Consider the following 56534-nt stretch of genomic DNA (forward strand, 5'->3'; position numbering starts at 1 on the left):
CCGCCTGCACTCTCCCCTCGCACAGAAAGACGCGGGGCCCCCCCCCGGGCCCGGGGCGGGGGGCCGCGGGCGTGGGGCCGGGGGTGGGTGGGTCCGGCGAGGGGGGCCCCCCCGGGGGTGGCCCCATGGGCTTCCCCCCACCCCCGCCGCCCCCCGGGCGGCGGCCCCCCCCCCCCTGGCGGGGGGGGGGCCCCGCGTCTTTCTGTGCGAGGGGAGAGTGCAGGCGGGCTTCCCGGCCTTCCACCCCCTCACCTCTTCCCCCTGTGGCTCTTGAGTCGAATAGTCTGGTATGGAAAACTATGCACCCCCGCTCGCCCGTGACGGCGCGCGGGCACCATCCGACGTCGACCGAGAGGAACGGGGTATGGCCTTCGACTGGGGAGAGGACCCGCTGGGGGAGCGGGACATCGTGTCGGTGCACAAGGCCGTCCCGCTGTTCAACGAGGCGGCCGCGGCACCCGGAGGCAACGGGATGACGCGCGTGCTGACGCAGATGCGCCTGCTCTCCGAATCCCACAGCCTCGGTTTCGCCTACGTCTCACCCACGGAGGCCGGCACCCGGTACCACCGCCGTGAGGTCGTCGAGGGGCTGGCCCGTCAGCCCGTCCACACGAAGGACGCCCTGGTGCGGCGCCTCCGGGGGGCGGTGCCGTCGTCGTCGGCGGTGCTGGTGCTCCGCCAGCGTGAGCGCACGCCCATCCGCGAGGGCCACCGGCAGGTGTTCGGGCCCCGCGGCGAGGTGCTCTACGAGCGCAACTGGTACGGGTATGACCGCCGGATGGACCGCTCCGCCGACCCCGACGAACGCCGCCAGCAGGACGACGCCTCCCGCGAGGTGTGGTCGGTGTCCGCCGCCAACGCGCGCCTGGTGGACGATGCCGAGGCCCAGGGCGGCTTCCTCCCGCTCGTGATCTCCGTGGGCGGACTGATCGTCAGCTGCCGCGAGATCCTCGGCTTCGACCGGGACCGCGAGGAGGCCGGGCGTCTGCTCCCGCAGCGGTCCTTCCGGGTGCGCCCCGCCGGGGACTGGGCCGAGCCGATCCTGGACACCTGGCTGGACTCGGGGGCCGGCAAGGCCGCCCTGTGGTGGTCCCTGCGCTGACGCGGTCGGGTCCGCCGGCGCCGTCGGGCCCACTGATGCCCGCCTCGCTGCTCGCGGGGCGGGCTTCTTCATGCCCGCTGGACTCTTATCGCTCACTTGGCAAGTGATACGTAAGGAAACCATGGTGTACGTTTAGTGGGCGGTCGCGTTGGGTTCGAGAAATCGCGTCGAACAGGCCGCCGCGGCAACTGAACAGGGCCGGGGGTTCGCCCCCGAAGGCAGGAGGAATCCATCAGCACGTCGACGACGTTCGAGCGGACCATGGCGGATCTCGGTTGGTGGGCGGTGCGGCAGCCCACCTGGAGCATGTGCAGGGTCAAGATTTGGTCCCTCGTGGGGCGGGAGAAGTGCGACGGGGCGCGTGAGTCCGTGTGGGCGGTGCGCTCATGGCCGGCGAAGGCCGAGCATGTCCATCGGCTGGCGGAGGCCCAGGCGTTCGCCTCGCGCATGCGACGGCAGATGTGGGTGGTGTTCGCGGCCCGCGCCTCGGACATCCCCGAGGTGATCCCGATGGACGAGGCGGCCCGCCGGCTCCTCACCCTCAACGAGAAGCGGACGGCCGCGGCACCGAAGGGCACCGCCGGTGACGCGATCCGGAAGGACAGGGCCTGGCTTGCCCAGGAGATCCGGGACCTCGTCTCGGACCTCTGACACCACACCACCCACGACGACGGCACTCACCCCGGGCGGCGACCCCGCCGCCCGGGGTGGACACAGGCACGACACCCCGGCTGTGGCCGGAACGAAGGAAGGACAACCACATGAGCTCCTACTACATCTACGCCCTCGTCGACCGGACGCAGCTGCCTCCGCGTGAGGCAGGCGCTGTGCGTCCCGTCGAGGACTATCTGGGTGCGGCGATCTACGTCGGCAAGGGCCTCGGCGAACGCCTTGAGCAGCATGTGGCCGAGGCGCGCCGGATCCTGGCCCGAGGCGAGGCGGACAGCCTTCCCCAGGGCAGCAAGCTGGCGGTGCTCTGCGCGATGATCAGTGCGGACAACGAGCCCCTGGCCGTGAAGCTCGCGGCGCCGTTCTCGGACGAGAAGGAGGCGTACGCCGTCGAGTCCTTCGCGATCGACGCGGTCGATGCCGTCCGCCGTTCACTCGGCCGTGAGCCGCTGCGGAATGCCGTCAAGGGCCACGGTGTGACCCTGGAGGCGGAGAGTGTCTACCTGGATCGTCTGGATGTGGAGACTCTGCCGGTGGCCGAGGTGGGCGACGCGCCGGAGATCATCCTCGTCAAGGGGACTGCGGACCAGCTCGGCGACTCCCAATTCGCTGTGGTCGACGGCTCCCGCTGGCGCCGGGAACTCGGCTTCGCAGAGGACGCGCCGGTCGACGTCCTGGAGGAGATCGGTGAAGCCCCCGTGCGCCTGGGCTGGAACGCGCACATGCCCTGGAAGGAGCCTGAGGCCCGTGCCCGCGCCTACCGGTACTGGCCGATCGCACTGGAGAGGGTGCGGCAGTGGGTGGAGCACCCGGAGACGATGCCGCAGTTCCTGATGATGGGCATTCCGGAGGGCGGCCGGACCGTGGTGCGGTACATCTGGGAGGTGGATCCGCAGGGTCGCTGGGAGCTGCACCCCTGCGGGGACGGGAGCCGGGAGGTCCGGTGGGGCATCCCGGTGAAGGAGGGGCTCGTCCAGGCGCACCCCTTCCTGAACAAGGTGCTCGTGGACGCCAAGACCAAGCATCAGGTTCTGCTGCACCGGAGCAGCGGCATCCGCATCGCCAGCTTCGTCGCGGCCTGACACTCCGCAGGACCGACGGTTTCTCGGCGCACCGACGCGGGCCGCTGCGGTGCGCCGAGAAACCGTCGGTCCGGTTCGGAACCCGCAGTCCGCCGTAGCCCGCCGCCGACCCAGGCACCCGGAGGCATCCGCCGCATCGACCGTTCTTCGCCAGATCGACCGTTCTCCGTGCGACTGCGCGAAGAACGGTCGATCCGGCGCCACATCCGCCGGCACCTGCACTGACACCCGCAATCCGCCGCCACTACGCTCGCCCCATGAAGATCGGACTCCGCACCCCCTCGCTGAAGAAGTCCCTGAAGGCCCGCACCACGGCTCGTGCCAAGCGGGCGGTCAAGCGCAAGCTCATCCCCGGCTACGGCCGCCCCGGCATGGGCTGGCTGCGGGACCCGAAGCGCGCCGCCCGCAACGCCGTCTATCAGCGCACCACGTTCAGCGTGTGGGACCTGTTCCGCTGACCGCTGCCTCGGCGCGCTGATCGTCCGCCCGGTTCGCCGACGCTCTCGGGATCGACCGTTCTCCGCCGTATCGCACGTTTTCCGGACGATGTGACGAAGAATGGTCGATCCGCGGTGTCGCCACCTACCCCAACCTCCCCACACACCCCACTCCACCACCCCACACCCACCCCTCCGACCTGCACATTCTCACTACGTGAACATGTCCCGTTCGGTTCCACCGCCACCGCCGCCGTCCTCCTAGGCTTCGGACATGAGCCAGGACACACCCGACACCCCTCTCGTTCCCACCTCCACCCCCACCGCCCCCTCCGGTGACGCCCCCGCCGACGCCCCCGCCGCCGTCGTCGCCCCGGAAGAGGTGCTCGCCCGCCTCCAGGAGGCCCTGCCCGGCCGCGTGGACACCTCCCCGGAGGCCCTCGCCCTCGCCGGCGCAGACCGCTCCGGCTACAAGGCCGCCACCGACGCCCTCTGCCTGGTCCGGGCCGAGTCCGTCGAAGACGTCCAGGCCGTCTGCCGCATCGCCTCCGAGACCCGCACCCCCGTGGTCCCGCGCGGCGCAGCCAGCGGCATCTCCGGCGGCTCCGTGGCCGGCGACGGCGCCATCAGCCTGGACCTGAACTCCATGAACCGGATCCTGGAGATCTCCGTGGCGGACCGTGTGGCCGTCGTCGAGCCCGGCATCCTCAACGGCGACCTCAACCGCGCCCTGGCCGAGCACGGCCTGTGGTGGGCGCCGGACCCGGCCTCCAAGGACATCTCCACCGTGGGCGGCAACATCGCCCTCAACGCCGGCGGCCTGCTGTGCGCCAAATACGGCGTCACCCGGGAGGCTGTGCTCGGGCTGAGCGTGGTCCTCGCGGACGGCACGCTCCTGGAGCTGGGCCACCGCTCCGTCAAGGGGGTCACCGGCTACGACCTCACCGCCCTCATGATCGGCTCCGAAGGCACCCTCGGTGTGATCGTCGGCGCCACCCTCGCCCTGCGCCCCGTGGTGACCTCCGGCCAGGTCACGGTGGGCGGGTTCTTCCCGGACGTCGTGGCCGCGGCCTCCGCGTCGGCGGCCATCACCGCGGCGGGCCTGGTCCCGGCCATCATGGAGCTGCTGGACGAAGCCAACGTGGACGCCATCCGCCGCTACACCCTGGCCCGCGGGGAGGACGCCAGCGCCCTGCCCGAGCACGGCGCCTACCTGCTCGTCCAGACCGACGGCCCCGGCGCGGAGGCCGAGGGCGCCCGCGTGGCCGAACTGATGGAGGCCAACCGCGGCCAGGTGCGCCTCACCTCGGACCCGGAAGTCGCCGACGAGCTCACCGGTCTGCGCCGCCTCGTGTTCCCCTCGCTGGAGGCCCTGGGCACGGTGCTTGTGGAGGACGTGGCCGTGCCGCGCTCGAAGATGCCGGAGATGTTCGCCCGCATCCGCGAGATCGAAGCCGCCACCGGCGTGCAGATCCCGACGGCGGCCCACGCCGGCGACGGCAACCTGCACCCCATCGCCATCTACGAGCCGGTCGAGGACGCCTCCGCCACCGGGGTGGCCGCAGGTATCCCGGCAGACGTGTGGGACGCTGTCGGCCAGGTGTTCCGGGCCGCACTGGACCTCGGCGGCACGCTCACCGGCGAGCACGGTGTGGGTGTGCTCAAGCGCGAGTTCCTGCGCGACGAGCTCGGCGACGCCCAGTACGCGCTGCAGGAGCGCGTGAAGGCCGCCTTCGACCCGCTCGGCATCCTCAACCCGGGCAAGGTCTTCGACCTCTGAGCCCCCCACAGGCCTGCACAGCAAGGGGCGGGGCGACCAACCGGTCGCCCCGCCCCTTCTTATGCTGTGCCCGGCTCAGAGGCGAGCGGCTGTGGCGGGGCGCCCGTCCGACGTCGTCGTGTGCGCGGCCGCCGGGCGGGTGCGGTGGTCGGCCCGGGTGAACAGGAGGGCCAGCAGCGGGCCGGCCACGTTGTGCCACACCGCCGCGACCGCGCCGGGGATCGCCGCGAGCGGGCCGAAGTGGGCGCCGCCGAGGGTGGCCGCCAGGGCCGAGTTCTGCATGCCCACCTCGATGGAGATGGCGCGACGCTCACGCGGGCTGATCCGCGCCGCCCACGCCACCAGGTAGCCCAGGCCGAAGCCCACCGCGTTGTGCACCACCACCGCGAGGTACACGGCGGCGCCGGCCGTGAAGATCACCTCGACCGAGTTCGCCAGCACGCCGGCGAGCACGAGGGATACACCCAGGATGGACAGCCAGGGCACCACGCCCACCACCTGCTGCACGAGGCCGCGGGCGAACAGCTGCACCAGCACGCCGGCCAGCACCGGCAGGAGCACGATCATCAGGATCTGCTGGAACATGGCGGCGCCGTCCACGGGGAGGTAGCTGCCGGCGAGCCACATGATGGTCAGCGGGGTCATCACCGGGGCGATCAGGGTGGAGGCCGCGGTCATGGCCACGGAGAGCGCCACATTGCCGCCGGCCAGATAGGTGACGATGTTCGAGGCGGTGCCACCGGGCACGCACCCGAGCAGCACCATGCCCACCACAAGCACGGGGTCCAGATTGAACAGGAGTGCCACGCCGAGGCCAGTCAGCGGCATGATCGTGTACTGCAGCACGACGCCGAGCAGCACCACCCACGGCCGCGAACGCAGTACGCGCAGATCCGGCAGGGTGAGGGTCAGGCCCATCGTGAACATGATGAAGCCGAGCAGCCAGGCGACGTATGGGGTGACCGCGCCGGCGACGTGGGGGACGAGCGCGCCGAACGCGGCGGCGGCGATCATGGCGAGGGGGAAGATGATGACGGCCGCAGAGGCCCGGTGCTTGTCCGGGGCTCGATGGTGCTCTGTGGGGGTGCTCTGCTGTGACATGGTGTTCCTCGCGTTGTGGGAGCGGTTCCACCTGCCGGGAGTGGAGTCCCGAGAGATGAATGCGCCCGAGGTTAACCTGACGTCTCAGCGGCTAGAACACGATGTCCATGATGTGGACGAGGCCCGCTCTATCCCCGTGTTCCATCTCCGCACTCCACCCCCGTTCCATCCCCGCACTCCACCCCCGTGCCATCCCCGCACTCCATTCATCCGTTCCATCCCCGCGAACCAGAGAGTACGGCTCTGTTTGAGCCCGAAAAGGAGCCGTACTCTCTGGTTCGCGAGGGGGGGCGAGGGGTGGGCGGGGCGGGTGCGGGTGTGGGTGCATGTGTGTATGGGTGGGGCGTGGGCGCGCGTGTGAGCAGGGGCGCGGGCCCGCCGTCGTGACGCGCCGGCGAGTCAGTACCGACGACGACGGCCCAGCAGCGAGCCCAGGCCCGCCCCCAGTAGGCCCCCGGCCAGGCCGCCGCCGCGACGCCGGCCATAGGCGGCACCTCGGCCGTACCGGCCACCGCCACGGCGGGCCAGCTGGTTCAGGAGGACGCCGCCGACCATGCCGACCAGCGGGGAGACTCCTCCACGTCCCCGGGTGGGCCGGCCATAGCCGCGCTGCCCGTAGCCGCCCCGTCCGTAGCCGGTGGTGCGTCCACGCTGGGGGGTGCCGCTGAGAGCGCGGGTGAGTCCGGACAGGATGCCCATGGTTCCTCCTTGGGTTTGGGTGTCCGGCGGTCGCCGGACGTGGTGCGCACCACAGTAGAGCTGCACCCCTCCCCGGTGTCGAGCCCCCACGCGCGTCACCTGCCGCCCCGCCCCCAAGCACGTCACCTGCGGCCCCGCCCCGCCCCGCCCCCCCGCGCGTCGCCTGCGAACCCGGCCTGCGGGGGAGGGGCGGAAGGAGCCGCAGATCGCGGCGACTAGCAGGCCCCGCGAACCCGCCCCGCGGGGGAGCCGGTCTCGCCAACCCGCCCGCAGCGCGCTGGGTGTCAGGTGCCGGTGTCGGCCGGCTGCTCTTCGGCCTCGGGGTGGATGGTCCAGAGGCGGACGAGGTCGTCGAGGCGTTCGTGCAGTTCGGCGGCGGACACCCCGGCCACGGTGTTGCGGGCGGCGGAGCGGGCGAGCTCGTCGGAGATCTCGTTGCCGCGGGTGCCAGCGTGCCCCTTCACCCAGGTGGTGGACACGTGCACGCCGGCCACGGTGGCCACATCGACGGCGGCCAGCAGTCGGCGCAGGGCGCGGCGGATGCGTTCGCCGCGGGCGCCGCCGAGGGTGAGGCGTTCACGGTGGGCGTCGCGGAGCAGGGCGAGGGCGGCCCGGGAGTCGGAGTGGATGGTCACGTGGTCCTGCGGGGCGGCGGACCAGGCGGCCATGAGGTGGCCCAGGGTGAGGGCTTCCAGTTCCACTTCGAGGGGCAGGGTGGCACCGGGGATCGCGTGGGCGGCCCAGCGGCCGGGCTGGGTGTAGGCGGCGGCTCCGCCGGTGCGGGTGCCGCGCAGCACGGATCCGTCCACGTAGATGTCGCGGCTGTGAGCGGTGTCCCCGTAGGAGAGGTTGTGGCTGACGGTGGGCAGGCTGCGCCGCAGGAAGCGGTCCACGCGGCGGCGGGTGAGGTGCACTTGGCCGGCGCGGCGGGCGTCGGCCTCTTCCTCTGCGGTGGCGTGCAGGGATTCGACGGGCACTCGTACGGCTCCGCTGGCGGCCACCCGGTGCACGTCCACGTCCGGCAGCAGGTAGCTGGAGCGCTGGGTGCCCACGGGGGATTCGTCGAGGCGGTAGGAGACCACGCGCAGCCCGGGTGGGGCGATGGCGCGCAGGAGGCTGAGCAGTTCGGCGTCCTCGTCGGTGCGTAGGCGGACGATCACGGGCCGGCCGGGAGGCAGGCCTTCGGTGACGGTCACCCAGAACCGGGAGAGTTCGGCGGCGGGCACGACGCCGGTCACCACGGTGCCCTTGACGTCGTCGCCGAGTTCGCGCAGTTCGAGGCGCCGGCCCACGAACACGATGCCCTCGCTGACGCGGTGCAGGTCCATGCGCAGGGCGGGGCCGTGGTCTACGCCGGGCAGCATGGCGGGTGGGCGGGCCACGACGCGCACGCCGTCGGCGCGGTGGCGCAGCCGGGGCGGGGCGGGTCGGGGGATCAGGGGGAGGGGGGCGGTGAGGTCCACGGGGGCCAGCCCCTCGACGGGCACCGTCCTCACCGCGGGTGGGGGTGTGGGGGTGCGGCGCCGGACGAACACGCCGTCCGGGGCGGGGGAGCCCTGCTGGAGCGAGCCGGGGCCCAGGTACGCCCAGGCGACGTCGAGCAGCGCCTCGGGGGCCGAGGCGTCGACGTCGAAGTGCAGGGACCGCTTCTGCCCCTGCGTGGGGTGATTGCTCTGTGCTCCCATGGGTGCGTCCGGCGGGGTCGGTGGGCGCCTCTCCGGGGGGATGTGCCGGACCCGGTGGAGGCGGTGACGGTCCGGTCGGAGGCGCGGCCGCCTCAGGGCGGGCGTCCTCCTGGCCTGTGAGAGACACCATATGCAGAGATGGTGTGTTCATGGCAGGGCTGAGCGACGCTCAGCGGGGTGGCACGGGGCGGCTGTGGAGGGGCTGACTGGGGGCGGGGCCGGCCTCATTCGGGCGCTGACCGGTGCCTCTGCACGTCCGGGCCGAGGGCCAGGCCGAGGGCGGCGGCCTGCGTCCGCTGTTGGCGAAGCAGGGCGGAGCCGAGGAGCACGGCCAGGGCCTGCTCGCCCTCGGCGGGGGTCGCGGCGGCGTCCAGGAGCAGCTCGTGCAGGGCGAGCCCGCCGAGCCCGAGGGCCAGGGCGGAGGTCACCACCTCGGCGCCGTCCCGGTGGCGCAGCAGGGCGTGCTCGGCGGCGGCCATCCGGCCGGGCAGGTCTGTGGTGCCCCGGGCCTGGACGGCGGCCACGGCGTCCGCGGCGATCCGGTCCGCCACACGTGCCAGGAGGGTCTGCTTGTCCGGGACGTGCCAGTAGAGCGCGGAGGCCTGCACGCCGAGCACACCGGCCACCCGGCGCATGGACAGGTCTCCCATGCCGAAGTCCTGCAGGATCCCGACGGCGGCGTCCACCACGTCCTCCGCGCTGAGGCGGGGGCGTGCGGCGCCGGAGCGGGAGGGGGTGGGGCTCATGCCCCCGAATCTACGCGCTCGGCGGCCCCGCCCGCGCCCCCGGGACGCACTCCGCCCGCGTCGCTCAGGGTGCCGCCGGGGCCGAGCCGGACGGTGCGGTCGGCCATCACCTCGGCCTCGGCGAGGTCGTGGGTCACCACGACGGCGGTCATCCGCTCGACCTGCAGCACCTCGCGGATCTCTCGGGCCAGGCGGGCGCGCAGCTCGGCGTCGAGGGCGGAGAGCGGCTCGTCCAGCAGCAGCACGCGCGGGGACGGCGCCAGGGAGCGGGCCAGTGCCACGCGCTGGGCCTGGCCGCCGGAGAGCCGCTGGACGGGCCGGTCCGCGAGCTCGGTGAGCCCCACGAGCTCGAGCATGCGGGCCACCCGCTCCCGGCGTCGTGCCCGGTCCCAGCCGGCGGCCTCAAGCCCGTAGGCCACGTTCCGGGCCACGGTGCGGTGCGGGAACAGCTGCCCGTCCTGGAACACCAGGCCCACCCCGCGCCGGTGCGGGGGCACGGCCCGGGTATGCGGGCCGTCCACGGCGGTGCCGTCGATCTCCACGACGCCGGCCACCACCTCCTCGAGCCCGGCCACCCCGCGCAGCACGGTGGACTTGCCCGAGCCTGAGGCCCCCACGAGGGCCACGATCTCCCCGGGGGCGAGCTCCAGGTCCACACCCTGCACGGGCACGGAGCCGTCCGGGTAGCGCACCGCCACGCCCTGCAGGCGCAGGCCGGCGCCGCCGTGGTCCGTCGTCGTCTGTTGCATCACAGGCCTCCTGCCCCTGAGGTCGCGCCCCGGGGGCGCAGCCGTTCGCACACCAGCATGATCCCGGCACTCAGCACGGCCAGCACCGTGGCCGCCGCGAGCGCCATCCCGTAGTTGTCCGCTCCGGGCCTGCCCAGCAGCCGGGCGATGAGCACCGGCAGGGTGGGCCGGTCGGGGGCGGCGAGGAAGGTGGTCGCCCCGAACTCGCCGAGGGACACCGCGAACGCGAACCCGGCGGCCACCCCCACACCTCGGGCGAGGAAGGGCCCGTCCACGGTGAGGAGCACACGCAGCGGCCCGGCCCCGAGCGTGGCGGCGGCCTCCCGCAGGCGGTGGTCCACGGCGTCGAGCACGGGCACGAGGGCGCGCACGGCCAGGGGCAGTGCCACCACGGCCTGCGCCAGGGGCACGAGCGCCCCGGAGGCGGCCAGTGCCGGCCACACCCGCCACAGGGAGACGACGAACCCGAAGCCCACCGTCACCGCGGACACCCCCAACGGCAGCAACAGGGCGCCGTCGAGTGCGCGCTGGGCGGTGCGGGCGGCCCGGCTGCGGAAGGGGCGGGTGAGCAGCAGGGAGAGCGGCACGGCCACCAGCAGTGTCACGGCGGTGGCGTCCAGGGCGGTGCGCAGGGACTGCAGGAGCGCATCCGTGGGGGTCACCCCGCCGGTGAACCCGGTGCCGGCGCTCGTGGCGAGCATCCGGTAGTTGTGCAGCCCCCAGCCCTGGGTGGAGTGGAGTGAGCGCACCGTGAGTGTGAGGATCGGGGCGGCCACGAGCACCCCCACGGCCAGGGTGAGGGCGGTGGCGGGTGTGTCGGTGCGGCGCAGGCGCAGCGGGGGGGAGTCCTGCAGGTGCAGGGCGCGGCGCAGGCGGGCACCGGTCAGTGCGGACAGGCCGACGGCGGTGAGCACCACGGCCAGCTGCAGGGCGGAGAACACGGCGGCGGTGCGCAGGTCCAGGTACACGGAGGTCTGCACCCAGATCTCCGATTCGAGGGTGCCGTAGCCGGGCCGTCCGAGGGTCTGCACGATTCCGAACGCGGAGGCGCAGAACAGGAACACGAGGGCGGCGGCGCTGGCCAGGGCGGGGGCGAGCTGGGGCAGGGTGACGGTGCAGAATGTGCGCCACGGCCCGGCCCCGAGGGTGCGGGCGGCCTCGGCCTGCCGGGGGTCCAGAGCAGACCACAGGGCGCCCACCTGGCGCACCACCACGGACACGTTGAAGAACACCATGGCCATCACGACGGCGGCCGTCGTCTGGTCCAGGCCCGTCCACCCGAGGGGGCCTCCGGGGGCCAGCAGCGCCCGGAAGGCGACGCCCACCACCACGGTGGGCAGCACGAAGGGCACGAGCACGAGGGCGCGCAGGGCGGCCCGGCCGGGGAAGCGGCGGCGGTGCAGCACGAACGCGGCCGGCAGCCCGAGCGCGAGGGAGAGGGCGGTGCCTGCGGCGGCCATGCCGAGGGTCTGGCCGAGGATCCGCCAGGTGCGCTCGCGGGCGAGGGTGTGGGCGAACGCGGACAGGTCCAGTCCGGCGCCGAGGCCGCCGCCCGGGGTCTCCGCCCCGATGCCCCGCCAGAGCAGGGCGGCCACGGGCCAGACGAACAGCACAGCCAGGAACACCACCGGCGGCACGGCGGCGACCAGCCACCCCACGGACGCCCCCGGCCCGCGACGACGACGGCGGCCGGCCTGCCCGTGCCGGCCGGGGCGGGCGCGCGCCAGCGGCCCCGGGCCCCCGCCCGGGTGAGGGGCGGGCGGGGGTGCGGGGGCCGGCGTCGTGGGGGTGCTCAGCCCTGCACCTCCTCGGACAGGGCGGTCCACTCCTTCAGGAGGTTCTCGCGCTGCTCGTCCACGCGGGCCGGATCCGGGGTGATCGGGTCCGCCACGAGCGGGGCGTGCTCGGCCCATTCCTGAGGCAGGGGGATGGTCTCGTCCACCGGGTACATGTACATGGCCTCGGGCAGTGCGGCCTGCACCTCCTCGGTGAGGAGGAAGTCGACGAACGCACGGGCGCCCTCGGGGTTCTGTGCGCCCTCGAGCACGCCGGCGTACTCCACCTGCGGGGTGCAGGAGTCCTCGATCACCGTGGTCTGGGGGGCGAAGGCGGGGGAGGAGACGTAGGAGAGCACGATCGGGAATGCGCCCCTGCCCTGCCCGCCGGAGAAGTCCACCTCGTAGGCGTCCGACCAGCCGGCCCCGACCTTGCCGCCGTTCTCCAGCAGCCCACGCCACCAGCCCTGCCAGCCGTCCTGGCCGTACTTCTGTGTGGTGGCCGCCAGCAGGGACATGCCCGGGGAGGAGGTCAGCGGGGAGGTGACCACGGTGAGCTCGGCGTAGGGGGGCTCGTCGAGCTGGTCGATGGAGGTGGGGGCGGGCACACCGTGGGCCTGGAACCAGGCCGGGTCCGTGGTGAAGCACACCTGCCCCTGGTCCACGGGGGTCATGCGGCCGTCCACCATGAGCTCCGCTGCGGAGGCCGGCAGGTTCTCCGGGGTGTGCTCGGCCACGGCGCCCTCACGCACGAGGCGGTGCGCGGAGTGGTCCTCCACGCCGTACACGCCGTCCACGGTGGGGGCGTCCTTGGCGAGCAGGATCTGGTTGACCACGGTGCCGGAGTCGCCGGGGGCGGTGGTGACGAGCCGGTACCCGGACTCGCGCTCGAACCTCTCGAGCAGCTCCGGGGGGAGGGTGAAGGAGTCGTGGGTCATGATCCGCACGGTGGAGGCCTCGCCGGCGGGTGCGCCGGAGGCTCCTGGGGCGGAGGGGGAATCGGTGCCGCCGGGGGCGGTGACCGAGCAGCCGGTCAGGGCGAGGGCGGCCGCGGACAACGCGACGAACGCGGCACGACGGCTGCGGCGGATGCGGGGGTGTGACATGGTGCTCCTCCAGCGTGGGCGGGAGGGGCCGGGACGCCTGCCGCGCCCGTCCGGGGCGGCACGCACCCCGGGGAGGTCTCGACTTCCTTCGCCGGTGTCAGCCGGAGCAGGTTCGAGGGTCTGCGGCGGGCCGCACTCTCAGCGCCGGTGGTGGCGCTCCCCTGTCGATGTGTGTGCTTCGGAGCATACCCCCTGCGCCGGGCCGGGGGGAGCGGTGGCCGCCGTAGACTTCCCCCGTGACCGCCGCCGTCCCTTCTCCGCCGCCGTCGGGTATGCCCGCCGAGCGCCCGGCCGCATCGCCCGCCGAGCGCCCGGCCGCTTCGCCCGCCGGGGGAAGCTCCACGCCCGCCCCCGCCTGGGATGCGAGCCGGCCGTACCGGAGTTGGCCGCGGATGCTGGTGATCGTGCTGACGTTCGCCGGGATCGTGGTGGTCGTCCAGTTCCTCCAGGGCATCGCGGCGATCATCGCCCCGGTGTTCCTCGGGCTGAACCTGGTGATCGTGGCCTACCCGCTGCAGGCCTGGCTTGTGCGCCGAGGTATCCACCCGGTGGTGGGTGCGGCCGTCACGGTGCTCGTGGTCAGTGGGGTGCTGGCCGTGTTCCTGGGGTTGATCCTGTGGTCCGGGCTGGAGCTGATCGGTGTGCTGCCGCACTACACGGGCCGGTTCCAGGAGATCGTGTGGCAGATGAGCGCCTGGCTGGAGACGGTCGGCGTCACCCCGGACATGGTCACCCAGCAGATCGCGGCCATCAACCCGCAGACCGTCACCGCGGCGGTGGTCTCGGCGATCACCACGATCCTCTCGAACCTGTATGCCGTGGTCGGCCTGCTGATCACGGTGGTGATGGGCATGTTCTTCCTGGCCATGGACTCCATGGCGATCGACCGGCGTGTGCGGCTGCTCAACACGGCCCGCCATGAGCTCGGCCAGGCCCTGCTGGACTTCGCCGGGGGTGTGCGCCGGTACTGGGTGGTGACCACCGTGTTCGGGCTGATCGTGGCGGTGCTGGACGTCGTCGCGCTGCTGGTGATCGGGGTGCCGCTGGCGTTCGTGTGGGGTGTGCTGTCCCTGCTGACCAACTACATCCCGAACATCGGGTTCATCATCGGCCTGATCCCGCCGGCCCTGCTGGGGCTTATGGAGGGAGGCTGGGGCTCGTTCTTCGCGGTGGTGGTGAGCTATTCGGTGCTGAACTTCGTGCTGCAGTCCATCATCCAGCCGAAGGTCGCCGGGGACGCGATCGGTGTGATCCCCACGGTCAGCTTCCTCTCCCTGCTGTTCTGGGCGTGGGCGCTCGGCCCGCTGGGGGCGATCCTGGCGTTGCCGTGCACGCTGCTGGTGAAGGCGGTGCTGATTGATGCGGACCCGGCCTCCCGGTGGGTCAACTCGCTGATCGCCTCGGACCTGAAGGGCATGGAGCGGCGGCAGTCCTCCCTGCTCGAGCGCCTGCGCGCGGTGCGCGGTCTCGGCGGGGAGGGGCACGACGACGGCGCCGCCCCGGCCTCCGGTGCCCCCGGAACGGACGCCCTGGGGGCCGGTGGCTCGAGCACCGATGTGTCGGACGGTGGTGCATCAGGTGCCGTTGGCTCGGGTGCCGATGGGAGCACTGGGGTGAGAGCTGAGCCCGGGCCCGGTCCCGAGCCTGCCCGCTGACCTGGTCGGCCCCGGGACGCGCCCTGCAGGTGTCGTCTCAGTCACAGATGCGGCACCATGGGGGAGTGAACAACAGACTGCTGATCATCGCGACACTCTCGTTGGCCGCCTTCGTCGTCGTGCTCGTCGCCGCGATCGGCGGCGGGGCCTGGTGGGTGCTGGCCGCCGTCGTGCTGGCCCTGCTGGTGGTGGCCGTGTGGGACATGACGCAGAAGCGCCATGCGATCCTGCGGAACTACCCGCTGCTCGGGCACATGCGCTACCTGCTGGAGTCCGTCCGGCCGGAGATCCAGCAGTACTTCATCGAGCGCAACTTCGACGGCAAGCCCTTCGACAGGGACACCCGGTCCATCGTGTACGCACGGGCCAAGGGCCAGGACTCGCACAAGGCGTTCGGCACCGAACGGGACACGGACCAGATCGGCTACGAGTACCTGCTGCACTCCTCGGCCCCGGTGAACCCCCCGGCAGACCCGCCCACGGTGCACATCGGCGGCCCGGACTGCACCCAGCCGGTGGACATCTCCCTGATGAACATCTCCTCGATGTCCTTCGGCTCGCTCTCCGCCAACGCGGTGCTCGCCATGAACAAGGGCGCCGGCATGGGCGGGTTCATCCACGAGACCGGCGAGGGCGGGCTCACCAAGTACCACCGCGGCAATGGTGCGGAGCTGTTCTGGGAGATCGGCTCCGGGTACTTCGGCTGCCGGGACGAGCAGGGCCGGTTCAGTGAGGAGCGCTTCGCGGAGAAGGCCGTGCTGCCGGAGGTGCGGGGCATCACCGTGAAGCTCTCCCAGGGCGCCAAGCCCGGCCTGGGCGGCATGCTCCCGAAGGAGAAGATCTCGAAGGAGATCGCCGAGGCCCGTGAGATCCCCATGGACCAGGACTGCCTCTCCCCGGCCTCGCACTCGGCGTTCCGCACCCCGCGGGAGATGGTGCGGTTCGTGGGCCGGCTGCGGGAGCTCTCCGGCGGCAAGCCGATCGGCATCAAGTTCTGTGTGGGTTCCCGCGTGGACGTGCTGGCCATGTGCAAAGCCATGTGGGAGGAGCGGACCGCCCCGGACTACATCATCGTGGACGGTTCGGAGGGTGGCACCGGTGCAGCCCCGCTGGAGTATTCGGACCATGTGGGCACCCCGCTGACCGAGGGACTGATGATCGTGCACAATGCGCTGGTCGGCAGCGGCCTGCGCCACATGATCAAGCTTGGGGCGGCCGGGAAGGTGGCCACGGGCTCGGACATCGTCAAGCGCCTGGTCCAGGGGGCGGACTTCACCATGTCCGCGCGCGCCATGATGATGGCCACCGGCTGCATCCAGGCGCAGAAGTGCCACACCAACGAGTGCCCGGTGGGTGTGGCCACCCAGGACCCGCGCCTGCAGCGTGCCCTGGACGTGCCGGACAAGGCGAACCGCGTGTTCAACTACCACCGCCTGACGGTGCGTGAGGCCGTGCAGATCATGGCGTCCATGGGCGTCACGGACCCGGCCCAGCTGAACACCCGGATGTTGCGGCGCCGGGTGGATCACCTGAGCACCCGCTCCTACGCGTCCATCTATCACTGGCTGCGCCAGGATGAGTTGCTCAATGATCCGCCGCCCGGCTGGGATGCGGACTGGCAGGAGGCGGACGCCGACCACTTCGGTGAGCATGCCCGCATCGACTACCTGCACGACCGCGACCCGGACTGGCAGTCGGAGCTGAGGGTCCCGGAGCGCACCGCCGCGGCACCGGCGCACACTTCGCCGCTGCCGCAGGTGGGCGGGGCCGGGTCCACCCGTGCCTCGGCGCGGCCTGTCGCCACGGACACCTCCCCGATCCCGGTGGTCGACGGTGCCGTGCGCCCCGCCCGGCAGGACGGCGAGGAGCGAGCCTCGGGCGGCACCACGGATCCGGTCACGGACGAGCCGCGCGGGGAGGGCAGGGTGCTCTGAGCCCGGCCCGGGGTCCGTTGCGGGCGCCTGCCGCCAGCGCCTGCCCCTAGGGCCCGTTGCCAGGGACGACGACGGCCCCCGCGCTCCGAGCGGAGCGGCGGGGGCCGTCGTGATGGTCCAGGGTCAGGCCCCGGAGGGGATCAGCGGGTGCTGATCAGAGCTTGGTGACGTCAGCGGCCTGCAGGCCCTTGGGGCCCTGCTGGGTCTCGAACTCGACGCGGTCGTTCTCCTGGAGCTCCTTGTAGCCGGAGCCCTGGATGGCGGAGAAGTGGACGAACACGTCCGCAGAGCCATCCTCGGGGGCGATGAAGCCGAAGCCCTTCTCAGAGTTGAACCACTTAACGGTACCGACAGCCATGATGGTGTCCTTTCGATGTGCCCCGAACGGGGCGGTTGGGCCGGAAGCGGATCTGCCTCCGGATGAAGCGGCGAGACTGAACCGCTTGCCCAACGCTCATCGGGCCCGAGCTGGGCCTGACCTGCGATGAAGAGTGCGATGTACAGCTGAAACAACTTCAGGTTCCATCATCGCACACTTCTCGGCCGCTGCCTACCATCGACGAGCGGGCCGGGGTCCCGGGGGTGGGCGCGGCCTCGTTGGAGGCTCTCGCGGCGGCCCCCTGTGTGCACGCTCTGCCCGGGCGCTCCCCTGTCACATGGAAGTCACACTGTGCGGGTCGGGGCCCGGGGTGCGATGATCCCGTCAAATCAACGGGGGGGGGGGTAGAGGCCGCCTGCAGGCTTCGGCATCACCTCCTCCTTCGCCCCTCAAGGACTCCGTCCCACAAGGAGAAGCCATGGCCGTCGAGCGCCGTCCCCTCCGTCAGACCGCCCTGGGCGGCGCCGCCCTCGCCCTCGCTCTGGGCCTGACCGCCTGCGGTGCCGACGTCGGCGCACCCGCCGCCGCGCCGACGTCGTCCCCCTCCTCCGCCTCCACCACGACGCCGGCCCCGTCGCCGTCCGAGGGGGAGGGCACCGAGTCCCCCGTCACCGGCGGCGCGCCGACGCCCCCGGAGTCCGTGGTGGCCGAGGGCGGGACCACCTTCGCGGACTTCGTGGCCGAGCACCCGCACTCGCCGCTCTTCGACCGGGACGAGGGGGACATCCTCCAGGAGAAGCTGGGCACGGGGGAGGTCTCCCTGACGGTGGACGCGCAGAAGGGGGCCCGCTACGCAGTCCTCCTCCTGTGCCCGTCGGACGCCTCCGGCAAGACGGACGTCTACCTCTCGGACGGGCCCGGCGAGGCGAAGGTGTGGATGGCCGGGTCCGAGGCCCTGTGCGGTGACTGGTCCGCGGAGCTCCCCCCGGCCGCCGCAACCGGCCCCCAGACCATCACCGTCACCGTGGACAACGACCGCCCCTTCCGTGCGGTCCTGATCTCCAAGGTCCAGTGATCGCGGCCTCCCTGCCGGGCCGCCGCTCCCGCCGCTGGCCCGCCCCGGCCGCCGTCCGGGTGCTGCGCCTCGTGGCCGGTGCCCTCGCCCTCGCCCTCGTGCTCGGGATGCTCATGCAGGCCCAGGCGGCGCAGCGGCTCAAGGACCTTGTGGACCGCACCTGGCGCGGCTCTTACGACCTGATCGTGTCCGCGCCGGGGGCCGCCCCGAGCGCCGAGGACCTGCGCGCGCCCCTGGACACGGCGGCGTGGACCAGCGCCGCCGACCGCCTCACGTCGGAGGACCTCGAGACCGTCCGCGGTGTGGAGGGCGTGGAGATCGCCGCCCCGCTGGGGGACCTGGCCATGACGTCCGTGTCCAACAAGGACGCCCTCTACATCGCCTACCCCGCGGACGGCAGCGTCCAGGGCCCGCACGCCTACGACGTGGATGTGCGGGTCACCACGGACGACGGTCTCGGTGAGCGGCCCGTGCTCGGCATGGAGGCCAGCGTGGTCGGCGACTTCTCGGACGAGCAGAGCATCCCGGACGTCCGGCCGTTCGTGGAGGACACGTCCGTCTGCGTCCCCGCGCCCCCGGAACCGGGCCCGTGCACCGACGTGGAGATGCCGACCCTGGCCGTGGGCCCCCGGGGTGAGAGCCCCGTCGGCACATGGAACGAGCTGCCGGCCGGCAAGTACTGGGCCGCACCGCTGGCCCCGCCGGATCCACAGGGCAACCGGATCGTGGTGGTGGACGCCGCCGCGGAGGCGCAGCTGCTGGCCCTGAGCGGCCGGGAGCAGACCGCCGCCGCGTACCGCGCTCTGGCTCAGTCGGCGCCGTCCGGCACCCTTCAGGAGGTCATCGGCCGCCTGGACGGCCTGACCACCCCCGAGGCCCAGGCGCTGCAGGAGGCCGAGGACCGGCTGTCGGCGTCCCTCGAGGACCTCGTCCTGCAGACCGGGAGGACGCCGGAGAGCATCACCGTGGTGCCGCTGCTGGCCACCGCCGTCGGCTCCGCCCCGCTGCGTCTGGACCTCACCACACACGAGTACCGAGAGCCGGTGACCCGGATTCTTCCGATCGACGCCGTCGATCCCTCGCTTCCGTCACAGGTGGAGCAGCAGTCGTGGATGCCCAAGCCGCGCTGGCAGCTCCCTGCCGGCGGCACGCAGGAGCAGGGCGTCACGGCGTCCATGGACGTCTCCGCGCAGCTCGGCGGACTCGGGCTGACGACCACCGTGGTCCCCCTGCCGGGCCCGGCCGTGGACACGGACCCCCTGCAGGACCTCACCGGCCCGCGCATGCATCTGGCGCAGGAGGTGGCCACCCTCAGCCGCGGCGACGCCGTGACCGCAGGAGGCACGCTCACCGAGGCCGCCACCGTGGAGACCGCCTCCGGCACCCTGCCCGGCGGCACCTCGACTCCGCCCGAGCGGGTGATCCCCGGCTCCACCGCCCAGGAGTCCGCGTATTACGCTGTGACCGAGGACCGGCGGCGTTTCGGCTCGGGGGACGCGCCCCTGCTGGTCAGCGTGGGCACCCTCACCCCGGAGCCGGACGCCGCCCTCGCGGGGATCGCGCCGCTGCTCACGGATGTCGAGCTGCCCACCACCCTGGTGGCGGCCCCCGACGGCACCCCGCAGGACGTGCGGCTGCGCCCCGCCTCCACCGGCTTCGGCCTCGCCAATCAGATGCCCGCCGCCTATGTGGACGCCGCCTCGGCGGAGGCCCTCGGCCTCGATGCCCCCTTCAGCACCGTGCGGGTGCGGGTGGCCGGCGTGGGGGAGGACCTCACCCCGGAGAACCTCGCGACCATCGACGCCGTGGCCGAACGGCTGCGCCGGGAGGGCTTCGCCGTCACCCCCGTGGTCGCCTCCAGCCTGTCCCCGCGGCAGATGCAGGTGGTCTCCTACCGCTTCCCCGACGGCGGCGACCCCGCCCCGCTCGGCACCGTCGAGCAGCTCGGCCCCGAGCTGGGCGCCGCGCAGAGGGTCTCCGCCGCCGTCGGCGGCTCGGGCCTGGCCACCACCATGACGGTCGTGGCCACCCTCGGCACCCTGGCCGGCTTCTGCCTGGCCGCCGCCGTCGCCCCCCGCCGCCGGCGGGCCGCCCTGCTCTCTCTGCAGGGCTGGAGCTCGTCGACGACGGCGGGGCGCCACCTCCGCGAGGACGCCCCCACTCTGGCCCTGCTGCTGGGTGCCGCCGCGGGGATCGGCGTGGTGGCGCTGCAGCCCGGCCAGGCCGGCGTCCACCCGGGCCTGCTGGGGCTCGGCGCGGCGGTGACCCTCGCGCTCGCCGCCGCCACCGTGGCGGCGGACCTCGTCTCCGCCCGCCCGGCCCGCGGCCGGACCCGCCCGGTGCGGGAGCCGCGGACGGTGCGCGCCGCCGTCGGGCTGCTGCCGTTGACCGCCCGGTGGACCGCCCGCAGCCTGCCGAGGCTCGTGATGGACGCCGCCTGCCGCGGCGCCGCCGCCCTGGGTGTGGCCCTGCTGGTGGGTGTGGTGCTCAACGCCCGCCGGCAGGCCGGGGCGTCCCTGCTCGCGGAGGAGGCCGTCGCGCAGGACACCGCGTTCCAGCTCGGGATCGGTGCCCTGGCCGTGGCCGCGGGGATCACCCTGCTGATCCAGCTGCACCGGGTGGAGGGGCCCGCCGTGCAGGCCGAGGCGGCGCTGCTCGTGCAGCAGGGCTTCACCCGGGGCCGCGTCCTCCTCCGGCACCTCGTGCCGGTGCTGGCGTCCGCCGCCGCCGGAGCCGCGGTGGTCGCCGTCGTCCTCGTCCTCGGGGTGGCGGCCGCCGACGTGCCGCCGGCCCTGGCGGCCGCGGCCGCCATGCTGTGCCTCACGGTCCTGACGACCGTGGCCATCCGGCGGTCCCAGATCGCCCGAGTCTGGAGAGAGGGGCCGCTGACATGAGCGCCACCGCCGAAGAGACCACCCCTGCACAGGCCCCCGTGCTCGCCCTCCGCGGCGTGCAGGTGGGCTACCGGGACGCCGACGGCGGCACCCGGGTCCTCGTGCCCGGCCTCGACCTCGAGCTCCACGCGGGCGAGGTGGTCGGGCTGTGGGGCCGCTCCGGCACCGGCAAGTCCTCCCTGATCCGGCACATCGCGGGCCTGACCGCGCCGATGGGCGGGAGCATCGTGTTCCACGGCGCCGACGGCACCCTGGACGGGGAGGTCAGCGGCTTCGCCGAGGCCGACCTGGCCCGCTACCGGCGGGAGCACCTGGGCTACGTGGACCAGTCCTGCGAGCTGATCGGTGAGCTCAGCGTCCTGGACAACGCGACCGTCGCCCTGCACGGCGGCCCCCGGAGGCCGGGCCGTCCGGCCGCGGACCGGCGCGCCGAGCAGGCCGCCCTCGAGGCCCGCACCGTGGAGCTGCTCGACAGGCTCGGCCTGGGGCACCGGCTCGGCGCCCCCGCCTCCCGGCTCTCCGGAGGCGAGGCCCAGCGGGTGGCCCTCGCCCGCGCCCTGGCCAAGCGGCCGCGGCTGATCGTGGCGGACGAGCCCACCGGCCACCTCGACGGCACGACCGCCCGCGAGGTCATCGCCGTGCTGCGCGAGCACGCCGACGCCGGGGCCGCCGTCCTCGTGGCCAGCCACGACCCCCTCGTCCATGCCGCCGTGGACCGCGCCGTCCGCGTCGGCGAGGACTGAACGGGGCTCCGCGGGGCGTCGTCGGGGCGTCAGCGTCGGTCGAGCCCTCGCAGGGCGTCGAGGGCCCGGCGGTCCTTCTTGGTGGGGCGGCCGGCGCCGCGCTCGCGCACCGGCACCGCGAGCAGCTCGCGGGGCACCGGCGGCGGGGAGTGGTCCAGGTAGTTCTTCGCCGCCTCGGGCGCGCCCACCCGCTTGCTGATCAGGCCGGTGACCTCGAGGATGCGCTCGCGGTGGTCCTTGCGCAGGCGGATGCGGTCCCCGACCGCCAGCGTGTGGGCGGCCTTGACCGGCTCGTCGTTCACGCGCACATGCCCGCCGCGCACGGCCGCCGTCGCCGCCGACCGTGTCTTGTACATCCGGATCGCCCAGAGCCAGGCGTCCACCCGCACCGCACTCACGCCCGTCCCTCGTCCCCCGGCCCGTCCCCCAGCGCCGCGGCGACATTCCAGCCGGTCAGCACTGCTGGAATGTCGCCGCGGCGCTGGGAAACGAGGGGAGTGCCCGGACCGCCCGGAGTGCTCGGAACACTCGGCACACCCGGGAGGTCCGCTGCAGCCCCGTCGCCGCCGCCCACGCGCATCGCGCCCACGCCGCCGTCCCCGGCTCAGTCCGCCCGGAGACGGATGGACACCGCGTGCGCGGGCAGCCGCTCGTCCGTGGCCAGCGCCTGGATGCCCTCGGACACCCCGGCCAGGCCGGCGGCCTCATACCGGATCACCTGCTGCAGCTTCAGGAACGTCACCGTGCTCAGGCCCGAGGAGAACCGGGCCGTCCCGGAGGTCGGCAGCACGTGATTGGACCCGGCCGAGTAGTCGCCCAGCGGCACCGGCGAGTGGGAGCCCACGAACACCGCCCCGGCGTGCCGCACCCGCGCGGCCAGCGCCTGCGCGTCACGGGTCTGGATCTCCAGGTGCTCGGTGGCGTAGAGGTCGGACACCTCCACGGCCTGGTCCATGTCCCGCACCAGCAGCACACCGGACTGCGGGCCGGTCAGCGCCACCCGGATCTGCTCCTCGTGCAGCTGCCCGGGCACCTGCCGCTCCACCTCGGCCTGCACGTCCCGCACCAGGTCCTCGGAGTCCGTGATCAGCACCGATGCCGCCAGCGGGTCGTGCTCGGACTGGCTGATCAGGTCCGAGGCCACCCAGTCCGCACGGGCGGTGCCGTCGGCGATCACGGCGATCTCGCTCGGCCCGGCCTCGGCGTCCACCCCGACCACACCCTGCAGGGCACGCTTGGCGGCGGCCACGTACACGTTGCCCGGCCCCGTGATCATCTGCACCGGCGCGCACAGCCAGCCCTCGCCGTCGTCCTCGCGCACGCCCAGGGCGAGCATCGCGATGGCCTGGGCGCCGCCGGCGGCGTACACCTCGTCCACGCCGAGCAGGGCGCACGCGGCGAGCACGGTGGGGTGCGGCAGGCCGCCGTGGTCCTTCTGCGGGGGCGTGGCGACGACGAGCGAGTCCACCCCCGCCGCCTGGGCCGGCACCACGTTCATCACCACGGAGGAGGGGTACACGGCGCGCCCACCGGGCACGTACAGGCCCACCCGGTCCACGGGCACCCAGCGGTTCTCGACGACGGCCCCCTCGCCCAGCTCCACCGTGGAGCCGGAGGGGATCTGCGCGGCATGCACCGTCCGGGCCCGGCGGATGGACTCCTCGAGGGCGGCCCGCACGGCAGGGTCCAGGGCATCCAGGGCCTGCTGCAGGGCCTCGGCCGGCACGCGCAGGCTCGGGGGGCGGACGCCGTCGAAGCGCTCGCTGAGCTCCAGCAGGGCCTGCTGGCCGCCGTCGCGGACCTGCTCGATGATCGGGGCGACGGTCGGCACCATGGAGGCGACATCCACCTCCGCCCGCGGGATGATGCGGGACAGGTCGGCGGCCGCGGTGTCCACGGAGCGCAGGTCGGTCACGGTGAGCATCGGGGGTCCTCCCGGGGTCGGCGGGTGCGGCGCCGGAGGGACGCCGCAGTCAGGCTCCATTGTGCTCCGTCCTGGGCGACGTCCGGGCGCCGGTGTCAGACTGAGGTCATGCCACTGTTCGTCCCCGCCGTCCCCGCTCCTCCGCAGATCGTGCTCACCGGTGAGGTGGTGCCCCCGTCCGTCGGGGAGGACGTGCAGCAGGGCGCCGACGCCACCGCGGCCGCGCTCGGTGTGGAGTGGGGCACGGTGACGGCGGTGCTCGGGGCCTTCCTGGCTGGTGGGGCCATCACGTTCGTGCTGTTCCTGGCCGTGCGGGCCGCCCTGTTCCGGAAGCCGGGGCTCCGGGCCGCTGCGGCGAAGGTCTCCACCCCGGTGGTGGTGTTCGTCGGCCTGCTGTTCTCCCGGGTGGCGCTCACTGTGATGGCGCAGGGCCAGTCCTGGTACGGCTGGGCTTCGTTCCTGGTGCTCGTGGCGGTGGCGGCGTCCGCGGCCTGGGCGGCGCTGCGGATCGTGGGGACGGTCGAGGACGGCATCCTCGGCCGCTACCACCAGCCGGGGGTGAATGACCGCCGTGCACGCAAGATCCGCACCCAGACCATCCTGCTGCGGCGGGTGCTCAACGCGGTGATCGTCGCGGTGGCCCTGTCTGCGGTGCTGCTGACCATCCCGGAGGTGCGTTCACTCGGTGCCGGTCTGCTGGCCTCGGCCGGTCTGATCTCGGTGGTGGCCGGCCTGGCGGTGCAGTCCACCCTGACCAACGTGTTCGCCGGCTTCCAGCTGGCCTTCACGGACTCGATCCGGGTGGGGGACGTGGTGGACATGCAGGGTGTGTTCGGCACGGTGGAGGAGATCACCCTCTCCAACGTGGTGGTGAAGGTGTGGGACGGTCGGCGCATGGTGTACCCGTCCTCGTTCTTCACCAGTCAGCCCTTCGAGAACTGGACGCGCACGGGGGCGGCGGTGTCCGGCGTCGTGATGATGGATGTGGACTGGCGGGTGCCGATGGACGCCCTGCGGGACCGGCTGACTGAGCTGCTGGAGTCCACGGAGCTCTGGGACGGCAAGGAGAACGCCATGCAGGTGATCGACGCGGTCGGCGGCATGGTGCGGATCCGTGCCGTGGTCTCCGCGCGGAACTCCGGGGATCTGTGGGATCTGCGCTGCCTGGTGCGGGAGGACCTTGTGGGCTTCCTGCGTGCCGAGTACCCGGAGGGCATCTATACGCAGCGGTTCGTGGAGCCTCCTATGGGCCATGCGGCCGTGCCCGACGCCGGCCCCGCACCGTCGGCGCCCTCCGCGCCGGGGGGTGGGGATCCGGCGGCGTCCGGGGCCGGTGTGGTGCCGGGGGGATCGGCCCGGGGCGGGAAGGAGCCGCCGCCGCGCACCTGGCCGCTGCCCATCATCCCCGTGGACCCGGGGGCGGAGGCGGGCGCGGGGACCCGGCCCCGCACAGGGTCGGTGCCGCTGGCACGGGCGGGGGGCAACGCCTCCCTGTACACCGGGTCCATCACCGCCGTGCAGCGGAACCAGGAGATGGCCGGGCCCGGTGAGGAGGCCTACGCCGAGCGCCGTGCCCGGCAGGCTGAGCGGGAGCGTCAGGAGACCGGGGAGCAGGAGCGCATCGACGCGGTGGCCTCCGGGCAGGGCTCCCATGACATCCGGCGTCGCCCGGACGGCGAGTACGCCGAGCTCAGCCCCTCGGAGGAGGGCGACGGGCCCGGCGACGGCGGTGGGGACGGGGATTCCGGTGGCCGCTGAGCCGGCGCCGCACGGAACCGGGGGCTGAGAGGCGGGGGAAGTCCGCTTCCTGAGACCGGTGACGACGCCCCGGCCGCGAGTTCGTCTCACCCTGTGACATGGGCGAACAAAGGCTGGACACGGCCCGGGAGGGTGTGCGTACTGTGGAGTCACTTGCCGTCGACGGGTCAGCCCCTGCTGGGATGAGCCCCCCGCCTGACGCCGTCCTCTGTGCAGTGAAGGAACCTCCCCATGAACCTCTCCCGCCCGTCTTCGACCAACGCCCCGGCCGCCGTCAGCCGCCGCACCGTCACCCAGGGCCTGGCATGGTCCGTGCCTGTGGTCGCTGGGGTGGCCGCCGCTCCCGCATTCGCGGTGAGCCTCACCCCCGCGGGTGTGGGTGCCGAGTACGGCCTGTTCGTCACCACCGGCATGAACGGCGGCACGTTGGGCTACAACGGCACGGACAATACCGGCACCATCCACCCCACCTCGCCCTCCGCGTACTTTGCGGCCGTGAAGGCCGGGAACAACCCCGAGGCCGACATCAACTGGAACGATGCGTCCCAGTGCCACACGCACGGGGATCTCTTCCGGAACGGTGAGGGCTCCTTCACTCCGGTGACCAACTCGGCCTCGGGCTCCAACGGCGCCTACGCCAGCTCGTCGGGCTTCTGGTGGTCTGTGCCCACCACTAGTCAGTACACGGGCACCGGCTATGTGGCCGGTTCCACCGCCACGCTGCAGAGCGGGGCGACGTTCACCACGGACGTCGAGATCATCCTGCCGGCCAGTGCCTCCTGGACGGCCAACAACATCCGTATCGCCGGTCAGGGCTGGACCAAGGCCCTCTCCGGCACCCGCACCACGGTCCAACGCTCCACGACCCATCTGGCCAACCAGGTGGTGGCGGGCTCGTGGTCCATCACGGCGCCGACCATCACCACCCAGGCGGACGGCTCCCTCAAAGTGACCGGCACGATCACCTACCGGACCACCGTCGCCTACAAGGTGACCCAGAGCGGCACGATCTACTACGGCCAGACCGAGATCATGCCAGCCGCCATCCAGGTGGTCCCGAACTACGGCTGGACCTCCTTCACGCTGACCTCGTACGTCCAGTCCGCGACGATCGCCTACACCCGTCAGCCGGCGGGCATGGCCTCCTCCACCACGCTGACCAACCAGCTCATCACCAGCTCCACGATCTACAACCGGGCCTGCTGAGCAGCCCGTCCGCCTGGGTCTGAGCCCCCGACGCCCCCGCTCCGCTCACGGCCCGCTCCGCTGCTGGCCGGCTCAGCGCCGCAAGTGTGCCAGGTGTGCGGCGAGGACCTGCTCGGCCACCTGGGCCATGCGTCCGTCCAGTCCGGGGTAGATCCGTGGTGCCAGCTCGGCGGCGGTGATCCGGTCCGCCTCGTCCTCGTCGAGGTCGTCCAGGGCTCGCTCGATCTGCGCCAGCCTGCCCTCCCGGTGGTCCGTGTATTCCCGGGCCACCACGTCCAGCCGGGGGAGTACGGGCCCGTGGGCGGGCAGCACGGTCAGCGGGCCGGCCTCCTCCAGGCGCTCCAGGGTGGCCAGGTAGTCGGTGAGGGTGCCGTCCGGGAAGTCGAGCATCGTGGTGCCGCTGCCCAGGATGGTGTCCCCGGTGAGTGCGGCACCGTGGGGGCCGGTGCCGGGCAGGGCGAAGCAGAACGAGTCCGAGGTGTGCCCGGGGGTGTGCCAGGCCTCGATCCGCACCCCGCCGGCGTCGATCAGCTCCCCGTCCTCCAGGGCGGGGGCGTGGCGGCAGAGGGCGGGCAGTCCGGCGCGCACGGGTGCACCCGTGGCGGCGGCGAAGGCCTCCACCGCTCCGGTGTGGTCGGCGTGCCGGTGGGTCAGCAGGATCAGCCCCACGGGCCGGCCCCCTGCGGCGGCGAGCACCCGGGCCAGGTGGGCCTCGGCGTCCTCTGCGGGTCCGGGGTCCACCACCACGACGCCGGCCGCGTCCTCAGCGGCCAGCACGTAGGTGTTCGTGCCGGCGAGGGTCATGGGGGAGGGGTTGTGCGCGGTCACGCAGCGCACGGACGGGGCGGGGGTGGGCCCTGGGGTCTGCACGGCGGCGGTCATACGCTTCAGTGTATGGAGAACACCACGAGCACCCAGGCCGACCCGTCCGCCGACTCTGGGACGCAGGCCCCCTCCGGCGGGTCCTACATCGAGGCCGGCGGCTACGAGCGGGACACCAACTACATCACGGACCGGATCGTCGCGGACCCGGAGGCGGTGCGTGCGCTGCCCGCCGAGGAGTACTCGCGCGTCGGCCGCGTGGGCGGCGGACTCACCGAGGGAGCAGAGGTGTGGCCGGTGGAGGCCGGCCGCTACCGGCTCGTGGCCGCGCGGGCTTGTCCGTGGGCGAACCGGACGATCATCGTGCGGCGCCTGCTGGGCCTGGAGGACGTGATCTCGGTGGGCATGCCCGGCCCCGTCCACGACGAGCGCTCCTGGACCTTCGACCTCGACGAGGGCGGCCGGGACCCGGTGCTCGGCACCGAGCGGCTGCAGGAGAACTACTTCGCCCGGTTCCCGGACTATCCGCGCGGGATCACGGTGCCGGCGATCGTGGATGTGCCCAGCGGCGGCGTCGTGACCAACGACTACCCGCAGATCACCCTGGACTTCTCCACCGAGTGGACTGCCCACCACCGCGAGGGTGCCCCGCAGCTGATCCCCGACGCCGGGCCGGAGCGCGACGAGATGTTCGAGGTGATCGATCGTGTGTTCACTGAGGTGAACAACGGCGTGTACCGGTGCGGATTCGCGGGCGAGCAGGAGTCCTATGACGAGGCCTACGGGCGGCTCTGGGCCGCGATGGACTGGCTCGAGGAGCGCCTGACCACGCGCCGGTTCCTCATGGGCGACCGCATTACCGAGGCGGATGTGCGTCTGTTCACCACGCTCGCCCGGTTCGACGCCGTCTACCACGGGCACTTCAAGTGCAACCGGAACAAGCTGACCGAGATGCCGGCCCTGTGGGGCTACGCCCGGGACCTGTTCCAGACGCCGGGCTTCGGGGACACGATCGACTTCGTGCAGATCAAGCACCACTACTACGAGGTGCACCGGGACGTGAACCCCACCGGGATCGTCCCGCAGGGCCCGGACCTGTCCGGCTGGCTCACGGCGCACCACCGGGACCAGCTCGGGGATGGGTGCCCCTTCGGTGAGGGCACCGCTCCCGGCCCGGTGCGTGAGGGGGAGCGCGTGGATCCGGAGCACACGCCGCTGCGCTGAACCGCTGCCGCCGGGCTCAGTCCCAGAGGCCGTGCCCTTGGGACCAGTGCTGCAGGGTGACGGTGTGGATGGTGCGCAGGTGGTCCTGCATGGCCGCATGGGTGGCCTCGGGGTTCCCGGCGGCGACGGCGTCCAGGATCTGGGCGTGCTCGCGCAGCTCCACTTCGGTCTCCATGTGGGCGTTGAGCTCGCCGAGCACGTGGTGGGCGCGGGCGGTCTCGTCGAAGCAGTGTTCGAGGGAGGCTGCCAGGCGCGTGTTGCGCCCCAGCTGGGTGAGGGCGCGGTGCAGGCCGGCGGCGTGCTGCATGCGCTCGATGGGGTCGGGGGTGCGGCGCTGGGCCTCGAGGAGTTCGTGCAGGCGGGCCAGGTCGGTGGCGGAGGCGTGCCGGGCGGCCTCGGCGGCGGCGTGGGGTTCGAGCAGCATCCGCAGGTCCAGCACCTCGGCCAGGTCCTGGGGGGTCATGGTGGCCACGAGGTAGCCCTTCTTGGGCAGGACGGTCACGAGGCGCTCGGCGGCGAGCACGTGCAGGGCCTCCCGCACGGGTGTCTTGGAGGTGGCGAAGCGTTCGGCCAGCTGCGGCTCCACGAGCACCTCGCCGGGAGCGATCCGCCCGGTGAGGATGAGCTCGCGCAGCTCTGTGAGCACACGGCGTCCGCGCGGTGTCCGTTTCTGCTGCCCCTCGGCCATGTTGTGGACTCTACACCGCGATGATAGAAAGATATTTCATGGACACCACTCGCCCCCTCCGTGCCGACTCCCCGGCAGGGAACACCCCCGCACCGGGCCCCGACGCCGCCGCGGGGGAGACCCACATGACCCCCGGGGCACGCCGCGCCCTCACCGCCGCCGTCACCGGCACCCTCATCGAGTGGTACGACTACGCCCTCTACGGGGCCGCCGCCGGGCTCGTGATCGGCCCGCTCTTCTTCGCCGACGCCGACGCCGGCACCTCCCTGGCCGCGTTCGCCACCTTCGCCGTCGGTTTCGTGGCGCGCCCCCTCGGCGGGGCGCTCATCGGGCACCTGGGCGACCGCCACGGCCGCCGCCCCGCGATGCTCCTGACCATCCTGCTGATGGGCGTGGCCACCGTGGGCATCGGCCTGCTGCCCACCACCGCCGCCATCGGTGTGCTCGCACCGGTGCTGCTGGTCCTGCTGCGTCTGCTGCAGGGGATGGGCGCCGGCGCCGAGCTCGCCGGCGCCATGACGCTCGTGGCCGAGTTCGCCCCGCCCTCCCGCCGCGGCCTCTACACCTCCCTCGTGCTCTCCACCCCGCCGGCCGGCATCGCGCTGGCCACCGCAGCCTTCCTCGGGGTGGCCTCCCTGGGGGACGAGGCCCTGCTGGCCGGGGCCTGGCGGTGGCCGTTCCTGGCCTCCGCGGTGCTGTTCGTGCTGGCCTGGTTCATCCGCCGCCGCCTGGATGAGACCCCCGAGTACCGGGCCGCCCAGGAGCGTGCTGCCGCCCGTGGTGAGCGCGAGCGCACCCCGGCGATGCAGCTGCTGCGCACCCGCCGCTCCGCGCTCGCGGTGGCCTTCCTCTCGATCACCGGCCACAACGCCCTGAACTACACGATGGCCGTCTTCGCCCTGTCCTTCCTCACCTCCGAGGCCGTGGGGCTGAGCCGACCGGAGGCCCTGGCCGCCGTCACGCTCGGTTCCCTGGCCGGCGTCGTGGCCACCCCGCTGGGCGGGTGGGCGGCGGACCGCTTCGACCCCGGCACCGTCGTCGCCCTGGGCTCCCTGCTGGGTGCCGGCTACGTGTTCGCCCTGTTCACCGGCCTGTCCTCGGGCTCTGCGCTGACCGCGGGCCTGGTGATCGCCGGCGGCTACGCATGCGTGATCTCCCTGACCTCCGGGGCGCAGGGTGCGTTCCTGGCTGGCCTGTTCCCACCTCGGCAGCGTTTCTCCGGCATCGGGATCGCCCGCGAGGCCAATGGTGCGCTCGTCGCCGGGTTCACCCCGATGGCGGCCGCCTGGCTGGTCTCCCAGGCCGGGGGAGCGTGGTGGCCGGCCGCCGCCTTCGTCTCGGTGTGCTGCCTCAGCTCGGCCCTGGCCGTCTTCCTCTGGCGGCGCACCCATCCCCGTGCGGAGCACTGACCGCCCCGCCCCGCGCAGCGCACTGACTGCCCCGCCTGCCACTGTCCACCCGACTCTCCGAAGGAGCCCCTCCCCATGCTCTCCCTGCCCCGCTCCGCCCGGCTGACCCGCCTGCGCCGCCAGCTGCCCGACGTCGCCGAGCTCGCCCCGCTGCTGAAGCTCTCCGCCCCCGCCGTGGGCCGGCGTGCCCGCCTCGCCAGGGCGGCCGACGTCGCCGATCTGCGTGCGATCGCCCGCCGCCGCACACCCACCCCCGCGTTCGACTACGTGGACGGCGCCGCCAAGCGGGAGATCACCGCCCGCCGGGCGCGTGAGGTGTTCGACTCCGTCGAGCTGCTGCCGCGCATCCTGCACGGGGTGGCCGAGCCGGACCTGTCCGTGGAGATCGCCGGGGCGCACTCGGCGCTGCCGTTCGGGATCGCCCCCACCGGGTTCACCCGGTTCATGCACTCTGAGGGTGAGGACGCCGGCGCGGCGGCCGCGGCGGCTGCGGGCATCCCCTTCACGCTCTCCACCATGGGCACCCGCTCCATCGAGGAGACCGCGGCGGCCTCCGGCGAGGGTGACCGTTGGTTCCAGCTCTACCTGTGGCGGGATCGCGACCGGGCCCGGGACCTGATCGACCGTGCCGCTGCCGCCGGGTACGGGGCCCTGGTGGTCACGGTGGACACGCCCGTGGCCGGTCAGCGGCTGCGCGATGTCCGCAACGGCATGACCATCCCGCCCCGCCTGACCCTGCGGACCCTCGCGGACGCCTCCTACCGGCCCGAGTGGTGGTGGAACTTCCTGACCACGGACCCGCTCACCTTCGCCTCCCTCTCGGACTCCTCGGGGGACCTGCCCACCATCGTCAACGGGATGTTCGACCCCACCCTGAGCATCCGGGACCTCGAGTGGATCCGCTCCGTGTGGCCGGGCCAGCTGCTCGTCAAGGGCATCTTGACCCGCGAGGACACCCGCCGGGCGCTGGATGCCGGGGCGGACGGGCTCGTGGTGTCCAACCACGGCGGCCGCCAGCTGGACCGGGCCCCGGTCTCCCTGCAGGCCCTTCCGGAGGTTCGTGCGGAGGCCGGGCCGGAGGTGCCGATCATCCTGGACTCGGGGATCACCACCGGTGAGGACATCGTGGCGGCGCTCGCGCTGGGGGCGGACTTCACGCTGATCGGTCGCGCCTACCTGTATGGGCTCATGGCTGGCGGGCAGGAGGGGGTGCGCCGGGTCATCGAGCTGCTCGCCCAGGAGGTGCGGGTGGCGATGTCCCTCATGGGGGCGGCGACGACGGCGGACCTCACCCCGGAGAGCGTGCGCGCACCCTGGCTGCGGGGCTGAGCGCCTGAGTGGCCTGCGCCACTCAGGTGCGCCTCACCTGCGTGGCGGGATGTGCGGGGGAGGGTCACGATGGGTGCTATGTCGCACACCTCTGCACCTGTTGATCCTTCCGGGCCTCACCCCGGCGGTCCCGATGAGCCCCACGATCAGGGCGGCCTCCACGCCCGCCTCAACTGGCTGCGCGCCGGCGTCCTCGGCGCCAACGACGGCATCGTCTCCGTGGCCGCCACCGTGGTCGGCGTGGCCGGGGCCACCACCGCCGTCACCCCCGTGCTGCTGGCCGGCGCCGCCGCCGTCGTGGGCGGTGCCGTGTCCATGGCTCTGGGTGAATACGTCTCCGTGTCCTCCTCCTCCGACTCCCAGCGCGCCTTGATCGCCAAGGAGCGCCGTGAGCTCCAGGAGGACCCCGAGGGTGAGCTCGAGGAGCTCGTGCAGCTCTACGAGGCCGACGGCCTCTCCCGGGGGACCGCGGAGACGGTCGCCCGCGAGCTGACCTCCCGCGACGCCCTCGCCGCCCATCTGCGCATGGAGCTCGGCATGGCCGAGGAGGACGTCGTCAGCCCGTGGGCGGCGGCTGGGGCGTCCTTCCTGGCGTTCTTGGTGGGCGCGCTGCTGCCGTTCCTGACCATCGTGCTGGTGCCGGTGGACGTGCGGGTGCCGGCCACGTTCGCCGTCACCCTCCTCGCCCTGGCCTGCACCGGGTATGTGGGAGCCCGGCTGGGAGACGCCCCGCCTGCCCGTGCGACGGTGCGCGTGGTGGTCGGCGGCGGCCTCGCCCTGGCCCTCACCTTCGCGGTGGGCGCCCTGCTCGGCACCTCCGTGGCCTGAGCGAAACCCCTGCCCGGACCCTCGGCGGGCTGAGCGCGCACCGACGAGGGCATGCCCGGTGTCACATCGCCGTCATATGGCGAGGGTGGCGCGCCGCTGCGCTCGTGAATCCCCGGCTGACCTGCCACGATGTCCTGCATGAATCATCGCGGACAAGGAACAGGGGGCCGGGGCGAGACCGCAGGTGGCGCCGAGGGTCCGCATCTCATCCGCCCGTGCCCGGAGGCGCCCCTCCCGGAGGAGCAGCGTCTGGCGTGGGCGGCGATGGTGCAGACCGCGCTGGCCGTGACGGCGCATCTCGAGACCGATCTGCACCGCAGCGCCGGCCTCACCCCCTTCGAGTTCCACCTCCTCGCGGTCCTGGGGTGTCAGGGGCCGGACCTGCCGATGAGCGCGGCCGCCCACTACGTGGACTCCTCGCTCTCGCGTCTGTCCCACGTGGTGCGGCGGCTCGAGGAGCGGGGGTGGGTCACGCGCCGCACCTCCCCGGAGGACGCGCGGGTGTCCCTGGTGACGGTCACCCCGGTGGGGATGGAGCGCCTGGAGAACGCGCGCGGCCCGTACCGGCGGATCACCCGGGAGGTGTTCCTGGACGCCTTCACTGCTGAGGAGCTGGAGCAGTACACCCGGCTCACCCTGCGCCTGCTGGCCGGGCTGCGTGAGGGGCACTGGCTTCTCAACGAGGAGCGCTGGCCCCAGGAGGCGCGCGAGGAGGTGGCTGTGGACGGCTCCGTGGGGGACTCGTCCGGCGGCCCCGGGGGTGCGTCCGAGTCCGACGACTGACGGCCGCCCCGGGTCGGCGGGTTTGATCGGCGGGGCGCACTCGCGTACCATGGAACGGCGCACGCGTGCTGTTCCCAGGTGCCGTCGGCGATTCGTCGAGGGCCCGGGTCGGAAAGGCAGCGCGCTCCCGCAGACCGGATCCCGACGTCCTGACAGGGCGTCGGGGCTCACCGTCCACACCAGCGATCTGAAGGCACTTCGGTTGGCTCTCACCCAGCCTGGTTCACCTTTTCGAGAAGTCGCAGTAAGAGTGCGGTGTCCACACCCGGGGCGGGGCTCACAGGCCGTCGGAGGTCACGTTCTCGTGTCCGTCGGGGGCCGCATTGCGGGTTCCGCCCGTCCTTTTACTACTACTTGCCACGAGGAGTGATCATGGCAGCACATTGCCAGGTGACCGGGGCTGGGCCGGGGTTCGGCCACAGCATCTCCCACTCGCACCGCCGCACCAAGCGCCGGTTCGATCCCAACATCCAGAAGAAGACCTACTGGGTGCCGTCCCTGCGCCGCAACGTCACGCTGACGCTGTCCGCCAAGGGGATCAAGACCATCGACGTGCGCGGGATCGACGCCGTCGTCGCCGAGCTCATCGCGAAGGGAGTGAAGCTCTGACATGGCCAAGGACAAGGACGTTCGTCCGATCATCAAGCTGAAGTCCACCGCCGGCACCGGGTACACCTACGTGACCCGCAAGAACCGTCGCAACAACCCGGATCGCATCACTCTCAAGAAGTACGACCCGGTGGTCCGCAAGCACGTCGACTTCCGAGAGGAGCGCTGAGATGGCCAAGAAGTCCAAGATCGCCAAGAACGAGCAGCGCAAGGCCATCGTCGCCCGCAACGCCGAGAAGCGCCTCGAACTGAAGAAGACCCTCGTGGACCCGAACGCGTCGGACGAGGCCCGCGAGGCCGCCCGCGTCGGCCTGCAGAAGCTGCCCCGCGACGCCTCCCCGGTGCGCGTGCGCTCCCGCGACGCCATCGACGGCCGCCCGCGCGCCGTGTTCCAGCGCTTCGGCATCTCCCGTGTGCGCTTCCGCGACATGGCCCACCGCGGCGAGCTGCCCGGCGTGACCAAGTCCTCCTGGTGACCTCCGGCCCGGTCCCCGGGCTCTGAACACCACACGACGGCGGCGCCCCTCTTCGCGAGGGGCGCCGCCGTCGTCGTGCGTGCGCCCTCTCTCCCTCCCCATCAGCGCTCCTCGCTTTCTCCCCTCCCCATCAGCGCTCCCCGCCCTCTCCCTTCCCATCAGCGCTCCGGGGGCGAAAGGGACCGGAATTCCGCCCGAATTCCGGACACTCTCGCCCCCGCAGCGGGAGCAGCGGGGGCAGATGGGGGCGGGGGAGGGATGGTGCAGGGCCCCTGGCACGGGCGGAGATGACGCCGGATGCCGGGAATCCGCGCGATCTCGCGGCTCAGAGCGGGCGGGCGAGCCGCGCGGATGGTACGTTCGCACGTAGACGCCCGGCCGCGAGGTCCGGTGCTCTCAATTCCCACAGTCCCCACAGGGAGGAACCAAGGACATGAACCGCAAGGAACTCGTCGCCGCCGTCGCCGAGCGCTCCGGCAACACCCAGGGCGCCGTGAGCGACGTCCTGGACGCCCTCTTCGACGTCTTCACCGCCCAGGTGAAGAAGGGCGAGAAGGTCTCGATCCCCGGCTGGCTGGCCGTGGAGCGCACCGAGCGCAAGGCCCGCACCGGCCGCAACCCGCGCACCGGTGAGGAGATCACCATCCCTGCGGGCCACTCCGTGAAGGTGACCGCCGGCTCCAAGCTCAAGGCCGCCGCCTCCGAGTGAGCATGAGGGCCCTCGCGGCCCGCACCGCGCCCACCTCGGGCGCCGGTGAGCACGACGACGGGCGCCCCCTCCCAGCCGGAGGGGGCGCCCGTCGTCGTGTGCGGCCCCGGGGCGGCGGCCCTGGCCGGCGGCGTAGACTGGGCCCCCACGGATCACGACGCCGGCCGCGTCCGTCCGCCGCCCGCCGAGCCGAGGAGGAGCCCATGGTCGCCATGACCCCGCCGTCCTCCCGCGCCGTGGCCGGGCCGGCCCGACTGCTCCGCGGCGGGGCCGGCGCCGTCGTGATGACGGCGCTCGCCGCCGCCTCCCACTCCGCCGCCGTCGGCGGCCCCCTGCCGCCTCTGGCCCTGATGGCCTTCGCTGCGGTGCTGGCCGCCCCCGTGACCACCGCCCTGGCCGGGCGCACCCTCTCTCTGTGGCGCACCCTCCTGGCCGTCCTGGCGGCCCAGGGGATCTTCCATGCGCTCTACGCTGTCGCGGGCGGGGCGCACGCGGTGCACGTGGCCGCCGGGGTGGATCCCGCGCACGTGGGTCACCTCGCCGCGGACTCCGGCCCGGCCCTGACCGTGAGCGCGACCGCCGCGGCGGGCGACGGGCACGGGGCCGGCATGCTGGGCGCGCACGTGGCGGCCGCCCTGCTGACCGCGGCGGTGCTCCGTCACGGCGAGCGGGTCCTGGCGGCTGCGGCCGAGCAGGCCCTCGCGGCCGTGCCGGCGCTGCGTCTCCTGGCGTTCCTCCTGACCGGGCCCGTGGTCACCCCGCGCCCCCTCCGTCTCCCGGCGATGCGCGTCCTGCGTCCCGTCGGTCCGCTGCTGGTCCTCGGCACCCCGGGGCGGCGGGGCCCGCCTGCCCTCGTCCTCGCGGCCTGACGCCCTCGGGCCCGGCCGTCCGCGTGCCCCCCGCCCCAGCGACTCGGCCCGCCGGCCTCCGCCGGACCGGGCCGGGGAGGACTCCATGCCCCAGCATCATCCCCTTCACGCCACCCTCGCCGCCTGCGCCGTCACCGCGACGATCGCGGCCGCGGCGGCCGGCCCGGCCGTCGCGCACGACGAGCTGGTCGAGGCCGTCCCCGCGGACGGTGCCACCCTGACCGAGGCCCCCGAGGCCGTGACCCTCACCTTCTCGGGCGAGCTGATCGACGGCCAGGGGATCCAGAACCTCGTGCAGGTGACCGACGCCGCCGGCCATCAGTGGCAGGACGGCGCGGCCACCGTGGACGGGCCCACCCTCACCGCGCCGCTGTGCGCGGACCTGCCCCGGGGGGAGTACGACGTGGCCTACCGCGTCGTCTACTCCGACGGGCACTCCGAGGAGCGCTCGCTCGACTTTACGGTGGAGGACCCGCAGGCCCCGGCCCCGGGGACCGCTCCGTCCGGCTGCGGCCTGGCCGCCGCCGGCACCCCGGGCGACCCCGCGGAGCCCCCCGTCTCACACTCCGGGGACGCGCCCGTCGCCGGCGACGCCGATCCCGCCGCGTCCCCGGACGCCCCGGATCAGCCTGCGGCCGCCGACACCACCGGCTCGGCCGTGCCCGGCTGGGTGTGGGCAGCGGGCCTGGCGGGCCTGGCCGTGATCGGCGTGGGCTTCGCCGTGCTGGGCCGCAAGGCGCGCGCCCTCGACCACCGCTGAGCCGCAGCGCACCTCTCTGCCCTGACACCGTGGGCGGCGGTCCCCTCCCGGTGCCGGCCCCATGGGCTGCGCCGTCCACCGCCCCGCGCCTCCTGACAAGGACACTCCCATGACCACCCAGAACACCCTTCCCTCCACCCGTCGTCTCTCTCTCGCCACCGTGCTGGCGGCCGGCGCCCTCGGCCTCACCGCGTGCGCCGGGTCCGGTGAGTCCGCGCCCGCCTCAGCGGCATCGAGCGCGGTGACCGCGTCGCCGTCGGGATCCGAGTCCACGGGCGGGGCCGCGTCCGCCACGGCCTCGGAGGACGCCCCCCTGACCATGACCGACCCGTGGACCAAGGCCACGGACGGGGAGATGACCGGCTCGTTCGGGATCCTTGAGAACACCTCGGACCAGGACGTGCACGTCGTGTCCGTGACCTCCTCGCTCACCGACCGCGTGGAGCTGCACGAGATGGTGCCGGACGAGGACGGCCAGATGCTCATGCAGCAGACCCCGGACGGCTTCACCGTGCCGGCCGGCGAGACCTTCGAGCTGACCCCCGGCGGCAACCACGTGATGCTCATGGGGCTGACCGAGCCGATCCAGCCCGGCGACGAGGTCACCTACGAGCTCGAGACCGAGGACGGGGCCGTCCTCGAGGTCACCTCGGTGGCCCGCCCGTTCACGGGCGCGAACGAGTCCTACCACGGCGGCGAGGCCTCGGGCGCCATGGAGGGTGGCCATGGGGACCACTGACCCCGACCCGGCACACGGCCGGAACCAGGACACGCGGGCGGGGGACGCCCCCGACGGCGATGCCCCCGCCGCCGGGCCCTCGCGCCGCGGCCTCCTGTTCGGCCTCGGCGCGGCCGGCGGCGGGCTGCTCGGCGGGGCGCTCGGCTACGGGGCGGGGGCCGCGCAGGCGGCCCCCGCCCCGGGCGGGCCCGCCCCCTCCTCCGACCCCTCGCCGTCGGGCGTCATGGAGGACACAGGGATCGAGGGGGAGGTCGGCCGCGCCGGCTGGGCCGAGCCCGGGGGCGAGGCCTCACGCGTGGCCGTCAGCTCGCCCATGGGCACGGACACGGTGCCGTTCTTCGGGCCTCGTCAGGCCGGGATCGACACCCCCGCGCAGACCCATGCCGTGTTCCTCGCCCTGGACCTGAAGCCGGAGACGGACCGGGACCAGATCGAGGCCCTGCTGCGCCTGCTCACCGACGATGCCGCACGCCTCACCCAGGGGCGCGCCACGCTCGCGGACACCGAGCCCGAGCTCGCCGCCGCGCCCGCCCGGCTCACCGTGACGTTCGCGTTCGGCCCGGAGCTCGTGGCCCGCGTGGCGCCGCAGCGGGCGCCGGCGTGGCTGGGCCCGCTGCCGGCCTTCGAGCAGATCGACGCGCTGGAGGACCGCTGGTCTCACGGGGACCTGCTCCTGCAGATCTGCGGCGACGACCGGATCTCCGTGGCCCACGCCCGGCGCATGCTGGGCAAGGTGGCCCGCCCCTTCGCCGAGGTCCGCTGGGTGCAGGAGGGCTTCCGTGCCGCGCGTGGCGCCCACCCCACCGGCACCACCATGCGCAACCTGTTCGGCCAGGTGGACGGCACCGCCAACCCCCAGGCCGAGTCGCCGGCGCTCGAGCGGATCGTGTGGGGCGCAGGCCCGGAGGCCGAGGCCGCCGGCATCGCCCCCTGGATGACGGACGGCACCTCCCTGGTGATCCGCAGGATCGACATGCTGATGGACACGTGGGACGAACTGGACCGCCCCGCCAAGGAGAAGGTGATCGGCCGGCGCCTGGGCTCGGGCGCGCCCCTGACGGGCGAGCACGAGAACGACGCCCCGGACTTCGCCGCCGTGGGACCCACGGGCCTGCCCGTCATCTCCGACATCTCCCACCTGCGCCGGGCGCGCATGGACGCCCCCGAGTACGGGATGCTCCGCCGGGGCTACAACTACGACGACGGCGCGGGCGCCTCCGGCACGGGCGCGGGCCTGATCTTCGCCGCCTTCCAGGCGGACGTGGACCGGCAGTTCGTGCCGGTGCAGGCCCGGCTCGCCGAGTCCGACCACCTGAACATCTGGACCCGCCCGGTGGGGTCCGCGGTGTTCGCCGTCCCGCCCGGCTGCGCCGAGGGCGGGTTCGTGGGCGAGGCCCTCTTCTCCTGATCCCCGCCCGGGGCGCCCACCGGCGCCCCGGGCCCCGCCCCGCGGTGGGAGAATGGGCCCATGCCCGCCACCTCCGCCACGACTCCGCGCCCCGGGCGCGGCACCGCAACCCCGTCCTACTCGAGAGGCTCCGAGGCCGCCGCACGCCGCGGTGTGCCCGCCTGGGTGGGCGTGGCGGCCGCCGTCGTCGGTGTGCTGGCCCTGGTGCTGGCCGCCTGGGTCACGGGGATCACCGCCCCCCGTGCGCTCTCCGAGCCGGGCGCGCTCACCCGCTGGGGCGTGCCCGTGGCCACCTTCGTCTCGCACACCGCGATGTCCCTGACCATCGGTGCGCTGCTCCTCGCCGCCGGTGTGGTGCCCCCGCGCGTCGGGCGGGCCGAGGACGCCGCCGAGCACCCGGCCTTCCGCCGCGCCCTGAACACCGCGGCCGTGTCCGCCGGGGTGTGGACCGTCGCCGCGCTCACCGTGGGGGTGCTCTCCTACTCGGACCTCGCGGGCATCCCCGTGAGTGCCGGCCCGGACTTCGGCGCCGGGCTCATGGCCTACGCCCGGGACATCTCCGTGGGCCGGGCCTGGTTCTGGATCACGGTGATCGCCGCCGTCGTGACCACCCTGGCCGTCGCCGTGCGCGGGGCCCTGGGCCTGTTCTGGACGGGCGTGCTCGCGATGCTCGGCATCCTGCCGCTCGCACTGATCGGCCACGGGGCCGGCGGTGAGGACCACTTCGGTGCCGTCAGCTCCATCGGCCTGCACCTGCTCGGCGTGGTCACCTGGGTGGGTGGGCTGCTCGCCCTCGCGGTGCTCTCCGGGGTGCTCTCTCGCCGGGACGCCCCGGTGCGCGCCTCCGCCGGCCGCCCCTCCACCGGCCGCCGCGGCACCCCCGAGGTGCCGCTCGTGCAGGCCGTGGTGCGCCGGTACTCGGTGCTGGCCGGGCTCGGCCTGACCACCGTGGTGCTCTCCGGCGCGGTGAACGCGTGGATCCGCATGGAGGACCCCGGCCAGCTGCTCAGCCCCTACGGGACGCTCGTGCTGGTCAAGGCCGGCGCGGTGGCGGCCCTGGGGGCCATCGGCCTGACGCACCGGCGGTGGATCATTCCGCGTCTGGACGGCGGCCCCGGCGCCCGGCGCCTGCTGTGGCAGCTCGTGGCCGTCGAGGCCGTGCTGATGACGGCCGTGATGGGCGTCTCCGCCGTCCTGGCCCGCACCGCCCCGCCGCGGTCCGAGGAGCTCGCCCCGGATGCCACCCCGGCCCGCATCCTCACCGGCTACGACCTCCCGCCCGAGCCCACCCCGGAGCGCTGGCTGACCCTGTGGCGCCCGGACTGGCTGTGGGTGGCGATCATCGTGTTCCTCGCCGTCTGGTACGTGGGCGCCGCCGTGCGCCTGCACCGCCGCGGGGACCGCTGGCCCGTGCTGCGGACCGTCTGCTGGCTGGTGGGCCTGGCCGTCCTGGCCTGGGTGACCTCCGGGGCGCCCGCGATCTACGGCATGGTGCTGTTCAGCGCGCACATGGTGGGGCACATGACCCTCACCATGGTGGCGCCCCTGTTCCTGGTGCTCGGCGCCCCGATCACCCTGGCGCTGCGCTCCCTGCCGGTGCGTACGGACGGCTCCCGGGGGCCGCGCGAGTGGATCCTGTGGATCGTGCACTCCTGGTGGGGGGCGTTCGTGACGCACCCGATCGTGGCGGGTGTGCACTTCGCCGGGGCGATCCTGGTGTTCTACTACACGGACGTGTTCCGGTTCGCGCTGTCCGAGCATGTGGGGCATGAGTTCATGAACTTCCACTTCCTGCTCACCGGGTTCGTGTTCGCTCTGGTGATGGTGGGCGCGGATCCGCTGCCCCGGCGTCCCCCGTACCCGCTGCGGCTGGTGCTGCTGCTGGCGACCATGGTGTTCCACGCGTTCATCGGGGTGGCCCTCACCGGCTCCACGGGGGTGCTGCAGGCCTCCTGGTTCGGGAACATGGGGAGGGACTGGGGCCCGAGTGCGCTCGCGGACCAGCGCATCGGTGGGGCGATCATGTGGGGCATCGGCGAGTTCCCCACGGTGCTGATGGCCGTGGCGGTGGCGGTGCTCTGGTATCGCAGCGATCAGCGCGTCGCCCGCCGCATGGACCGCAAGGCCGACCGCGACGGCGACGCCGACCTCGCCCGCTGGAATGAGATGTACGCCGCGTTGCACGAGCCCGTCCCGGCTCGGGCCGCCGGCACTGCGGCGCCGGTCTCCTCGGGAACGACGACGCCGGCCGCGGCCGCCGCGGATCGGCCCGCCCCGCCTTCGGGCGAGCCCGCCCCGACTCCCCCGTCAGACCCGACTTCCCCGTCTGACCCGACCTTCCCGGAGCCGCCGCGTGAGCGCTGACCCCACTCTCCACCGCCGAGTACAGGCCCCGGCCGTCCGCGCTCTGCCGTTCCGCACTCCGGCCGTCCGCACCTCGTCCACCCGCGCCCTGGCCGCCCGCCCCGTGGCTGTGCTGGCTGCGGCCGGCCTGGCCCTGACCGCCTGCTCCGTCGGACCCGAGGCGGAGTCCGCCGGGGGCGCCCAGGGGGCGGGGCCGTCGTCGTCGGTCACACAGGCCGCACCCACCGCTCTGAACCTGGGGGACCGGCCCGACCAGGTGATGGCCGAGGCCGCCGCCGCCCGGGCCGCGACCTTCGGGTTCATCCGGCAGCAGGCCGCGAGCGCCGAGGAGATCCGCACGGCCCGCGAGGACGGGCGTGCCCGGGCCGAGGACACCGGGCGGACGGAGGTCGCCCCTGAGGTCTGCGCCGCACCGCTGGCCGCCCTGGACTTCTCCCCGATCCTGCTGGACCAGGAGCAGGCGAGCCGGGTGGACGTCGGCGCCGAGTCCTTCCAGGGCACCGGCACCGTGGAGGTTGCCCGCCTGGACGGGCCCGGGCGGCAGCAGGTGGAGCGGCATCTGCAGACCGTGAACCGGCTGCTGACGGACTGCGGGCGGATGGAGATGACCGTGCACGAGGGCGGCACCTCCACCGTCTATGTGGTGCAGGCGGATGCGGCGGCCCTCTCCGAGGGAAGCCCCGCCCAGTCCGGGCTGGTGTGGCGGCGTACCCGCACCGGTCAGGGCGCCCCGGAGCTGACCGCGCAGGTGCTCACCGCCGTCACCCCGGACGAGGTGGTGATGGTGTCCTTCGCAGGGCAGCCGGCGGTGGGGGAGCGGCAGTTCACGCTCATGGCCGAGGAGGTTCTCGCCGCAGCGCTGCGCGCCGGCTGACCGGCCCTCTCGAGCTCGCCCCGGCTCCCGACCCCGCGCCCCTCCCTCCCCGCGCCGAGCCCCTCCCTCCCCGCGCCCCACTTTCCAGCCGCCCGGCGACAAAACAGCGGTGCAGCCGCGCTGTTATGTCGCCGGACGACTGGGAAACGACCGAGGGGTGGGACGGCCCTGCTGTGTATCCCTCGGATGCCCCACAATGGAGCGCATGACCGAGCAGCGACCCTCCGCCTCCGCTTCGCACGCCGCGCCTTCCGCTCCGCCCGCCACCGCCCACGACGACGCCGGCCCCGCCGCTCACGACGCCACCGCCCACGACGCCGGCCCCGCCCCGACTCCTCGCACGCGCTCGCGGGTGCGCGCCTCCTCCCTCGTGGGCCGCCGTTGGCTGAACACCGGTGGTGCGGACCTCAGCCTCGAGGAGCTGCGCGGCAAGGTGGTGATCCTGGACTTCTGGACGTTCGCCTGCATCAACTGCCTGCACGTGGCCGACGAGCTGCGCCCTCTCGAGCGGGAGTTCGCGGACGTGCTCGTCACCGTCGGGGTGCACTCCCCGAAGTTCGAGCACGAGGCCGAGCCGGCCGCCCTCGAGGCCGCCGTGGAGCGTTACGGCATCGCCCACCCTGTGCTGGACGATCCGGCCCTGACCACCTGGCAGGCCTACTCGGCCCGTGCTTGGCCCACGCTCGTGGTGGTGGACCCGGAGGGGTACATCGTGGCGCACCTGTCCGGTGAGGGGCATGTGGCGGGCCTGTACTCGCTCGTGCGCGAACTCGTGGCCGAGCATGAGGCCAAGGGCACCCTGCACCGCGGTTCCGGCCCCTACGTGCCTCCGGCCCCCGTGGCCCGGGACTTCAAGTTCCCCGGCACGGCGATCGCCCTTGAGGGCCGCGGCACCGAGCCCGGCTCCTTCCTTGTGGCGGACACCGGCCATCACCGGCTCGTGGAGCTGGCCGCGGATCTCACCACCGTGCTGGGTGCCGTCGGTGGAGGGGACCCGGCCCTGGCCCCCGGGCAGGCTTCCGGTCAGGCACCCGAGCAGGCCGCCGGTCTGACCGCCCCCACTCCGGGCACGCGAGGCCATCGCGACGGCGGCCCCGCCGAGGCCCTGTTCAACGAGCCCAACGGGCTGCTGCTGCTTCCGGAGGACGTCGCCGCCCAGGTGGGGTACGACGTCGTCGTCGCGGACACCGTGAACCACCGGCTGCGCGGGGTGACCCTGGCCACCGGCGAGGTGCGGACCCTGGCCGGCAACGGTGTGCAGGCGCTCATCGACTCCGATCGGGTCCGTGCGGCGGCAGGGTCGGAGGACGTGGTGGCCGCGGACCTGTCCGACCTCGACGCCGACCCGCTCCAGACCTCCCTGTCCTCCCCGTGGGACCTGGCCTGGGACGCGCGCTCGGCCCGGATGATCGTGGCGATGGCCGGCACCCACCAGCTGTTCTCCTTCGACCCGCTGCGCCGGGTGCTCGCGGTGTGGGCGGGCACCGGCCTTGAGGGTCTGCTCGACGGCCCCGCTGAGACCGCCTGGTTCGCGCAGACCTCGGGGCTGTCCTTCGCCGACGACGGCACGCTCTGGCTCGCGGACTCGGAGACCTCCGCAGTGCGCTGGGTCCGTGAGGACGGCGACGCGCGCACGGTGGGCACCGCTGTGGGTACGGGCCTGTTCGACTTTGGGCACGTCGACGGCGACCCCGCCCGGGCGCTGATGCAGCACCCTTTGGGGGTGACGGCGCTGCCGGACGGCTCGGTGCTCGTGGCGGACACCTTCAACGGGGCGGTCCGCCGCGTCGCGCCCGAGGGTGTGGACGCGGCCGGCCGCCCGGTGCCTGCCGTGGTGAGCACGGTGGCCCGGGGCCTGGCCGAGCCGGCGGACGTGCTGGTCGAGCCGGGGGAGGACGGCACCCCGAAGGACATCGTGGTGGTGGAGACCAACGCCCACCGGCTGGTGCGGATTGCGGTGCCCGAGGAGTACCTCACCGTGGATGAGGGTGCCCGGCAGACCCAGCGGCCCCGCACCGACGTCGTGGCCGGGGAGCTCGAGCTGGTGGTGGGCTTCGCCGCGCCGTCGGGGCAGAAGCTCGACGAGCGTTGGGGTGATCCCACCCAGATGAAGGTGTCCTCCTCCCCGGAGGAGCTGCTGCTCGAGGGTGCGGGAACCTCGGTGGGCTTGCGCCGCACCCTGCGTCTGAACCCGGAGGTGGCCGAGGGGGTCCTGCACATCACGGCGCGGGCGGCCGCGTGCGACGGCGAGCCCGGCCGGCCGATCCCGGACAGCGCCGCCTGCCACCTCTACCAGCAGGACTGGGGGATCCCGGTGTCCGTGCATGCCCCTGACCAGGCCCCCGAGGGGGCGGAGACCCGCCTGGACCTGGACCTGCGCGGGATACACTGAGCCTGATCCCGATGTCGCCCCGACCTCCCGAAGGACGCCCCATGACCACGCTGATCGTCACCGCCTCCCATCACGGCTCCACCCGTGAGATCGCCGAGCGGGTGGCCGAGGTGCTGCAGGAGCAGCAGCAGATCGAGACCGTCGTGGAGGACGTCAAAGGCGCGGCTGCGTGGCTGGACTCGGCGGATTCTGTGATCGTGGCCGCTCCGGTGTACCGCACCCGGCTGGCGAAGGAGGCGTCCGCGTTCCTGGACTCACGCCGGGCGGAGCTGTCCACGCGCCCGCTGGTGCTGCTGGTCTCCGGTGGGGCGCCGTCGTTGTCTCCGCGTCTGCATGCCGCGCTGCAGGCTTATGGCCCGCGTGAGATCGGCTATGTGCGGGGGGCCGTGGTGGAGGAACGCCTGAGCGGCCTGGAGAAGCTGCAGCTGAAGCTCTCCGGCAACGAGAACTATGGGGACTTCCGTGACTGGGCGGGGCTGGAGTCCTGGGCGAAGGGTCTGACCGGCCTGCGCGGCTGACCCCGCTCCCTCTCCCAGCGCTCGCCGCGTCCGTGCCCCTCTCTCACAACGCTCCGGGGGCCGCCTCGCCTGGACATGACGAAGGCCCCGGGCGCCTGACGGTTCCCGGGGCCTCATCCCTCCCTGATGGAGGGGATCGGAGCGGGCGACGGGAATCGAACCCGCGTATCTTGCTTGGGAAGCAAGCGCTCTACCATTGAGCTACGCCCGCGCATCCGCTCGGCTCTCACCGGCGGCGCGGATCCACCATACACCAGAAGCGCACGACGCCGGCCCCACCCTCCGCCGGTCGGCCCACCTCGCGCCCCCGGGCCCCGCCGGGCCAGGCGGCCCGCGTTCCCGCGCATCGACCGATGGGCCCGCCTCGCGCCCCGCCGGGCCGGTTGCCCCAGCCCTGCCGGGCCCCCGACGACCTGAAGCGTGAAGGTCCCCACGGGGTCCGCCCGCTGCGCTACCGTGGCCTCGTGCTGCTCTCCGACCGTGACATCCGTGCCGAGCTGACTTCCGGGCGCATCGGCCTGTCCCCCCTGGACCTCGCGATGGTGCAGCCGGCGTCCGTGGACGTCCGCCTGGACCGCTTCTTCCGCCTGTTCGACAACCACCGGTACGCGCAGATCGACCCGGCCCAGGAGCAGGACGAGCTCACCCGGCTGGTGGAGGTCGCCCCGGACGAGCCGTTCATCCTGCACCCCGGCGAGTTCGTGCTTGGGGCCACCTATGAGCAGGTCACCCTCCCGGAGGACGTCGCCGCCCGCCTGGAGGGCAAGTCCTCCCTCGGCCGTCTGGGCCTGCTGACGCATTCGACCGCCGGTTTCGTGGACCCCGGGTTCACCGGGCACGTCACCCTCGAGCTGTCCAATGTGGCCACGCTGCCGATCACGCTGTGGCCGGGCATGAAGATCGGCCAGCTCTGCTTCTTCCGCCTCAGCTCGCCGGCGGAGGCCCCCTATGGCACGGGGGACAACAAGAACCGCTACCAGGGTCAGCGTGGCCCCACGGCTTCGCGCTCCCACCGGGACTTCCACATCACCAGGATCGAGCGGTGAGCTCCGCCGCCACCGTCCCGGCCGCCTCGCGTGTGGGTCGCCGCGGGCAGGTGGCGGCATGGGCCCTGTGGGATTGGGGGTCGGCGTCGTTCAACGCCGTCATGGTGACGTTCGTGTTCGGCACCTACCTGGCCTCGGACGCGTTCGGCCCGGACGAGCGGGGCACGGCATGGCTGTCCACGGCGACGGCGCTCGCCGGCGTCGTGATCGCGCTGACCGCCCCGGCGATGGGCCGTCGCGCGGACGGCACGGGCCGGCGTCGTCTGTGGCTGGGGCTGACGACGGGCGCGGTGATCGCCTGCACGGCCGCGTGCTTCTGGGTGACGCCCGAGGAGTCCTCCCTGCTGCTGGGGGTGAGCCTGATCGCCCTGGGCACCGTGTTCTTCGAGTTCGCGGAGGTGCACGTCAACGCGATCCTCGTGCAGATCTCGACGCCGGCCACGATCGGCCGGGTCTCCGGTGTCGGCTGGGGCGCGGGGTATCTGGGCGGGATCGTGCTGCTGCTGCTCGTGTACGTGGGGTTCGTCTCCGGGGACGCCCACTGGTTCGGGGTGACGGAGCAGGACGCCCTGAACATCCGTGTGGTTGCGCTGGTGGCGGCCGCATGGTTCCTGGTGTTCGCGATCCCCGTGCTCGTGGCTGTGCCGGAGCCTCCTGCGGCCCGGGCGGAGGACGGCCATCAGCGCGCGGAGTCCTTCCTTGAGGCGTACCGGGGGCTGGGGCGCACCCTGGCGCGGCTGTGGCGTGAGGACCGGGACACCCTGCGGTTCCTGGTGGCCTCGGCGGTGTTCCGGGACGGGGTGGGTGCCGTGTTCGTCTACGGGGCGATCCTGGGCACCACGGTCTTCGGGATCGATGCCGGGGATGTGATCCTCTTCGCGATCGTGGCGAACGTGGTGGCGGCGCTGGGCGCGTTCGTGGGTGGGCGGCTGGACGACGCCCTGGGCCCGCGCCGGGTGATCTTGGGGTCCTTGGGGGCGCTCGTGCTCACGTGCCTGGTGCTGTGGGTAGCCTCGGGGCCGGCGGCGTTCTGGGCAGGGGGGCTGGTGCTGTGCTTGTTCGTGGGGCCGGTGCAGTCGGCCTCGAGGGCGTTCCTGGGGCGGGCCACGCCGGTGGAGCGGGCGGGGGAGGTGTTCGGGCTCTACGCGACGACGGGCCGTGCCGTGGGCTTCATCACGCCGGCGCTGGTCTCGGCGGCGCTCGCACTCGTGCCGGACAACCGGGTGGTCATCCCCGTGATCGCGGGCGTCCTGGTGGTCGGTGGGGCACTGCTGGTGCGGGTTCCGGAGCCCCGGCAGGCCCGCTGAGCGGACAGGGGCGTCCGGTAGGGTGGTGACGGCCCTCGCCCGTCCGTAGGACGATTCGCCCGACCGCATGACGAAGGGACCCCATGCTCATCACTCTGGTGGCCCTGTTCGCCGTCGCGATCCTCGCGCCGGTGCTCTTCCGCTTCACCGGCCGTCTGGGCTTCTACGTGCTGGCCACCGTTCCCGCCGTGGGGTTCCTGTGGGTCCTCACGCAGCTGCCGCACGTGTTCGCGCTGCAGGCGGCGCTCGACGACGGCCGGCCGGTCCCGGCCTCCGCCGCCCACCTGGACCGCACCGTCCCCTGGGTGCCGCTGCTGGACATCGAGCTCACCTTCCGGATGGACGCGCTGTCCGCGTTCATGGCGCTGATCGTGCTGGGCGTCGGTGCGCTCGTGCTCATGTACTGCGCCCGCTACTTCCGCAAGCATGAGCCGAAGAACGCCGTGTTCGGCGGCCAGCTGCTCGCCTTCGCCGGTGCCATGTTCGGGCTCGTCACCACGGACGACGTCATGGTGCTCTACACCTTCTGGGAGATCACCTCGGTGCTCTCCTTCCTGCTGATCGGGTACTCGGGCCAGCGCATCTTCGCGCGCCGTTCGGCCATCCAGGCGCTGTTCGTGACGACGTTCGGCGGCCTGGCGATGCTCGTGGGCCTCGTGCTGCTCTCCGTGTCCGCCGGCACATGGCGGATCTCGGGGATCCTCGCGGCCGCCCCCGGCCTGCTGGACGGCGGTGCCCCGCGTGGCCTGGTCGAGACGGCCGTCGCGCTGGTGCTCGTGGGCGCGCTCACGAAGTCCGCGCAGGCCCCGTTCCACTTCTGGCTGCCGGCGGCCATGGCCGCCCCCACCCCGGTCTCGGCGTACCTGCATGCCGCGGCGATGGTGAAGGCCGGCGTGTTCCTGGTGGCCCGGCTGGCGCCGGCGTTCGCCGGGCTCGTCTCCTGGCAGGTGATGGTGCTGGGCATCGGCCTGCTCACCCTGCTGCTCGGCGGCTACCGTGCGATGCGGCAGACGGACATCAAGCTCGTGCTGGCCTACGGCACGGTCTCCCAGCTGGGCTTCCTCATGGTGGCCAACGGTCTGGGCACCCGGGATGCTGCCATGGCGGGCCTGGCGATGCTCCTGGCCCATGCCGTGTTCAAGGCGCCGCTGTTCATGGTGGTCGGCATCATCGACCATGAGGCCGGCACCCGTGACCTGCGCCGGCTCTCCGGCATCGGCCGCCGCCACCCCTGGCTGGCCGCCGTCGCCGTGGTGGCGGGCCTGTCCATGGCCGGCCTGCCGCCGCTGTTCGGGTTCGTGGCCAAGGAGTCCGTGCTCGAGTCCCTCCTCGCCCACGGCGAGCATGCCGGGACCGTGTGGGGCTGGGCTCCGCTGGTGGGCATGGCGCTGGGCTCCGTGCTGACCTTCGCCTACACGTGGCGCTTCCTCTGGGGTGCGTTCGGCACCCGCCGGGCCCGGGACACCGAGGACGGCGTGGCCCCCGAGCCCACCGCGTTCCACTCCCGTGTGACCGCTGCCGAGCTCGCCCCCGCCGGTGTGCTCGCCGTGGTCTGCCTGGGCCTGGGCCTGGCCCCGTGGCTGCCCGAGCCGCTGATCACCGCCTACACCGGCGGGCTGGCCCCGCTGGAGGCGGGGGAGAATCCTGCCTACCTGGCCCTGTGGCACGGGTGGACGCCGGTGCTGGCGATCTCTGCGGGCATCTGGGTGCTCGGTGCGCTGCTGGCCGCGGCCCGCCGCCCCGTGCAGCGCCTCCAGGGGCACCTGGAGTTCCCGGTGGACGCCGCCCGCACCTACCGCCGCACGCTGTCCGGGGTGGATGCCACGGCGCTGTGGATCACCGCCCGCACTCAGACCGGCTCGCTGCGCCGCTACCTGGCGATCATCCTGGGCGTGGCGTTCCTGCTGCCCCTGGCGTTCCTGCTCTTCCCCGTGGGGGAGGAGGGCCGGGTGCTGGCCACCTCCTTCCTCACCGCGGACATCACCGTCGCGGCGAAGCCGGCTCAGGCCGGCGTGGTGGTGATGCTCTGTGTGGCCGTGGCGGCGGTGCTGCGTGCCCGCCGTCGTTTCCAGGCGATCATGCTGGTCTCGGTGACCGGCTATGCGGCCGCCGCGCTGTTCGCGATGCGCGGTGCTCCGGACCTGGCGATCACCCAGGTGGTGGTGGAGACCATCGTGCTGGTGGCCTTGATCCTGGGTCTGCGCGTGCTGCCGGCTGAGTGGCCGGCCGGAGAGGGGGACACCCGCCGTGTCTTCCGCGCCGTCCTGGCGATCGGTTTCGGCCTGACCATGATGTGGGTGGTGGCCACGGCGATGGCCGCCCGCACCGCTGAGCGGATCTCCGTGGACCTGCCCGAGCTGGCCTATGAGATCGGCCACGGTGCGAACACCGTGAACGTGACCCTCGTGGACACCCGAGGCTGGGACACCTGGGGGGAGATCACCGTGCTCGCGGCCGCCGCCACGGGCATCGCCTCGCTGATCTTCCTGCGCCACCGCGACGCCGAGGTCGGCGATATCGACGACGTCCGCCCGGGCTCGGTGGGCAACTACGGCTCGAACTCTGTGCTCGGTCCCCGTGCCCTCTCCGTGGTGCGCAGCTTCGCCGTGGACGACCGCGACACCCCCTGGCTGGTGGCCGGGCACACGCTCGCCCCCGAGCGCCGCTCGATCATCCTCGAGGTGGTCGTGCGCTTCATGTTCCCGATCATGATGCTGATCTCCGTGTACCTGCTGCTGGCCGGTCACAACACCCCCGGCGGCGGGTTCGCAGGCGGCCTGATGGCCGGACTGGCCTTCACGCTGCGCTACCTTGCCGGCGGCCGGTACGAGCTCGAGGAGGCCTCGCTGATCCCGGCCGGCCCGCTGCTCGGCTCCGGCCTGGCCGTGGCCACGCTCACGGGTATCTCGCCTCTGTTCTTCGGCGGCCAGGTGCTGCAGTCCTATGCGGTGGAGTTCCACGACCTTCCCCTGTTCGGCGACTCCCTCAAGCTCGTCTCCGCCACGGCGTTCGACATCGGCGTGTACCTCGTGGTGATCGGTCTGGTCATGGACGTGCTGCGCGCCCTCGGCGGTGAGGTGGACCGCCGCGGCGAGGCCTGGCAGGACGTGCGACGTGAGGCGACCGGCCGGCGTCGTACCCGCCCGGCACGCCCCGGCCCCCACCAGACCATGCCCATGCCCATCGTCTCCGCGCCCGGGGAGGGATCCCGCTGATGACCGTCGATCTCGCCCTGCTCACCGGCATGGGCGTCCTCTACGCGGGGGGCGTCTACCTGGTGATGGAACGCAACCTCACCCGGATCATGCTCGGGCTGATGCTCATCACGAACGCCACCATCCTGCTGCTGTTCGTGACCGCCGGTGGCGGTGGCCGCCCGCCGATCCGTGAGGCCGGCGTGGACGGCACCGAGTACGCCGACCCCCTGCCCCAGGCACTGATGCTGACCGCGATCGTGATCGGCTTCGCCGTGACCGCCTTCCTCGCGGCCATGATCTACCGGTCCTGGCTGCTGCGCCGCCTCGACGAGATCCGCGAGGACGCGGAGGACCGCCGCGTGGCCTCCCAGTCCACATGGGACGCCGAGGACGACGCCGAGCTGATCGAGGAGCACTCCGAGTTCATGGACGACGACGCCGACCCCAACGCCCACTACGAGCAGACCAGCGCGGAGGCCCCCAAGGCCAAGCGGGCCGGGCGCCCCTCGGCCCCCGCCGAGCCGCACTCGATGCCGCGCGCCGCGGACGGGGGTGAGCCCGCATGATGATCGGCTCCCACCCCCTGACGGACCTGGCGCCGCTGTCGGTGATGATCCCGGTGCTCGGCGCCGCGGTGACCTTCATGCTGATGCGCCGCTGGCGGGCCCAGGTGGCCGTGACCATCGGCGCCCTCTGCCTGACCCTGCTGCTGAACGTCGGCCTGCTGGCCGCGGCCTGGGACACCGGCGCCGCCGCCGTGGAGATGGCCGGCTGGCCCGCCCCGCTGGGCATCACGATCGTGGTGGACCGGCTCTCGGCGCTCATGCTCGTGATCTCCAGCCTGATCACCCTCGCGGTGCTCGTCTACGCCTCGGCGCAGGGCATCCTCGACGAGGACGAGGGCGGGCTGGTCTCGATCTTCCACCCTACGTTCCTGATCCTCGTGGCGGGCGTGTCCAACGCGTTCCTCGCCGGCGACATCTTCAACCTCTACGTGGGCTTCGAGATCCTGCTGACCGCCTCCTACGTGCTGCTCACCCTCGGGGGAACGGCCCAGCGCATGCGGGCCGGCGTCACCTACGTGGTGGTCTCCGTGGTGTCCTCGGCGGTGTTCCTGATCGCGATCGCCATGATCTACGCGGCCACCGGCACCGTGAACATGGCGGACCTGGCGGTCAAGCTGGGCGAGCTGCCCGTGGACGTGCAGATGGTGCTGCACGTGATGCTGCTGGTGGGCTTCGGCATCAAGGCGGCGGTGTTCCCGCTGTCCTTCTGGCTGCCGGACTCCTACCCGACGGCCCCGGCCCCGGTCACCGCCGTGTTCGCGGGCCTGCTCACGAAGGTGGGCGTGTACGCGATGATCCGCACCGAGACCCTCCTGTTCCCGGGCGAGCACGTCAACGACCTGCTGATGGTGGTGGCGGCGCTGACCATGGTGGTGGGCATCCTGGGCGCCCTGGTGCAGACAGACATCAAGCGTGTGCTCTCGTTCATCCTGGTCTCGCACATCGGGTACATGATCTTCGGCCTGGCCCTGGGGACCCGCATGGGCCTGGCCGCCACGGTGTACTACGTGGGCCACCACATCACCGTGCAGACGGCCCTGTTCCTGGTGACCGGCCTGATCGAGCACCGGGCGGGCACCGCGAACATCGACCGCCTCGGCTCCCTGGCCAAGGTGGCCCCGCTGATCGGTGTGCTCTACCTGATCCCCGCGCTCAACCTCGGCGGCATCCCGCCGCTGTCCGGGTTCCTGGGCAAGGTCGGCCTGCTGCGTGGCGGCGCGGAGCTGGGCACCCCGATGTCCTACACGCTGGTGGGTGTGTCCGTGCTGGCCTCCCTGCTGACGCTGCTTGTGGTGGCCCGCCTGTGGACGCGCGTGTTCTGGCGCAAGGTGGAGGACGCCGAGCATCCGCCCCCACAGCTGGTGGCGGACGTTCAGCGCGTGGTCGAGCGCGGCCGCCCGCCGCGGCCGATCGAGTCCGGCCTGGCCCTGCCCACGGTCGCCCTCGTGACCATGACCGTCGCGTTCACGGTGTTCGCCGGCCCCCTGTTCGACTTCTCGGACCGGGCCGCCCGGGACATGCTGGAGCGCCGCCCCTACATCGAGGCGGTGCTGGGCACCCAGGCCGCCGACCGAGCCGAGGGCATCCTCAGCCAGGACCCCACGGAGGTGCGCGATGCCGACCGCTGAGCCCGTCCCCACCACCGGCTCCACCGCCACCGTGCGGCAGGACCACCCCACAGCCCAGCGTCCCGTGCGAGGGCTGCACGCCCTGCTCGCCCAGTGGCCGCTGCTGCTGGTGATGCTGTTGCTGTGGTGCGCCCTGTGGCAGGACTTCAGTCTGCACGTGGTGCTGACCGGGGTGCTGTTCTCCACCGTGGTGGTGGTGCTGTTCCCGATGCCGGCGATCCCCTTCCCGGGCCGCCTGCACCCGTGGTGGAGCCTCGTGTTCGGTGTGCGGTTCCTGGCCGACGTCGTGCGCTCATCCGTGGCGATCTCCGCCACGGTGCTGCTGCGCGGGCGCCGGGCCCGCAGCTCCGTGGTGGGGGTGCGCCTGCGCAGCCACGACGACCTCGTGACCACCCTCGTCAGCCACGCCCTGGCCCTCGTGCCCGGGTCGATCGTGCTCGACGTCGACCGTGCCCGCGCCACGCTGTACCTGCACGTGCTGGACGCCACCGACGACGACGACGTCGAGGCCTACCGGCGCACCGCCCTGAACGTGGAGGCCGGGATCATCCGGGCCGTGGGTTCGCGTGAAGACGTCGAGCTGCTGCGCCGCCACCCGGACCAGGCCCCGCCCGAGGACGAGCTGGACGATCTGCGCCGCAACCCCGTCTACCCGCAGCATGCGCTCCCGGACACCCCGGACCGGGTGCCTGGAACACCTCGGGAGGAGAGCCGATGATCGACCCCATGATGCTGGCCGCCTGGGTGGCCGGTGCACTGCTGATGGCCGGTGCGGTGGGCGCGCTCATCCGCCTGGTCCGAGGCCCGTCCCTGCTGGACCGTGTGGTGTCCTCGGACGTGCTGCTCGTGGTGCTCAGCTCCGCGCTGGTGCTGGAGATGGCGGTGGTGGACCACACCCGCACCATCATGCTCGTGATGATCACGGCGACCGTCGGGTTCGTCGGGTCGGTGACCGTGGCCCGGTTCGTGGAGGACCGCCGCCCGGACCACCCCCGTGAGGACCGCACGCATGTGGCCACCCCGGGCGATCAGGCCGTCGCCCCCGACTCCGACGCGAGGAGCCACCCGTGATCCCCGAGATCGTCATCCCCGACGCCGTCCTGAACTGGACCTCCGCGGTCCTGCTGATCTCCGGGGCGTTCTTCTCCCTCGTGGCCGGGGTGGGCCTGCTGGTCCTGCCGGATCTGCTCACCCGCATCCATGCGGCCGCCAAGCCTCAGGTGCTCGGGCTGATGCTCATGCTGCTGGGCCTGGCCGTGGAGTGGCGGGCCTGGGTGTGGGTGCCCGTGCTGGTGCTGGCCTGGATGGTGCAGATGGTCACCGGGCCGGTGGCGTCCCACCTGGTGGGGCGCACCGCCTACCGCACCAAGCATGCCAAGCGTGAGCTGCTGGTGCGCGACGACCTCCGGGACTTCGGCCGACACCTCAGCACCGGCGAGGGCGAGCAGCCCCGCTGACTCGCCTGACCGGCCAGCCCCCTGACCCGCACACGACGACGGCCCGGCACCTCCTCAGGGGGTGCCGGGCCGTGCGTGGGAGTGGGGATCAGACCTCGTTGTCCACGCGGTGCGCGGTGGAGGCGGAGGCCCGGCGGAGGGCCGCGCCCGCACCGCGCTGGCCGGCCACCCGGATCAGGGCCATGATGCCGGCGGAGAGGAACGCGTAGGAGAGGGCCTCCACGAGCGGCACGGTCTCGTCCGTGGCGTCGGAGGGGGCGTCATGGCCGGAGGCCAGCTTCCACCCGGTGGCCACCACCCGGGAGCCGACGAGGCCCCCCACCACGGTGATGCCGCCGGCCAGGGCCTTCTGCATGATCTTGTCCACGGGATGAGCCTTCCTCACGAGGTGACGGGACGCCGCACACCGGGGGCGCGGCCGGATGCCAGCCTAACCGGACATCCGCCCGGGGCGGGGCGGCTCAGCGCCCGGGGGCCGGGGGCTCGGGCAGCGGGTCGCCGCTCGTGTGGCGGCCGGGGTCGGCGTCGGCGTCCAACCAGGCCTGCAGCAGGTCGGTGAGCGCAGGGTCCACGGGCAGGGCGCGGCCGTCCACCTCCCGCACGGGCATCACCCCGCGCACGGAGGAGACCAGCCACATGCCGTCGATCCCCTCGAGGTCCGCGGGCACCAGGGGCCCGTAGCCGAGCTCCCAGCCCTCCGCCTCGGCCGCCGCGAAGATCACGGACTGGGAGGTGCCCGCCAGGATGCCCTTCTGGCGCAGCGGGGTCACCAGGGCGCGGCGGCCCTGCGGGGTGCGGCGGGCGATCAGCACGGTGGAGGTGGGGCCCTCCAGCAGGTAGCCGTCAGCACTCGTGAACACGGCGTCGTCCGCCCCCTGGGCGCGGGCGTGGCGCAGTGCGGCCATGTTCACCGCGTAGCTGAGGGTCTTGGCGCCGGTGAGCAGCCAGGGGGCGCGCTCGACCACCCGGGAGTCCAGGCCGCGCTCGAGCAGCAGCACGGACACCCCGGCCCGCCGCCGTGCCGGGTCCGGGGCGGGCACGGCGGTCACGAGCACCCAGCAGGTGGGCCGGACCGGCTGACCGGCCGGCACCTCGGGTCCTCGCGTGGCGGTCAGGCGCACCGAGGCCCGGCTCCCCGGGACGGGCCGAGCACCGGCCGTCCCGGCGTCAGCGGTCCGGGCGCCGTCCGCCCAGGCCTCGAGGCCGAGGCGCACCGCCGCCTCCCAGCGCTCGGCGCCGGGCACCGGCAGGTCCAGGGCCTGCGCCGAGGAGGCCAAGCGGGCCAGGTGCGCGCCCAGCTTGCGCACCACCGGCACCCCGTCCCTCCCGACGACGGCCAGAGCCGTCTCGAAGAGCCCGTCACCACGGGTGGCGCCCTGGTCCGTCACCGGCAGGTGCGGTGCCGCCGGATCCGCGAGGCGGGGGCCGCCGTCGTCGTCGATCAGGACGAGGACAGGCGCGGCGGCGGGAGCGGGGGAGTCGGCCATCGGCTCAGGCCACGTGCCGGCCACGCTCGAGGGAGGCGCCCTCGACGTCCACGTCCGGCATGATCCGGTCGAGCCACCGGGGCAGCCACCAGGCCTTGTCACCGAGCAGGTGCATGAGCGCGGGCATCAGCAGCAGGCGCACCACGAAGGCGTCGAGCAGTACGCCGAAGGCCAGGCCGAAGCCGATCGGCCGGATCATCGCGTCGTGGGAGAACACGAAGCCGCCGAACACGGAGATCATGATGATCGCCGCGGCGATCACCACGGAGCGGCCGGCGCGCAGGCCGGTCATCACGGCGGTCCGGGCGTCCTGCCCGTGGGCGTAGGCCTCACGCATGCCCGAGGCGATGAACAGCTGGTAGTCCATGGCCAGGCCGAACAGCACACCGATCATGATGGTCGGCAGGAAGCTGAGCACCGGGCCGGGGCTGTGCACCCCGAAGACCTCGCCGAGCCAGCCCCACTGGTAGATCGCCACGACGCCGCCCATCGCCGCGAACACGGAGAGCACGAAGCCGCCGGTGGCGATCAGGGGCACGAGGATCGAACGGAACACCAGCACCATGATCAGCAGGGACAGGCCCACGACCACGCCCAGGTAGAGCG

52 protein-coding genes, 1 tRNA gene and 1 riboswitch (1 of these 54 running past the window's edge) are annotated in these 56534 nt (G+C 73.2%); of the genes, 37 read left to right on the forward strand and 16 right to left on the reverse strand.

What is annotated here, in order from left to right:
* Positions 1–364: 364 nt before the first annotated feature.
* From SPI96_RS03045 to SPI96_RS03065, 5 genes are all read left to right on the forward strand, one after another.
* The gene (locus tag SPI96_RS03045; protein WP_321080894.1) at positions 365–1102 is read left to right on the forward strand and encodes a hypothetical protein; all 738 of its coding nucleotides are present in this window, start codon (positions 365–367) and stop codon (positions 1100–1102) included.
* 261 nt (positions 1103–1363) lie between these two features.
* On the forward strand, positions 1364–1753 hold the full coding sequence (locus SPI96_RS03050; protein ID WP_321080895.1) for a hypothetical protein: 390 nt from the start codon (positions 1364–1366) through the stop codon (positions 1751–1753).
* Between the two features lie 110 nt (positions 1754–1863).
* Positions 1864–2853: an LEM-3-like GIY-YIG domain-containing protein gene (locus SPI96_RS03055; protein WP_321080896.1), complete on the forward strand. Its 990-nt coding sequence runs from the start codon at positions 1864–1866 to the stop codon at positions 2851–2853.
* 257 nt (positions 2854–3110) lie between these two features.
* Entirely contained in the window at positions 3111–3311 is a 201-nt protein-coding gene (locus tag SPI96_RS03060; protein WP_321080897.1) for a hypothetical protein, read from the forward strand.
* 253 nt (positions 3312–3564) lie between these two features.
* Positions 3565–5070 carry an FAD-binding oxidoreductase gene (locus SPI96_RS03065; protein WP_321080898.1) on the forward strand — a complete coding sequence of 502 codons (1506 nt, stop codon included), beginning with the start codon at positions 3565–3567 and terminating at the stop codon, positions 5068–5070.
* A 75-nt stretch (positions 5071–5145) separates the two neighbouring features.
* Here the strand turns inward: SPI96_RS03065 and SPI96_RS03070 are convergent, their stop codons facing one another.
* From SPI96_RS03070 to SPI96_RS03100, 7 genes are all read right to left on the reverse strand, one after another.
* Positions 5146–6171 (reverse strand): bile acid:sodium symporter family protein, encoded by a 1026-nt coding sequence (locus tag SPI96_RS03070; RefSeq protein WP_321080899.1) that lies wholly within the window; start codon positions 6169–6171, stop codon positions 5146–5148.
* Between the two features lie 399 nt (positions 6172–6570).
* A complete protein-coding gene (locus tag SPI96_RS03075) occupies positions 6571–6870 on the reverse strand; it encodes a hypothetical protein (RefSeq protein WP_321080900.1) in 300 nt (99 codons plus the stop codon).
* A 284-nt stretch (positions 6871–7154) separates the two neighbouring features.
* Positions 7155–8555, reverse strand: coding sequence for a ribonuclease H family protein (locus tag SPI96_RS03080; RefSeq protein ID WP_321080901.1), 1401 nt, complete (start codon positions 8553–8555; stop codon positions 7155–7157).
* A gap of 224 nt (positions 8556–8779) precedes the next feature.
* Positions 8780–9301, reverse strand: a complete 522-nt coding sequence (locus SPI96_RS03085) for a TetR family transcriptional regulator (RefSeq protein WP_321080902.1) — start codon at positions 9299–9301, stop codon at positions 8780–8782.
* Positions 9298–10050, reverse strand: a complete 753-nt coding sequence (locus SPI96_RS03090) for an ABC transporter ATP-binding protein (RefSeq protein ID WP_321080903.1) — start codon at positions 10048–10050, stop codon at positions 9298–9300. Before SPI96_RS03090 ends, SPI96_RS03085 begins: the two co-directional genes overlap by 4 nt.
* Positions 10050–11708: an iron ABC transporter permease gene (locus tag SPI96_RS03095; protein WP_321080904.1), complete on the reverse strand. Its 1659-nt coding sequence runs from the start codon at positions 11706–11708 to the stop codon at positions 10050–10052. Before SPI96_RS03095 ends, SPI96_RS03090 begins: the two co-directional genes overlap by 1 nt.
* Before the next feature lie 134 nt (positions 11709–11842).
* Positions 11843–12931, reverse strand: coding sequence for a thiamine ABC transporter substrate binding subunit (locus SPI96_RS03100; RefSeq protein WP_321080905.1), 1089 nt, complete (start codon positions 12929–12931; stop codon positions 11843–11845).
* 66 nt (positions 12932–12997) lie between these two features.
* A riboswitch (TPP riboswitch) is annotated at positions 12998–13104 on the reverse strand.
* Positions 13105–13167: 63 nt separating this feature from the next.
* On the opposite strand from SPI96_RS03100, the gene SPI96_RS03105 reads away from it, so the two are divergent.
* Positions 13168–14586, forward strand: a complete 1419-nt coding sequence (locus tag SPI96_RS03105) for an AI-2E family transporter (protein WP_321080906.1) — start codon at positions 13168–13170, stop codon at positions 14584–14586.
* Between the two features lie 47 nt (positions 14587–14633).
* On the forward strand, positions 14634–16520 hold the full coding sequence (locus tag SPI96_RS03110) for an FMN-binding glutamate synthase family protein (protein WP_321080951.1): 1887 nt from the start codon (positions 14634–14636) through the stop codon (positions 16518–16520).
* 154 nt (positions 16521–16674) lie between these two features.
* Here the strand turns inward: SPI96_RS03110 and SPI96_RS03115 are convergent, their stop codons facing one another.
* The gene (locus SPI96_RS03115) at positions 16675–16878 is read right to left on the reverse strand and encodes a cold-shock protein (protein WP_321080907.1); all 204 of its coding nucleotides are present in this window, start codon (positions 16876–16878) and stop codon (positions 16675–16677) included.
* A 439-nt stretch (positions 16879–17317) separates the two neighbouring features.
* On the opposite strand from SPI96_RS03115, the gene SPI96_RS03120 reads away from it, so the two are divergent.
* From SPI96_RS03120 to SPI96_RS03130, 3 genes are read left to right on the forward strand one after another with little or no spacing between them, the layout of a single operon-like run.
* Positions 17318–17914: a hypothetical protein gene (locus tag SPI96_RS03120; RefSeq protein ID WP_321080908.1), complete on the forward strand. Its 597-nt coding sequence runs from the start codon at positions 17318–17320 to the stop codon at positions 17912–17914.
* Positions 17911–20808, forward strand: coding sequence for a hypothetical protein (locus SPI96_RS03125; RefSeq protein WP_321080909.1), 2898 nt, complete (start codon positions 17911–17913; stop codon positions 20806–20808). The genes SPI96_RS03120 and SPI96_RS03125 overlap by 4 nt, the downstream gene beginning before the upstream one ends.
* Complete coding sequence (locus tag SPI96_RS03130; protein ID WP_321080910.1) at positions 20805–21551, forward strand: ABC transporter ATP-binding protein; 747 nt, start codon at positions 20805–20807, stop codon at positions 21549–21551. Before SPI96_RS03125 ends, SPI96_RS03130 begins: the two co-directional genes overlap by 4 nt.
* Positions 21552–21580: 29 nt before the next feature.
* Here SPI96_RS03130 and SPI96_RS03135 read toward each other — a convergent pair whose 3' ends face one another.
* Positions 21581–21949, reverse strand: a complete 369-nt coding sequence (locus SPI96_RS03135; RefSeq protein WP_321080911.1) for an RNA-binding S4 domain-containing protein — start codon at positions 21947–21949, stop codon at positions 21581–21583.
* Positions 21950–22155: 206 nt separating this feature from the next.
* Positions 22156–23475 (reverse strand): histidinol dehydrogenase, encoded by a 1320-nt coding sequence (hisD, locus tag SPI96_RS03140; protein WP_321080912.1) that lies wholly within the window; start codon positions 23473–23475, stop codon positions 22156–22158.
* Positions 23476–23583: 108 nt separating this feature from the next.
* On the opposite strand from hisD, the gene SPI96_RS03145 reads away from it, so the two are divergent.
* Positions 23584–25233 (forward strand): mechanosensitive ion channel family protein, encoded by a 1650-nt coding sequence (locus SPI96_RS03145; protein ID WP_321080913.1) that lies wholly within the window; start codon positions 23584–23586, stop codon positions 25231–25233.
* A gap of 231 nt (positions 25234–25464) precedes the next feature.
* On the forward strand, positions 25465–26439 hold the full coding sequence (locus tag SPI96_RS03150; RefSeq protein WP_321080914.1) for an amino acid oxidase: 975 nt from the start codon (positions 25465–25467) through the stop codon (positions 26437–26439).
* Between the two features lie 72 nt (positions 26440–26511).
* Here the strand turns inward: SPI96_RS03150 and SPI96_RS03155 are convergent, their stop codons facing one another.
* Positions 26512–27321 carry an MBL fold metallo-hydrolase gene (locus tag SPI96_RS03155; RefSeq protein ID WP_321080915.1) on the reverse strand — a complete coding sequence of 270 codons (810 nt, stop codon included), beginning with the start codon at positions 27319–27321 and terminating at the stop codon, positions 26512–26514.
* A gap of 12 nt (positions 27322–27333) precedes the next feature.
* Here SPI96_RS03155 and SPI96_RS03160 point away from each other — a divergent pair, with 12 nt between their 5' ends.
* Entirely contained in the window at positions 27334–28485 is a 1152-nt protein-coding gene (locus SPI96_RS03160) for a glutathione S-transferase family protein (protein WP_321080916.1), read from the forward strand.
* Between the two features lie 16 nt (positions 28486–28501).
* On the opposite strand, the gene SPI96_RS03165 is transcribed toward SPI96_RS03160, so the two are convergent.
* A complete protein-coding gene (locus tag SPI96_RS03165; protein ID WP_321080917.1) occupies positions 28502–29173 on the reverse strand; it encodes a GntR family transcriptional regulator in 672 nt (223 codons plus the stop codon).
* Positions 29174–29211: 38 nt separating this feature from the next.
* Between SPI96_RS03165 and SPI96_RS03170 the strand changes: the two genes are divergently transcribed.
* From SPI96_RS03170 to SPI96_RS03245, 16 genes are all read left to right on the forward strand, one after another.
* Positions 29212–30582, forward strand: coding sequence for an MFS transporter (locus SPI96_RS03170; protein WP_321080918.1), 1371 nt, complete (start codon positions 29212–29214; stop codon positions 30580–30582).
* A 75-nt stretch (positions 30583–30657) separates the two neighbouring features.
* A complete protein-coding gene (locus tag SPI96_RS03175) occupies positions 30658–31911 on the forward strand; it encodes an alpha-hydroxy acid oxidase (protein ID WP_321080919.1) in 1254 nt (417 codons plus the stop codon).
* Between the two features lie 78 nt (positions 31912–31989).
* The gene (locus tag SPI96_RS03180) at positions 31990–32739 is read left to right on the forward strand and encodes a VIT family protein (RefSeq protein ID WP_321080920.1); all 750 of its coding nucleotides are present in this window, start codon (positions 31990–31992) and stop codon (positions 32737–32739) included.
* A gap of 264 nt (positions 32740–33003) precedes the next feature.
* A complete protein-coding gene (locus SPI96_RS03185; RefSeq protein WP_321080921.1) occupies positions 33004–33522 on the forward strand; it encodes a MarR family winged helix-turn-helix transcriptional regulator in 519 nt (172 codons plus the stop codon).
* 372 nt (positions 33523–33894) lie between these two features.
* Positions 33895–34131, forward strand: a complete 237-nt coding sequence (gene rpmB, locus SPI96_RS03190) for a 50S ribosomal protein L28 (protein ID WP_321080922.1) — start codon at positions 33895–33897, stop codon at positions 34129–34131.
* 1 nt (position 34132) lies between these two features.
* Positions 34133–34300 (forward strand): 50S ribosomal protein L33, encoded by a 168-nt coding sequence (gene rpmG / locus SPI96_RS03195; RefSeq protein WP_017488899.1) that lies wholly within the window; start codon positions 34133–34135, stop codon positions 34298–34300.
* A gap of 1 nt (position 34301) precedes the next feature.
* Entirely contained in the window at positions 34302–34607 is a 306-nt protein-coding gene (rpsN, locus tag SPI96_RS03200; protein ID WP_321080923.1) for a 30S ribosomal protein S14, read from the forward strand.
* Between the two features lie 433 nt (positions 34608–35040).
* On the forward strand, positions 35041–35316 hold the full coding sequence (locus SPI96_RS03205) for an HU family DNA-binding protein (RefSeq protein WP_321080924.1): 276 nt from the start codon (positions 35041–35043) through the stop codon (positions 35314–35316).
* Between the two features lie 203 nt (positions 35317–35519).
* Positions 35520–36185, forward strand: a complete 666-nt coding sequence (locus SPI96_RS03210; RefSeq protein ID WP_321080925.1) for a hypothetical protein — start codon at positions 35520–35522, stop codon at positions 36183–36185.
* Positions 36186–36270: 85 nt separating this feature from the next.
* Positions 36271–36945, forward strand: coding sequence for a copper resistance protein CopC (locus SPI96_RS03215; protein ID WP_321080926.1), 675 nt, complete (start codon positions 36271–36273; stop codon positions 36943–36945).
* 109 nt (positions 36946–37054) lie between these two features.
* Entirely contained in the window at positions 37055–37684 is a 630-nt protein-coding gene (locus SPI96_RS03220) for a copper chaperone PCu(A)C (protein WP_321080927.1), read from the forward strand.
* Positions 37671–39092, forward strand: a complete 1422-nt coding sequence (locus SPI96_RS03225) for a Dyp-type peroxidase (RefSeq protein ID WP_321080928.1) — start codon at positions 37671–37673, stop codon at positions 39090–39092. The genes SPI96_RS03220 and SPI96_RS03225 overlap by 14 nt, the downstream gene beginning before the upstream one ends.
* A gap of 60 nt (positions 39093–39152) precedes the next feature.
* On the forward strand, positions 39153–41456 hold the full coding sequence (locus SPI96_RS03230) for a cytochrome c oxidase assembly protein (protein ID WP_321080929.1): 2304 nt from the start codon (positions 39153–39155) through the stop codon (positions 41454–41456).
* Positions 41446–42330, forward strand: coding sequence for a hypothetical protein (locus SPI96_RS03235; protein ID WP_321080930.1), 885 nt, complete (start codon positions 41446–41448; stop codon positions 42328–42330). The genes SPI96_RS03230 and SPI96_RS03235 overlap by 11 nt, the downstream gene beginning before the upstream one ends.
* Before the next feature lie 205 nt (positions 42331–42535).
* Entirely contained in the window at positions 42536–44722 is a 2187-nt protein-coding gene (locus SPI96_RS03240; protein WP_321080931.1) for an NHL domain-containing thioredoxin family protein, read from the forward strand.
* Between the two features lie 41 nt (positions 44723–44763).
* On the forward strand, positions 44764–45240 hold the full coding sequence (locus SPI96_RS03245) for a flavodoxin domain-containing protein (protein WP_321080932.1): 477 nt from the start codon (positions 44764–44766) through the stop codon (positions 45238–45240).
* A 140-nt stretch (positions 45241–45380) separates the two neighbouring features.
* Here SPI96_RS03245 and SPI96_RS03250 read toward each other — a convergent pair.
* Positions 45381–45451: transfer RNA gene (locus tag SPI96_RS03250), tRNA-Gly, on the reverse strand.
* A 253-nt stretch (positions 45452–45704) separates the two neighbouring features.
* On the opposite strand from SPI96_RS03250, the gene dcd reads away from it, so the two are divergent.
* The 8 genes from dcd (at position 45705) to mnhG (ending at position 54441) form a co-directional block, all read left to right on the forward strand.
* Positions 45705–46286, forward strand: coding sequence for a dCTP deaminase (dcd, locus tag SPI96_RS03255; RefSeq protein WP_321080933.1), 582 nt, complete (start codon positions 45705–45707; stop codon positions 46284–46286).
* Positions 46283–47593 (forward strand): MFS transporter, encoded by a 1311-nt coding sequence (locus SPI96_RS03260; RefSeq protein ID WP_321080934.1) that lies wholly within the window; start codon positions 46283–46285, stop codon positions 47591–47593. Before dcd ends, SPI96_RS03260 begins: the two co-directional genes overlap by 4 nt.
* A gap of 83 nt (positions 47594–47676) precedes the next feature.
* Positions 47677–50808 (forward strand): Na+/H+ antiporter subunit A, encoded by a 3132-nt coding sequence (locus SPI96_RS03265; RefSeq protein WP_321080935.1) that lies wholly within the window; start codon positions 47677–47679, stop codon positions 50806–50808.
* Positions 50808–51356, forward strand: coding sequence for a Na(+)/H(+) antiporter subunit C (locus SPI96_RS03270; protein WP_321080936.1), 549 nt, complete (start codon positions 50808–50810; stop codon positions 51354–51356). The genes SPI96_RS03265 and SPI96_RS03270 overlap by 1 nt, the downstream gene beginning before the upstream one ends.
* On the forward strand, positions 51353–52984 hold the full coding sequence (locus SPI96_RS03275) for a Na+/H+ antiporter subunit D (RefSeq protein ID WP_321080937.1): 1632 nt from the start codon (positions 51353–51355) through the stop codon (positions 52982–52984). The genes SPI96_RS03270 and SPI96_RS03275 overlap by 4 nt, the downstream gene beginning before the upstream one ends.
* On the forward strand, positions 52971–53702 hold the full coding sequence (locus SPI96_RS03280) for a Na+/H+ antiporter subunit E (protein ID WP_321080938.1): 732 nt from the start codon (positions 52971–52973) through the stop codon (positions 53700–53702). Before SPI96_RS03275 ends, SPI96_RS03280 begins: the two co-directional genes overlap by 14 nt.
* Positions 53699–54055 (forward strand): monovalent cation/H+ antiporter complex subunit F, encoded by a 357-nt coding sequence (locus tag SPI96_RS03285; RefSeq protein ID WP_321080939.1) that lies wholly within the window; start codon positions 53699–53701, stop codon positions 54053–54055. The genes SPI96_RS03280 and SPI96_RS03285 overlap by 4 nt, the downstream gene beginning before the upstream one ends.
* Positions 54052–54441 (forward strand): monovalent cation/H(+) antiporter subunit G, encoded by a 390-nt coding sequence (gene mnhG, locus SPI96_RS03290; RefSeq protein WP_321080940.1) that lies wholly within the window; start codon positions 54052–54054, stop codon positions 54439–54441. The genes SPI96_RS03285 and mnhG overlap by 4 nt, the downstream gene beginning before the upstream one ends.
* Positions 54442–54529: 88 nt before the next feature.
* On the opposite strand, the gene SPI96_RS03295 is transcribed toward mnhG, so the two are convergent.
* From SPI96_RS03295 to SPI96_RS03305, 3 genes are all read right to left on the reverse strand, one after another.
* Positions 54530–54808 (reverse strand): DUF4235 domain-containing protein, encoded by a 279-nt coding sequence (locus SPI96_RS03295; protein ID WP_321080941.1) that lies wholly within the window; start codon positions 54806–54808, stop codon positions 54530–54532.
* Between the two features lie 94 nt (positions 54809–54902).
* Entirely contained in the window at positions 54903–55928 is a 1026-nt protein-coding gene (locus SPI96_RS03300; RefSeq protein WP_321080942.1) for an aminotransferase class IV, read from the reverse strand.
* A 4-nt stretch (positions 55929–55932) separates the two neighbouring features.
* A protein-coding gene (locus SPI96_RS03305; RefSeq protein ID WP_321080943.1) for an MMPL family transporter crosses the window boundary here: on the reverse strand, positions 55933–56534 show its end. 2347 nt of this gene lie beyond the right edge of the window; the window shows 602 of its 2949 coding nt (coding positions 2348–2949); its start codon lies off the right edge, out of view; its stop codon occupies positions 55933–55935.

This window comes from Micrococcus sp. (assembly GCF_034179925.1).
Taxonomy (GTDB): Bacteria; Actinomycetota; Actinomycetes; order Actinomycetales; family Micrococcaceae; genus Micrococcus.

Excerpts from the sequence above, each read along its gene's own strand:
- SPI96_RS03045 (WP_321080894.1), top strand. The coding sequence starts at position 365 with ATGGCCTTCGACTGGGGAGAGGACCCGCTGGGGGAGCGGGACATCGTG.
- SPI96_RS03050 (WP_321080895.1), top strand. The coding sequence starts at position 1,364 with ATGGCGGATCTCGGTTGGTGGGCGGTGCGGCAGCCCACCTGGAGCATG.
- SPI96_RS03055 (WP_321080896.1), top strand. The coding sequence starts at position 1,864 with ATGAGCTCCTACTACATCTACGCCCTCGTCGACCGGACGCAGCTGCCT.
- SPI96_RS03060 (WP_321080897.1), top strand. The coding sequence starts at position 3,111 with ATGAAGATCGGACTCCGCACCCCCTCGCTGAAGAAGTCCCTGAAGGCC.
- SPI96_RS03065 (WP_321080898.1), top strand. The coding sequence starts at position 3,565 with ATGAGCCAGGACACACCCGACACCCCTCTCGTTCCCACCTCCACCCCC.
- SPI96_RS03070 (WP_321080899.1), bottom strand. The coding sequence starts at position 6,171 with ATGTCACAGCAGAGCACCCCCACAGAGCACCATCGAGCCCCGGACAAG.
- SPI96_RS03075 (WP_321080900.1), bottom strand. The coding sequence starts at position 6,870 with ATGGGCATCCTGTCCGGACTCACCCGCGCTCTCAGCGGCACCCCCCAG.
- SPI96_RS03080 (WP_321080901.1), bottom strand. The coding sequence starts at position 8,555 with ATGGGAGCACAGAGCAATCACCCCACGCAGGGGCAGAAGCGGTCCCTG.
- SPI96_RS03085 (WP_321080902.1), bottom strand. The coding sequence starts at position 9,301 with ATGAGCCCCACCCCCTCCCGCTCCGGCGCCGCACGCCCCCGCCTCAGC.
- SPI96_RS03090 (WP_321080903.1), bottom strand. The coding sequence starts at position 10,050 with ATGCAACAGACGACGACGGACCACGGCGGCGCCGGCCTGCGCCTGCAG.
- SPI96_RS03100 (WP_321080905.1), bottom strand. The coding sequence starts at position 12,931 with ATGTCACACCCCCGCATCCGCCGCAGCCGTCGTGCCGCGTTCGTCGCG.
- SPI96_RS03110 (WP_321080951.1), top strand. The coding sequence starts at position 14,634 with ATGCGGCACCATGGGGGAGTGAACAACAGACTGCTGATCATCGCGACA.
- SPI96_RS03115 (WP_321080907.1), bottom strand. The coding sequence starts at position 16,878 with ATGGCTGTCGGTACCGTTAAGTGGTTCAACTCTGAGAAGGGCTTCGGC.
- SPI96_RS03120 (WP_321080908.1), top strand. The coding sequence starts at position 17,318 with ATGGCCGTCGAGCGCCGTCCCCTCCGTCAGACCGCCCTGGGCGGCGCC.
- SPI96_RS03130 (WP_321080910.1), top strand. The coding sequence starts at position 20,805 with ATGAGCGCCACCGCCGAAGAGACCACCCCTGCACAGGCCCCCGTGCTC.
- hisD (WP_321080912.1), bottom strand. The coding sequence starts at position 23,475 with ATGCTCACCGTGACCGACCTGCGCTCCGTGGACACCGCGGCCGCCGAC.
- SPI96_RS03145 (WP_321080913.1), top strand. The coding sequence starts at position 23,584 with ATGCCACTGTTCGTCCCCGCCGTCCCCGCTCCTCCGCAGATCGTGCTC.
- SPI96_RS03150 (WP_321080914.1), top strand. The coding sequence starts at position 25,465 with ATGAACCTCTCCCGCCCGTCTTCGACCAACGCCCCGGCCGCCGTCAGC.
- SPI96_RS03155 (WP_321080915.1), bottom strand. The coding sequence starts at position 27,321 with ATGACCGCCGCCGTGCAGACCCCAGGGCCCACCCCCGCCCCGTCCGTG.
- SPI96_RS03160 (WP_321080916.1), top strand. The coding sequence starts at position 27,334 with ATGGAGAACACCACGAGCACCCAGGCCGACCCGTCCGCCGACTCTGGG.
- SPI96_RS03165 (WP_321080917.1), bottom strand. The coding sequence starts at position 29,173 with ATGGCCGAGGGGCAGCAGAAACGGACACCGCGCGGACGCCGTGTGCTC.
- SPI96_RS03170 (WP_321080918.1), top strand. The coding sequence starts at position 29,212 with ATGGACACCACTCGCCCCCTCCGTGCCGACTCCCCGGCAGGGAACACC.
- SPI96_RS03175 (WP_321080919.1), top strand. The coding sequence starts at position 30,658 with ATGCTCTCCCTGCCCCGCTCCGCCCGGCTGACCCGCCTGCGCCGCCAG.
- SPI96_RS03180 (WP_321080920.1), top strand. The coding sequence starts at position 31,990 with ATGTCGCACACCTCTGCACCTGTTGATCCTTCCGGGCCTCACCCCGGC.
- SPI96_RS03185 (WP_321080921.1), top strand. The coding sequence starts at position 33,004 with ATGGTGCAGACCGCGCTGGCCGTGACGGCGCATCTCGAGACCGATCTG.
- rpmB (WP_321080922.1), top strand. The coding sequence starts at position 33,895 with ATGGCAGCACATTGCCAGGTGACCGGGGCTGGGCCGGGGTTCGGCCAC.
- rpmG (WP_017488899.1), top strand. The coding sequence starts at position 34,133 with ATGGCCAAGGACAAGGACGTTCGTCCGATCATCAAGCTGAAGTCCACC.
- rpsN (WP_321080923.1), top strand. The coding sequence starts at position 34,302 with ATGGCCAAGAAGTCCAAGATCGCCAAGAACGAGCAGCGCAAGGCCATC.
- SPI96_RS03205 (WP_321080924.1), top strand. The coding sequence starts at position 35,041 with ATGAACCGCAAGGAACTCGTCGCCGCCGTCGCCGAGCGCTCCGGCAAC.
- SPI96_RS03210 (WP_321080925.1), top strand. The coding sequence starts at position 35,520 with ATGGTCGCCATGACCCCGCCGTCCTCCCGCGCCGTGGCCGGGCCGGCC.
- SPI96_RS03215 (WP_321080926.1), top strand. The coding sequence starts at position 36,271 with ATGCCCCAGCATCATCCCCTTCACGCCACCCTCGCCGCCTGCGCCGTC.
- SPI96_RS03220 (WP_321080927.1), top strand. The coding sequence starts at position 37,055 with ATGACCACCCAGAACACCCTTCCCTCCACCCGTCGTCTCTCTCTCGCC.
- SPI96_RS03225 (WP_321080928.1), top strand. The coding sequence starts at position 37,671 with ATGGGGACCACTGACCCCGACCCGGCACACGGCCGGAACCAGGACACG.
- SPI96_RS03230 (WP_321080929.1), top strand. The coding sequence starts at position 39,153 with ATGCCCGCCACCTCCGCCACGACTCCGCGCCCCGGGCGCGGCACCGCA.
- SPI96_RS03240 (WP_321080931.1), top strand. The coding sequence starts at position 42,536 with ATGACCGAGCAGCGACCCTCCGCCTCCGCTTCGCACGCCGCGCCTTCC.
- SPI96_RS03245 (WP_321080932.1), top strand. The coding sequence starts at position 44,764 with ATGACCACGCTGATCGTCACCGCCTCCCATCACGGCTCCACCCGTGAG.
- SPI96_RS03265 (WP_321080935.1), top strand. The coding sequence starts at position 47,677 with ATGCTCATCACTCTGGTGGCCCTGTTCGCCGTCGCGATCCTCGCGCCG.
- SPI96_RS03270 (WP_321080936.1), top strand. The coding sequence starts at position 50,808 with ATGACCGTCGATCTCGCCCTGCTCACCGGCATGGGCGTCCTCTACGCG.
- SPI96_RS03275 (WP_321080937.1), top strand. The coding sequence starts at position 51,353 with ATGATGATCGGCTCCCACCCCCTGACGGACCTGGCGCCGCTGTCGGTG.
- SPI96_RS03280 (WP_321080938.1), top strand. The coding sequence starts at position 52,971 with ATGCCGACCGCTGAGCCCGTCCCCACCACCGGCTCCACCGCCACCGTG.
- SPI96_RS03285 (WP_321080939.1), top strand. The coding sequence starts at position 53,699 with ATGATCGACCCCATGATGCTGGCCGCCTGGGTGGCCGGTGCACTGCTG.
- SPI96_RS03300 (WP_321080942.1), bottom strand. The coding sequence starts at position 55,928 with ATGGCCGACTCCCCCGCTCCCGCCGCCGCGCCTGTCCTCGTCCTGATC.